Genomic DNA, 57,671 nt, shown 5'->3' with positions numbered 1-57,671 from the left:
AATTTACCACCACCAAACGCCGGTATCCTGGCAAAAAGTCTTTGTTCCACCACACAAAGCGAGCAAATAATTTATGCGTAAATGTTACTTCCCGGAAGTAGCCCAGACCACTATTTTTTAAACATTTTCAACCATGGATCAGCTATTGAACAACAGTAGAAAGAGAGCACCGCATACTGGCAGTTTACTGTCTGTTGGCTGTTGTTGTTGCTGCTAAACACCTTCCAGGTATTTCCGAAATACTGCATTCAGTTATTTAGATGACGGTTTATACTGTTATTAGGATCTGTTTTGCCATATCTCTCCATTATCAATCAATTTTTTATGCTAACATATTTACGACAAGTGATGTTGTGCGCGTTCCTGTCACTGCCAGCAACCATAATTGCACAGGCGCCCATTATTCTTAAAGGAAAAGTGATTGATCATAAAACGGAAGAAGCACTACCAGGTGCATCCATTCGCGTGAAGAACGGAAAAGTAGGGACACTCACTGATGCCACCGGCAATTATCAACTGAGCATTACCCAGTTGCCACAAACTTTGTTAGTCACCTTTATTGGTTATCAACCACAGGAAATCGTAGTGACTAAAGATAACCTCCATCAGCTCATTAAACTGGAGCAGCAGCAGTCACTATCAGAGGTGGTAGTGACTGCGGTGGGTATTAAAAGCGCTACCCGCTCGCTGGGATATAGCGTGGGTGAATTAAAGGGCGCTGTCTTGAAAGACAGTCGGGAGCCCAATGTAGTAGCGGCGATTGGTGGAAAAATTGCCGGCGTGCAGATCAACAATTCCGGTGGTTCTCCTGGTGGTTCATCTACCATAAAAATACGAGGCAACAGCTCCCTGCTGGGAAGTAATGCGCCCCTGTTCATTCTTGATGGTATGCCAATAGATAACTCCATCCAGGATATTCTTCCAATTTCCAACAGTGTATCGCTGGCTACTCCCTCCAACCGGGCTATCGATATCAACAGTGCTGATATTGCCAGTTTAACCGTATTAAAAGGACCGGCTGCCGCAGCCTTATATGGTATAAGGGCGGCAAATGGCGCTGTGGTGATCAACACCAAAAGAGGTAGTTCACTAAGTGATAAAACCTTCGGCGTAAGCTACAGTGGATCCTTTACGGTAGATAAAATCAATCGCCGTTTACAACCACGCCAGACCAGTTTCTCCAACGGCATTGGAGGACAATATGTAAAACCAGGTACCACCGGCTCCGATGAAAACTGGGGGGCTTTGCTGGATACGCTTACTTACAGCAATATTCCCAGCAACTTTGACAGGAATGGCACCATTGTCGGTAAAAGTGATCCTGCATCCAACGGCATCCCCGTGAATAGGTACGGTAATATCGATCGCTTTTTCGTGAATGGCTATACGAATGATCATAATATCAGCTTTTACGGCAATACGGGAAATGCAGGATATTATTTTTCTTATGGCAACCTCAAACAAACTGGTATCATTCCTACCACCGACTTTTATCGGCAAACATTCCGGTTTAACGGGGACTATAATGTGAGCAGCCGGTTGAAACTTTCCGGTGGTGTTAACTATATCAAAGATGGTGCAGATAACCGGGCACTCATGGGTGGCTTTAATACCAATGTAATACGGGCATTGATAAATACGCCTTCCAACTTCGATATTACCAATGGCTACTCCGATGCCTGGAAACATCCGGAAGCGTATAAACTGCCGCCAACCACGGCTAAGCCATGGGGTGACAGCCGCTCTTATGCCAATGGTATTGGCTGGGATAACCCCTATTGGTCGCTGAATATGAACCCGCAATCGGATGAGGTGAACCGCTTTATTACTTTCGCTGAAGCCAATCTTGATATCACCAGCTGGTTGAAAGGTACAGTGCGATATGGCATCGATAATTATACCGACGTACGTAAAGGCGCCTTCAGCCGGGGAACTTCCGGTGTGTCTACCGGTACTATCAATGATGTGAATTACAGTCGGAGAGATAATAACCTGGATGTATTGCTGATAGCGGAAAAGAAATTGAACAAAAACCTCCAGCTGACGGCAGTAGCGGGTTACAACTATTATAACTCCTGGAAGAATCAGGTCAATACACGTGGCGATGGATTAACTATTCCGGGGAACTTTAATATTTCTAATGCAGCTGCAACCCAAACCTTTAACCAGACGATCCGTAAAAAATTGGTGGCCGGCTATGCCGATCTGAAGCTGGATTTTAAACGCTGGCTATACCTGGAGCTAACGGGTAGAAATGAGTGGACTTCTACACTCGCCAAAGGAAAGAATGCTTTCTTTTATCCCAGCACCAGCGCCAGCTTTATTTTTACAGACGCGTTGCATTGGAGCCGCAGCTTCCTGAACTTTGGAAAGATACGCGCCACCTATGCACAGGTAGGTAACGATGCAGATCCCTACTCCCTGGAAACCTATTACGTACCTACCACTACCAGCGGATGGATACAAAGTGCTATCAGCTTTCCATTCAACGGTAAGCAGGGCTTGAGCTATAGCGCCACTATCGGTAATCCCAACCTGAAGCCGGAACGCATCAGCACCTGGGAAACAGGGCTTGATCTGCATTTTTTTCGCGACAAAACACAGCTGGAAGTAGTATACTATCACAATACCAGTAAAGATCAGATTATCCCGGTTACCCTGCCGTATTCTACTGGTGCCGCCTATACGCTTACCAATGCCGGTAATATTGTAAATAGGGGACTGGAAGCTACCTTACAGCAACGGGTTATTAATAGCCAGCAATTTAGCTGGACCGCCACCGCTTTGTTCAATAAGAATATCAGTCGTGTAAATTATATCACCGACAATATTTCCAGCGTGAGTCTGGGCGGTATATGGATGGAAGCCCGTGGCCAGGCTGGTCAGCCCTATGGTGTATTCTATGGCATTGATGTAAAACGCAATGCAGCAGGTAAACCAGTGATTGATGATAATCACGGCAGTGCTAACTATGGATATCCGGTAGTCAATACAACATTTACCAAAATCGGCGACCCCAATCCCGACTTTAACGTAGGGTTGCGTAATGAGTTCAGGTACCGTGCTTTTAGCTTCTCTTTCCTGTTGGATGGCCGTTTCGGGTTCGATATTTTCAATGCGCCCCATCTGCAGATGGTATTTAATGGCGTAGATGCTTCTACGGTAAACAGGGGGACTCAAACAGTGTTTGATGGTGTCACCGCTTCCAAAGGCGAACCTGATACCATTACTGCTGTATTGTCGCAAGTCTGGTATCGCAACACTTTCAACATACAGGGACTGTATGTTGAACATAACCTGTATTGGGTAAAACTGAAAGATGTCAACTTTACCTATGCCTTACCACAGCAGCTTTTAAAGTCAGTGCATATACAGGCTGCCAGCGTAACGCTTACGGCCAGGAATTTCCTGTTGAGTACTAACTACACCGGCAGCGATCCCGACCTGGGCAGTCGTAATGGTTTGTCGAATGCCGCTGGCATCGACTTCTGGACTACCCCCAATACCAAGAGCTATGGTATTGCGCTGAACGTTTCTTTTTAATCGCCTCAATCTACTAGTATGAAAGTCTATCAATATTTTAATCGTATAATCGTTGGCGCTGGCATCATCACATTACCGGTAGCCTGCTCCCTGCAGGAAACCAATGTAAACCCCAATGCATCTACAGATGTATCTATCAGTGCTGTATTGACCGGGGCGGAGGTTGCTCTGGGATTCAATGTGGGTGTGAATGCGGGGCTTATTGCCAACATATACATACAGCAGGTATCCGGCGCTAACGGAGACGCCGCCTCATTCGATAACTATACTACTTCCAGCCAGTATTTTAATAGTACATGGAAAGGGTTTTATGGGGATGTACTGAATGAACTGAAGATTGTGAAGACCAATGCAGCACAACAGCAATTGCCTTACTACAGCGGTATTGCACGAGTACTGAGTGTCTACAGTTATGGTACGCTGACCGATCTTTTTGGAGATATCCCTTATAAGGAATCTTTATATGGGAATAATATTACCAATCCCGCATATGATAAACAGGAAGATATTTATAAGGATTTGCAGGTGCAGCTGGATTCAGCGTTGTTGGAATTAAGTGTGCCCGCCACTAATAACAAGGGCGCTTTGCCGGCTTCCGACGACGTTATCTTTGGTGGGAACATAGACCGCTGGAAATCGTTTGCCTATACATTAAAGGCTCGGTATGCCATTCATCTCTCAAAAATAAACAGCAGCGATGCCGCACAACAGGTGCTGGCGGCTTTGTATGATGGCAGCAGGTATCGTGGTATAGCCGATAATTCTGCTGATGCCCAGGTGGTGTTTGGTGCGTCTACTACTAACGCCAATCCATTTTATCAACAGAATAGTAATCGCCCGGGCTGGATTGGATTGGGTGCTTCTTTTGTGAATCTGTTGAATGGCAACGCCGTAACAGACGATCCTACCAAGCCGGAAGGACCACTGGTAGATCCCCGCCGGGCCTATTTTGCCACGCCTTATCCCGTGGGCAGCGCTACTTACAGGGGGAGTGCAGCAGGCGTACCTGGAGCCTTCTCCGTTATTGGCAGTTACTATGGAACCGCTACCAGTCCGGTGATCCTTAGCAGCTTTTCCGAAGCAAAGTTTCTGGAAGCGGAAGCCCGTTGGCGGATTAGTCCGGCCGACCCATTGGTGAAAACATCGTTGGAAGCGGCTATCAGAGCGTCTTTAACCAAGGTGATCAGCAATAGTGCCGATCCCTATGCCACACCAGAAAAGCAACAGGCATATATAACGGCAAAGACTACCTTAAAGGGTGAGTTGACCGCTGACCTCAATACCCTTATTACGCAGAAGTATATAGCCCTGTTCCTGCAACCCGAGGCCTGGAGTGATTACCGCCGTACCGGTTTCCCTGCGTTGCCATTGGCCAAAAACGCTACAAGCGTGGCCAACCCGGAAGGTAAGATTCCCCGCCGGATTCCTTATCCGCAAAATGAAGTATCACTGAATACGCATACACCCGCGGGGTCCGGTTATCAGACACCGGTACTTTGGTGGGACAAATAGTCTAGTGACCAACACAATTAATATCACATGCACATCCTTAATCCATTTAAAAAATAATTTATGACACTGGCAGATATTGTATTGATAACAAAGAAGATTGCTATCGGCATTATTATTTTTCTGATACCGCTGATAGTAATATCCGGCGCTATTTGGATTGTATTTAACCTGTTAAACAAATAACATATCATCTAAAACATTTTATTATGACAGCACCTGCAAAAACAAGTACATCCGTCATCCTGCGAGATTCGTTGGTGAGCCTGCTGCTATATGTATTACCTATTGCTCTGATGTTGCTTTCCTTTTATTTTAGTGGAACCCGGCCATGGTTAACAAGCGTAACAACGCAGCCGTCTTTTCGTATGCCGGCAATCCTGGAGAGCGTATTTCAGAACCTGAAAACATGGGGCCTGCCGGCTATAATGGCAGGGGTAGGCGTGGTAGAATTTTCCGTAGGATTATATGAAAATAAATGGACGAAGAATGAGCGAATACTTGATGTGGTATGTTTTATTCTTCCCAGAGTGATATTAAGACCTATGATTGCTTATTTCGGGTTGCAGCTGTTGCCCTGGGTGTTACCGCAGGCCAAGGATGCATTTGCCTGGGTACCTTTCTGGTGGGGATTTGCCATCATGGCAGTAGCCGACGATCTGACCCAATACTGGTATCATCGTTTGCATCACCAGTTGCCGCTCCTGTGGCGTTTTCACCGTACGCACCATTCTGCGCCCTATATGGGAATGGCCATGGCCAGCAGGCAGAATATTATTTATACTGCTTTCTTTTCCCAGATATACCTGACGGTGGCGCTTACCTACCTTGGTTTGGGGTATCCTGCACTCTTTGTTGGAGGGATCAAATCCCTGATCACAACTGGTGCACATAGCAGTATCAAATGGGATAAACCATTTTATACCGTCAAGTGGTTGAAGCCCATTGGCTGGGTAATGGAACGGCTCATATCTACTCCTGCTACCCACCATGCCCACCATGCTGATTCCACAGATGACGGCGTAGGGTACTATAAAGGGAATTTTGGGAACATGTTTTTTATCTGGGACCTTATTTTTGGAACCGGTATTATCACCCGGCAGTATCCGAAAGCCTACGGCTTAAAGCATTACAAAGAGGAAGAATGGTATGCACAGCTGTTGTGGCCAATTTTTAAATCAAAGAAGGAGGGTAGTGAGCTGGCAGCAGATGGACCTATGGTAGGAGATGAAGTAGCGGCACCGTTGCCGGTTACTCCGCCTAAAGCTGCCCCGGTGGTAGTTTAATTTTTCCTGTTTTTGTTAATTCTTGACAATAACGGTTATACATAATCAGGTTAGCAATAAACGCTCACCACTATCAAACACCCATTCTGCAAAACGTTACGAAGATAGGTGCTACTCCCAAGGGGGATCACTGGAAGATTACAAAGCTCGCGCTAGTCGCGGGCTTTGTTGCTTTGGTCTATTTGGTAGTCTATCAAAGTGCGAAATCGCGATTCCTGTTTACTTAGTTTTATTCGGGTTGACTTGTCAATACTAATTTACGACATTGATTTTAAGTACATATAGTTTCTCGGTGTATTGGTTTGAAGCCCTATTTACGCCGTTTTAGCAGGCATTGAGTAGTTTTCCTGGTTTAGGTATTACTTTTAAAAATTCATCTGCGACACTCTCTCCAAAGCTTTACCAGCGAGGTAGGATTAATATCAAACTGCCGGTAAGTATCGGGAATAAACGTGCTATTGGTATGGTTCAATAAAACATCCACGAAAGTTGGTGACAATCCTTTTATAAAAGGACTAAGCAACCTGGCCAGCCAGCCAGGCGTGTAACGGATCTTTGTATGGTTATTTTTATTGACCAGGTATATAAATTCGGTAGTGGTCATCTCCTCGCAACCGGATAATTCATAGGTTCCCGGCTCTCCCTTAACAAGTGAAGACAGCACTGCATCGGCTACGTCACCACGATAAACCGGGTGCATTTTTTCCTGGCCCGAGCCAATAACCTGAACAGGTTTATTATGCTGCGGCATAAACAACACATCGATCCTTGATGGCTCATGGGGCGAATCAACAATAAATGGGCATCGGAATATTACCGCCTTCCCGGTTTTTTCAAGTACTTCTTCTGCCATCCCTTTATAACGGAGGTACCAGTTCTTATGCCTTGCGTTTGCTCCTGGATAGCTTAAAAATATAACACGCTTCACTTTGGGCGATGCTGCTGCCTGCGCGACGATTTGAGTACTGGTGAGATTGGCCTGAATATAAGACGTTTCTTTTTTAGTGTTTATTTCTCCTGTTAAGTGGATAATGATATCTGCATTGGCCAGTGCCTGCTTTGCAATATCCGATTCCATCCAGTTTGTAACGATTTCGGATGTTCCAATAGAAGCTTCGGTCCTGACTAATCCAATTGTATGATAACCTCTGGCATTTAATTCAGGGATCAGGATCTTTGCAGTTACACTATTGGCACTCGTTATAGCTATGTTTCCTTTCGTATTCATAATTCTTTAATTTTGTATGACAAAGCTAAAATGCATTTTCTTCGGGAGCGATGATCCTAATCAACAAATTCACCTATGACCTGGCATTAAAAATTTATTTTTAAGAACTATATGATTGCACAACAAAACTCAGATTATAAAGCCCTGTATAATCAATTAAACCAGTTAGCGGTTTTGAGCGAAAGTGAATGGTTGTCGTTTAGCCAAATGCTTACAGTGAAGGAATTTGATAAGAAAGACGTTTACCAGCAAGCAGGCAGGCGTTGTAAAACGGTTGGTTTTGTTCTTCAGGGCTGCTTCAGGTGGATAAAAATAAATAATGGTGAAGAAAGAACATTTGATTTTGCCATTGAAAATGATTTTGTAACTAATTACCTCAGCATCATGACCGGGCTACCTTCCGAAACGGAGATCGTTGCAGTTGAAAGATCCAGGGTTGCATGCATTGATGCCGACAAGTTGTTGGGTTTATTCGACAGTAGCTATAACTGGCAAAAAATAGGGCGGCACCTGGCTGAGAATGTTGCCTGCTATAGTATGGAGCGCTTAATAGCTTCTTTTTATGAAACCCCTGAAACACGGTATAATAAATTGATGAAAACTTCATCCGAATTATTTTTGCGTGTTCCTTATCATATTCTTGCCAATTATCTCGGAATGACCAAAGAAACACTGAGCAGATTGCGCAACAAGAACCGGTAGTATACGTACTCCGGAAGAATCGCTGCATTGCTCACTGGGGCAGAATATATTTCATCAGGTACAATACTGCCGGCGCGTTTTGTGAACGCGCAGCCCTGGCCTGGATTGCGCGTTCACTGTTAGAATAAAATGGGCTTCGCGCCAGGCGGGTAAAACGTACAGCCGTTGCTCCGTTTCTCCCCCTAAATTGCGTTTGATCAATGTGGCACTGCCAACCTGATAAAAAACAAATACTATTTCTTTTTTGCTGGTGATGATGCCATCATTTTGGGCGGAAGCTGCGTGTATTGATACAGTAAGTTGATTTTCCCATTTTCATCAAGCCTCCATGTTTCCTGTAGTTCCTTCGCGGTCGTTTTTCCTTTGGCGTCTGTTGATGTCTCCCTGGTCCATATTATTACCCAATTTTCTTGTTTATCCTTGCTTCTGAGCGGTAACCACGCATGGATAGAATTAACAACGGTGCCCATCTGTCCTCTCATCTTATTCGCAACAGCAAAGAGGCTATCTCTGTTGCCGGCAAACATACTGCCATCGGAAAAATACATGGTGTCAGTTTCTGCGAAAGAGCTCTTTGAATTGTCAACAGTGTTGGCGTCCCAGTTTTTGTATAATTCGAGTACTGTTTGCGCATTTTTAGGATCGCCGATTTCAAAATCCGAAGAGTATGCTGCTTTGTAAGGGTACGTCAGCATTTCCCGTTTAGCAGGTGTGGAATCAGCCATTTTTACGGTTTCAGTTGCTGATTTGTTGGGGGCGGAAGTGCAGGCTTCTAAAAAAGCAATAGCTACGAAAAGGTAAGTCGTTCTCATAAAAATTGTTTTTCTGATTTTAAATAATAAACAAGTCAATGACAACGGAGGAAAAGTCGGGGAGAATAGGGGGCTCGTAACAAGCTGTAAGGTAAGAATTTTTAGGGAGAAGTGATGAAATTTGGTGCATGTTGTTGGGGTGCAACGTTTTAAGTATATATACTCATAGGACAGGTTAATGACTTGCTAATAAAGAGTGATATGAGTCAAAATAAAACTAATAAAGACAATCGGGTATTTTGACAAGCCGTCTCAATAAATAATATCCGGGAAGTTGGATCGGATTTATCTGACAGGTTCCTGAATCATCGCCCAATCTTTTACTATAGGCTATGTTCCCTGGAAGGTTTTCATCTTCGTCATCGACGTCACTTTTTATTGATGGGTATTATCGGCCACATAAAGGAGGTCTTCGAAATCGGGAATGATTGATTTGCCAATTATTCCCGCAAGGTCATCAGGAGATTGTATGGCTATATTAAATACTTTTTTGCCCCAACAAATTTTTTTGTTTTTCGAAAATAAATGTTAAAATGACAATTAATTTTGATGGCAATTTGTAATATAGGCCATATTGATTTACTTAAATAATAATGAATTTCACTTTTTTTACTTTGTTGAAGAAATGATTTATACCAGGAAAAAGACCAACCTATTCTTCGCGAAAAGGTACTGACTGCATCCGAACAAAAAGCGTTCAGGCCAGATCAGGTAATTATTGCATTAAAAGAAGGCAATAAGCATTTTACAAGCAATAATTTAACACTCAGGGATCATTCTGCTATGGTGAGAGCTGCTACAGAAGGCCAATTTCCTAAAGCTGTAGTATTATCATGTCTTGACAGCCGTATTCCAGTGGAAGACGTATTTGATCGCGGCATTGGCGATATCTTTGTGGCTCGTGTGGCAGGAAATTTTTCCAATACGGATATTTTGGGAAGTCTCGAATTCGGCTGTAAGGTTTCAGGAGTAAAAAGGAAATGGAGGATAAAAGGTGAGATTAAAATAATAGGCAGATATTATGATCTGCATACAGGAGCAGTAGAATTTTTACAATAGATCAGTTAGACGTATAAATTTTTGATGTTGTCTCTTCAAAGGGCGAATAGGTGTTTGCTACCACTGGCATTCATAGAGCTGAAAGCGAATGCTAATTCGGCAGTTGTATTTGCCGTTGAATAATAGCAGAAGTAGTTCTGCATTCCAGGAAGCTAATAGCTGCGCCAAAAATGACTCGCAAAACCGTGCAACAGGTTGCATGGAAGACCAGTTTCATATGTGACCGTTTTGAAGCTTACCATCGTGTTTGTAGCCCGTCTTTTATAGCTTTCAGGGCCTGTTTATTATTTGATCTTTTAATATCAACTTCCCGGCATTGATTGAACCTTGCGAATGTTTTAATAGCGTTTGTAACCTTGCTGATGGCAGGCTGCGTTAGTTTCAGCGGTTCAAAATGAAGGTTGTGGATGGTTAGTACACGATGTTTGCGATCTGCTTTTGAATCCATCCTGGCAACAAAGGTATCGCCTACCAGTACCGGCAATGAAAAGTATCCGTAAACCCTTTTTGCCTGGGGAACAAAGCATTCTATCTGGTAGTCGAAATTGAAGAAGTTCTTTAAACGATGCCTGAAGACATTGAATATATCGAAAGGAGAAAGAATAAAGGCGTCTTCGCTCAGTTTTATTTTTTTGTTTTTGTAGATTGGTAACATATAGAGCGGGGCGGTGTTCAGTCCTTCAATGCTAACGCGCAAAATTTCACCTTCATCCGCCATTTTTTCCAGTTCTGTTTTTACCAGGTTGTTTTTTGCGTAATGGGCGCGCCAGGATATTTCTTTCGCATAGGCGATCCCCAGGCATTGCAGTGAGCGTAGTATAACGTGCCGTGCAAATTCCTTCGGGGTTGGCATGGAGGTATCAACGTCATCAGGAACCAGGTTGATAGGGAGGTCATATACTTTCTGGAAGCTTTTCTGACGGGTGCACATGAGGCTTCCGTCGAGGAAGAGCCTTTCCAGGGCGAGCTTTGCCGGCCGCCAGTCCCACCAGCCTGTGCTGGCCACCGGACGGTCATTTTCAAAGTCCTTTACCATGAGCGGGCCTTCCCGTACAATTCTATCCCGCACTTTGTTCATCAGGTTAACCTCTGCTGGAGTCAGATTTTTTCGCCTGGATAAAAAACTTTCTTTCAGGGGGAGTGAAAAGCGGAAGTCGTGCATAGGGATATATCCCGTACCGTAGGTGAAAAATTCAAAGATCCTGCCATCGGCTTGTAATTCATCAATCCATTCGGGGGTATAGCCTGGTACGCGTGAAGCTATGGCGTGGTGGTGTGCCCGCTCTACCACATAGTTGGTATCTATCTGGACAAAACCGAGGTGGTCGATAAGTTTGTAGACGGCCTCTATCCCTTCCCCGAACTGTGCCGGCTGGGCCAGTCCTGCTGCATGAAGGATTATTTTTTTTGCCTGTGAGCTGGTGACGATATGTTGCTTCATAGTGAAGGCAAAATAAGGAATATTTTAGTATAGGGTAGGAACGGAGTCATTGATTCTTTCTTAAAGATTACCTTCTTTTCGGGATGTTTTTCCTGGTTTTAAATTCACAACGAAACCGTTTGCTAAGGGGAAGATAGTTTAACCGCCTCCGGAAAATATTCAGGGCTGTAACTACCTGTTTGCAGCATAAAGGTGATTACAAGTAAATGATGAACTTCAAAGTAGCAGGGATCAGAAAATTCAATGGCCAGGCAATCATAAAACTTTTGTTTCCATAATTCATCTTTGGTAATCGTTGTTTCCATTTTAAAATTCAATTTTTACGGTTGCGTCATTATCTGCGTCAAATATGATCAGCCCTGTTGCTTTGTCATTAAAACTTTCCAGCAATACACCGTCTTTACTCCAAACAGCTGTATGCCCGGCACCGATAAAGTCATCAGCGGGGCCAACACAATTAGACATTAAAACAGGCATGCGAAATTTTTGCGCAATCTTCGGATAATGTACTTTGGCGGCATCAACGCCTCTTTGAGATTTTGCAACGCTAGCCAGGTAAATGTTGGCGCCAAGCTTGTTTGAGCGGTCAGCATGTTCGTCCTGTAAGCTTTCATAACAAATAGCCGGAGCGATTTTATATTCTTCTCTTTCTATGATGGCCTGATAGTGACCATTAACAAAGAAGGGGAGTTCATCTGTATGCAGCAATTGTTTGGAATAGCATATTCTTTGTTGGTAAGGCTGAAAAATAATCATGCCTATTTGATTGCCTTTTTCCGCGACTATTGGTGCGCCAATGCCAATAATCATATTGTTTTGGTCGCTTAGCTGCTGAAATACCTCAAATCTTGTATCATTAGGATTTGTGGAGAGCTCATCAGCCAGCCCCGGTTCATACCCTGTAATTGAAAGCTCAGGAAAGCAAACCAGGCCCACCTCATTTTCTGTGGCGGCCTGAATGTACTTTATATGTTGCGCGATGTTTGAGTGAATATCCCCCTTTTCAGGATTTATTTGTACTACCGCTATTTTCATATAACAATGTTTCTGTTTGTACTATTACTTTCAGCATCTTGCTGATAAGATACTGGTAAAAGTACGCGATTTTACACTGCTTTTTTAGTTGACGGTAACCCTAAAATGATACACCCCCGACCCAACGCTATATACCACCTCTGTCCCTTCTTTCCTCACAAAGTGTACATCTTTCACCTGCTTCACCGGCTTGCCATCAACAAACACACTGCCAGCAGAAGCCGCAGGTAAATAAACTGTTGCTGTGGTATTCCCGGGGATCTCCGTAGTAAGCTCAAATACGCCGTCCTGTTGTTTCCATTCACTCCTGATCACTCCGTAGAGCGACTGGTAGCTTGCTTTTGCAAAGGTAATGCCGCCAACAGGCCGGGGGTGTATGATAAGCTGCTTAAAGGCATTGCTGCTTTCTGCCTGGTCTATTCCTGCTATAGTATTGTAAAACCATTCCATCAGGTGCCCCAGCATCAGGTGGTTGTTGGATACATTACGATAAGCCTGCCAGGACTCTGTTAGTGCGGTGGCGCCATGTTCCAGCTGGTAGCCGTACCCGGGTACATCGGTGCGTGCATTCACCTGGTAAATGAGATCGGATTTGCCGGCTGCCTGTAGTACACGTAACAGGAAGGAGTGGCTGATTTCTCCAACGGTGATACTATTATTATGCTGTTGTATATCTGTAACAATATGGTTGACCACAGCGGCTTTATCCGGTGATGGTACCAATCCTATGTAAACCGGTAAGGCATTGGCTGCCTGGCTGCCACTGATATATTGTTTGGTGGTTTTATCGTAGAAGAATTTATTGAAAGCCACTTTCACCCTGGCCATTTGCGCCTCGTAGCGACGAACATCGTCATTATACCCCAGCACGGCGGCGGTTTTGGCAAGGATGCTCAGGTCGTAGTAGTAGAATGCTGTAGCGGTGTTTCCCTTGGGCGTATTCTGCGATTCTCCCACACCGTTGGGGCCAATGTCGAACCAGTCGCCGAGTCCGAAGCAGATGGTATCATTGACTGATTTGCTTGCCAGGTACCCGACATATCGCTGCATCATGTGGTAGTTGTCGCGGAGCATTTGTTTATCGTTGTACCACCGCCAGGCATTCCAGGGTACAATGACTGCGGCGCTCCCAAATTCAGGTGCATCGCGGAAACCGCCAACGAATTCCACATATTCCGGCGCAATATCAGGAACCATTCCATTGGGAAGCTGGGCCTCCCGCATGTCGGTTGTTATTTTGCGGAGCAGCCTGGCAATGTCGAAGTTATAGGAGATGGCATTTCCCATCAGGTGTGCTTCTTCGAGCCAACCTAGTTTTTCGCGGTGCGGACAGTCGGTGAATACACTGGCCATATTGCTTTTCACGGCCCAGTTGATTAACCGGAAGATCCTGTTGAATAAGTCATAAGAACAGCTGAAATTGCCTGCAGTGGCTGCTGCATTACGGGTATGCCATCCTGCAATGGCCTGTACTTCCGGTAAGTGTGAAGGGTTACTTTCGCCGGCAGGTACAGCTCCTTCCACCTGGAGATAACGGAAACCATAGTACGAAAATAGCGGATGCCATTGTTCAGCACCTTCTCCTTTCAGCGTGTATTGGTACAGGCAGGGGCCACCGGAGGCTTGTTGTGTGACGGAGCCATCTTCCGCCACCAGTTCTCCGGGCGTTATTTTCACGGTGCTACCTTTGCTGCCGGTGACAGCAATAGCCGGAATTCCGGACGCATTCTGGCCAAGGTCGTATACCCACACGCCAGGACGCGGTTGATACACTTTTACCGGTTTTAGTGTATCCATTACCTTTAGGGGATCTGCCTGCTGGCTTTGCAGATTGGCGGGACCCTTTACCACGATGGCTGCTTTCCAGGAGCTATCGTTGAACAGCTGTTGATCCCAACCGGCCTGCTCCAGCCCCGCGTTGTAGTCTTCACCGCCATAAATGCTGGAGTAAACTACCGGCCCCGGTGCCGTTTTCCAGCTGGAATCACTGACAATGTTTTCATGGCTGCCATCTTCATATTCCAATAGTAGCCGGCATATCAGCTTAGGATATCCGAAAGCGCCTTCCAGTTTGCGGTAACGTTCTTTGGGGATATGATAAAATCCGTTTCCCAGCATTACACCCAGCACGTTGCTACCAGGATTGATTTGTTTAGTGAGGTCGAACGTGACATAGAGCGCCTCTTTATTGTATTGTGTCCAGCCGGGATCCAGGAAATGATCACCTACTTTGTGGCCATTCAAGCTCAGCTCAAACTGGCCCAGCCCCGAGATATACATGGTGGCCTGCTTCAGCGGTTTTTGCACAGAAAATGCTTTTCGTAACAGCGGCAATATGTTCCGGCTTTTGGCATTGGCAGTACGTTGTTGTTGATTATCTCCCGCCAGCTCTTCAAATGCAATCCAGGCGGCATGGTGCCAATCAGGGGAATCACGCAGCCCCATTTTCCACGTTGCCGGTTCACTCCAGGCAGAGGTTTGTCCTTTGTTATCCCATACCCTGACTTTCCAGTAATAGGTTTTGGCGGGCAACAGCGGTTGCCCGGAGAAAGGAACCTGTATCGACTGTTCCCCCGGTTGACGCCGGGAATCCCAGATATTACCTGTGTTTTTCTGCAGCAGATCCGGATCGTCTGACACCAGCACCTGCCAGGCCGTTTGCAGGACGCCGCGTGCGGCGGACACCAGTTCCCATGATAAATAGGGGTTGGCATTGGTTATTCCCAACGGGTCTTTTTGATATTCGCATTTCAACTGAACTACACGGGTACTGTCTTTCCCGGTAGCATTCACATGGTTTACAAAGAGAAGGCATACTACTGCCAGTATATATCTTAACATGGATGCTCGTTACTTTTTATTTTCTAAAACAACCCGGCTGATGGCATTTCGTTTTCCCGGCGGCGCCACAACAATGGTCTGAAAGGTTCTCTCCGTAGATCCGTTAAGGTGAGAAATAACGTTAAGGCGTATACGATATGTTGTTTTAAACGGGTGTAAAGTTTCATAGTAAACCTGGTTTTATGTGCTTATTTCCCGGGATGGAACCGGGTATTGTTTTCATACCAGTTAATGCCCTTTTCGCGATGTACGGGTATCACTGTATACATCAGCTTGGGTGGTTGTTGCCAGTCTTTCATCGGGTCAAAACTGCTGAGGGGAAGTTTCACCAGTACACTGTTCCAGCCTTTCTTTACCTTTACGGCGGCAGGTGGGCGGTAGTAGAAGCCTTCATCTACCAGCGGGTCTTCCAGTCGCCCCGCTTCCCGCCCTGGTAGCGCCCATACGGGTGGTGGAATCAATGTATTATTCAGCCATATACGGCTCTTCATATAATCCCATTCTCCTGCCGGTGGAGTGGCATCTGCACCAGACCTGGAAAGATCTTTCAATTCAGTAAACAGGGTTAGCGTCGTATCACTATTGCTCCAGAAACGGGTGTATGCATACCAGGTAGTATTTTCTTTAGGGGCTGACAACCACGCAGTGGTGCCCATAAAGGAATGGGTATGCCAAAGCCAGATGGTGCCGCCGGTCACCCGCAACGTGGCTGCTGAATCGGCTAGCGAGGACTGTTTTTCTTCCGGCCAGAAAGCAGTGGTTAGCACTCCTTTATTTTCAAATGGGCCAAATAGTTTCCAATGTATCCCGGTTTGTTTTACGTACTGGAACGGTAGCTGTGAAAAGTACTGATGCTTATGAGCCAGCAGTCGCGCTTCAAATGCAGCAAAGTCTTTCGCCCTTTGCGCACTGTCTTCCCCAATATAAAACAGTACCCCGGGATATCCGCCACCGCGCCAGCTGCGTTCTGCAAAGGCTAACATCGACGGATATACGGGCGTCATCGAGAGCAGGTCTGTTTCCCGGGCAGCGCGACGGTCGCTCCACAGGCAGATCTCCGCGCCCAGTATGCTTTCATCTCCCCGTGTACGTTCACCTATCTGCCGGTTGAAAATTGTCACCACACTATTTTCCGGATCCAGGTCGCTGAGGTAAAGAGAACGGGAATCGATATATTTTATAGATGGATTACCGATCTTCTCGTCCCGCCAAATTTGCCGGATGGTGCTGCCGGGATCTCCACCCGGCGCCCAGGTAATTACTTCTTTACCATGGCGGTGAATAATTTCCGCTATGTGCGGCAATAAATTTTTGTTGGTGATATCTACTTCATCGGCTCCCATATGAATAAACGGAATATCGTAGGTGCCGGCCACTTCATCCATCACTTCGGCGATAATCCGGCTTCCTTTAGTATGCTGCATATCTTCTCCGGTAGCCCTTCGGAAAGCGGCACTATGGCCTGGAATATCGATTTCCGGTACCAGGATGATAAAACGGTCTTTACAATATTGAACCAGTTCTTTCACGTCGGCAATGGAATAAAACTGTCCTTTATTCCTGGTCATGGTTTCCGGGGCAGTAAGCTCCGGATGCCCGGTCACCTGCAATCTCCAGGCTACGTCTTCAGTCAGGTGAAAGTGGAAAATATTCATTTTGTAGCGTGCCATGATATCGATCTGCTGCTTCAATTGTGCAACAGACTGGAAGTTCCGGCCCACATCTACCATATAACCTCTCCACCGGTAGGCAGGATAATCTGTGATGTTGCAACCCTGCAGGGTATGACGTGTAGTGATGAGCTGATATAAGGTTTGCAGCCCATTGAAAATACCATGAGGGGTATTAGCGGAAACGACTACACGTTTTTCAGTTACGGTTAAATGATAAGCTTCTTCTGGTAAATAAGCAGCGGGTACCTGGTTCAACTGTAGCTGAATGGTGTAATCGCCGCTGGCGGCAGACTTTACAGGTGCCTTCACACCATGTACCGCCAGTACCTTTGCCAGCGTGCGGGCCTGTGCGACCAGGGAATCTTCAGCGGCCACTATCTCCCGGCATTTGCCCAGCGAAAACTGTTCCGCCGTCCATGTTACCGATTGCGGCAGTGGTAGGAGTGCAGGTTGTTGTTGGGCCTGTGTCTGGCCAAAAACTGACAGCAACAAAATAAGAGTTGGAATAAGGTAAGATGATTTCCTGGTATACTGTTTCACTTAAAATATTTTAATGTTGAATGGATTGGTGCATGAAGACCACATGCGTTATCTATCTCCCTAAAAATTCCTATGGTGTACCGGTAACATAATCAGTATAAAAGGTATCTATGCTCATGGAATCAGGTAGAAAAACGGTACGGTACCTGAAGCTGGTACCGGGCTTCAGGTACCTGATGGTCGAGGTATTCCTGCTTACCGGGAAGCTGTTTATCTGTTCAGCATTCTGAACATCGGTATATTTTAGCTCGGTGGCAATGGCGCCATTGGAGATATCCGCGCTGCTCCACGTGATCACCACTGAATCAGGATAAAGCACAGTTCCCAGCACCACACGGGGAAGGAGACCAGACTGGTAGATCTCTCCGTAGCTTGTTCCAAATACTTCTGTGGGCACGGACGAGTGCCCCTGGCCATCATAAGTTTTGATGATAAAGGAATAAGTTTTTTCCGGAAGATCAGGGATGATACAACTGATAGTATCTCCGGCTGGCGGAACGGTGACACTGATAGAATCTGTATAGTTGTTCCAGAAAATTTTTGCGGTCACCACGCTGGGGTCTGCATTTCTCAGCCACGTGATCTTCGCCCGGTTACGACCGGAATGTACCTGTGGCTGATTGGCTTTCCCGGTATAGAAGATCCCATCCGGCACCACAAATTTCTTATAAGTGCTATCCATTTTTTTGCAGGCAGTTAATGCCAGCAACGCCAGGCATAACATGGGAATATAGTGAGATGTTTTTTCCATTTTGATGGTTTTAAATTTTCGGAATCAGGGTACGATTTGTCCCCATAGATCAATTTCCGCGATAACAATAGCCGTTGGCGAATCATATGCTTCGAGTGTTTTGAAACGGATATACCGTACTGCCGGAAGCAAATGATCGAAGGTGAAATCTTCTCCATGAAACCAGGCGTAATTCATGTCTTCCGCTGAGTTGTTGCCCATCGGTAAGCCGGAGGGCTTAAACGAATTAAAGGTGCCCAGCAGTTCCCAGTTTGTCCAGCTACCGTCGGGGCTGGGATTATTGGTGCCCCATAGTTCAAACCGCTTCACCGCGCCGGCGGCATAAAGATGATCATACCTGAACTGGTGTTCAATGATCCGGCTGAGTATCACTTTTTTCCCGATATCAATGGTAAACCACTGTGGTATGGTAGAAGCATTGGTAGAGGCAAATACGTTGTCGTACCAGTCTATCCTGTTATCCCACAGGTGATCGATGGTCAGGTTGAAGTAGGGTTGCCAGGTATCGGTAGGCAGCTTCAGTAAATTCCAGGTATTTTTCGGAATAGACACTTCGTATATGGGTTTCAGTGGTTTGATCAGCGTATCTGATTTATTATTCCACCGGTCTCTTACAAATACGGCGAATCTTCTGGCGGTGGTATCGAATCCCCTGACGGAGAAATTACCGGAAGGAGCGGCAGTATAGAAGGTGTTGATGGTGGTCCAGGTATTTTGCCCGGTGGAGTCGAGCATCACGGTAATGGCGAGGTTATCTTTCGCTTCATTCTGGAAAGAGATCTGTATGCCGCCGAAAGTAGCCGCCATTTGCAGCGAGGCAAAGGTGGTGAGTACCGGAGCCCGCAAGGGTTTTACAGATATCTCTACCGGTGCGGATGCTTTTTCATTCCTGCCAACGCTGATGAGCTGCACTTTATGTGTGAGGGTATCGCCAAAGCCTGCCAGATGGAGGGTATCTGTAAAATAGGAGGCTTTGGTTTCCCGTATGTTGCCCGGCCTTGTTTCATATACTGCTTTTACATAAGACAGGTGTGGATCTGTTGGCAGCTTGTAAGTAATTACCGCGCCACCTGGCACGGCAGTTACCCGTACATCGTTTATCTGCGCCGGCGCCGGTGCATTGGGATCTGAGTATTCGATCCGGCCGTCTTTTTTACAGGAGAGGCACCAGAGCAGGAAAATGAAGACGAGGACGATATGTTGCAATGATTTCATACAAATGATTTTGAAGCAATGGATTTACCAACCGATGTTTTGCACTAAACTTCTGTCGATGGAAAGAGAATTTTCGCTGATAGGCCAGAAATAATTCTTTAGTCCGAACTGCTGACTGAAAATATTTTTGGGCCTGTAATAAGTGGCTGCCAGCTCCTGGCTAACATCCCAGCCTTTAATGGGCCGGTTCAGTACTGTTTGCGCTTCTTTCCAGCGACGCAGATCCCAGAAACGCTGGCCTTCGAACGCCAGTTCTATGAGTGTTTCCTGGTGGATGATGTCTCTCAAACCCCGCTGGGTGGTATGTTTTGCGGGGTTATTAGAGTAAGTGCTCCAGGAGGAGGCTACTGATTTTAGTCCTGCTGCGTCTCTCACCATATCCAGGTATTGCAGTGCTTCGGCTGCTGGTCCGTTGGCTTCGTTCAACGCTTCAGCATACATCAGGTATAAAGCAGACAGCCGCATAATAGGCCAGGGATAATAGGTAACGGAATAATCGTTCCCGGTGCCGATGACGTTCTGGAAGTGAATGGGTTTTTTCAGGTAGTAGCCGGTCACCGTACCAAAGTTGGGCTTACCGCCGCCATTTTGTTCATGGTGTTTAGCCCGCAGGTAAAAGAGATCGCCAGGTCTGCTGTCGTCATATCTTCCCTGGCCATACATGATGCCGCCATCAAATCCCAGGTCGGCATAGAACCGCGGTTCCCTGTTGAAGTTCAGGTAAGCCGAGGTATAGTCTTTTCGTATATAGAGGGCGTCGCTGTCGCCAGCCGTCTTCAATGTATAGCGATGGTTGTAGTCGTAAGTTTTATCTTCCGAAATAGGGACGCCATGGTTGCTATAAAACATTTCGGCGATATGCAGTGGAGGTGATAGCCATCCGCGGATCCAGGTGATGTCGGCATTGCCGGGATCCCAGGGAGTGGAGATCAGCCACTGGAGATTGGAAGAATTGGTGAGTGTATTGGCCCAGATAATGCCGCTATTCCATCTTTCACAGAAAGCATTCCTGATACTTAGTTGTGTGGTGATGGTATCAGTAAGCTGGTACTGTTGGAAATCAGGGTGGTATTTATAAAGGTGCATGCCAGCCTGGTGACAGGCATCTATGGCGCGTTTACAGGCAGCCGCGGCGGAGTCCCATTTTGTTTTTGAGAAAACGGTGTTGAAAAGTTGTACCCCTTCCTGGCCTTTGATGCCGCCTTCATCAGCATTACCGTTGAACAGGGGGCTGGCAGCATACACTAATACTTTTGCTTTTATGGCCAGGGCAATAGGCTGCGTTACACGTCCCAGTTCATTGGCAGGGTCAATGATGGTAGGTGGCAGATCACCGATCGCTGCATCGAGTAATGACACCATGTAAGCGAAGCAGGAATCCACGGGTGCACGTCCCTTGTTTATTTCGTGACCTTCTGCATTTACCGGCACATTGGTTTTTAAAAGTGGGATGGGGCCATACATTGTTACGAGACAGAAGTTATAGTATGCTTTCAGGAATTGTGCTTCGGCAATCCACCTGCGTTTTTCCGGTTCCCTCAGGTCAGGCACCCGGCCAACATTTTCCAGGAAGATATTACAATCACGCAGCGCCCTGAAATAATAGGCCCAACGGTCCCCAATGGGCGATACTACATTCTGATATCCCTGTGCGATACTAAAATATCCGCCCTCTGTAGCAAACCTCCACAATTCATCGCCACCCACCATGGCAGGGTCGTTGTCGAAGTCACCATTCCTGGGGAGATACGAATAGCAGGTAAACAGGTACTTCTTGGCCTGAATGCGGGAAGTAAAAGCATTGTCCAGGGTGGCCACATTATCGGGTACCACGTCCAGGAATTTAGAGCAGGAGCAGCACAGGCATAAGATCAGCCATAAGCAAGCCCTTTTAATTCCACTATCTTTCATGGTAAAATTTATTTTATCAGTTTATCCGGTGGCAGGCCGGCGATTAATTAAAGTTGATATTCAGTCCTATGTTCACTACGCGTTGTACCGGGTATCCAAGGCCGTTTCCGCCCATTTCCACATCCCACAGCGTGAACCGGCTGAAGTTGAGCAGGTTGGTGGCGTTGAGATAAATGCGGCATAGCGAGGTATGCATCTTTTTCTGCCAGCGCTTCGGTAAGGTATATCCCAGTTCAATTTGTTTCAGGCGCAGGAAGGTGCCATCACGCATGAACCAGGTGCTGGGCTGTGCATTGTTCCAATTGACATCAGGACTCAATCTTGGCCAGAGTGCATGCACATCCTGGTGTTCCTCCGACCAGTGACTATCTGCATATGCTTTCAGCAACTGGTTTTGCTGGGCAAAAGGGGAGGTGGCAGCAGGATCTATCCAGAAAGATTCATTGGCTAATCCCTGGAAAAATGTAGAGAAATCCAGGTTTTTATAGCCCAGGGAGAACCCGAACCCGTATACGATCTGAGGTACTGTAGGATGACCAATGGGTACCATATCAGCTTCTGTGATCTGTCCATCGCGGTTTACATCCAGGTATTTGATATCACCACCGCCGTATTGACCAAAGTTTTGTTTGGGGGAGTTGAGGGCTTCCGCATCGTCTACAAATAATTTCTCCGCGATGTAGCCGAAAACCTGGTTGATGGCCTGTCCGGCGCGATACCGATACGCTTCAGCATATTTGGGCTCTTCATAATTTTTGTATTTGCTGGTGGCGTAGGTAAAATTACCCATCACAGAAGCCCAGAAATCATTCCGGAAAAATTCTTTGTAGTCGAGCGACAAATCCACGCCACCCGCAGTAGCTACGCCTACATTCGCCATCACCGGAGCCGCAAACCCTGCTGATTCAGGAATAGATTTCCGGGTCATCAGGATATGATCGCGGTATTGAGAATAGTATTCTGCTGTAAAATTCAATTTGTTGAACAGCCCCAGATCCAGGGCGATGTTTTGTTGTTTAGCGGTTTCCCAGGTGATATCCGGGTTAGCATACCGGGAGATAGAAATGCCGTTAAGGCTGTAAAGGGTGCCGGGATCACGCCCGAAGACAGCGCCTTTGTAGCCATCGTTCATATTTACATTTGAAAGGTAGAAGAACCTGTCCTGTGGTGAACCGATGGCGTCATTTCCAATGATGCCGTAGGTTGCCCGTAACCGCATATTCGTGATCACGTTATTGACAGGCTTCATGAATGATTCGTTGGAAACGGTCCATGCCAGCCCGAAAGAGGGGAAGAAGCCGAAGCGATGGTGCCTGTCGAACCGCTCAGACCCGTTATATCCAAAGTTAAACTCTGCATAGTAACGCTTATCGTAATCGTAGGTAAGCCTGCCGGATAAGCCCAGGTTGCGGAAGGGGAGCGACTGCTGCAGGTCGCCGGCATTGGCGTTCAGGCGACTTTGCGCCATGAATACCAACATGGCGCTTACGCCACTTTTATCGAAGCTGCGGTCGTAATTCAGGCGTGACTCCAGGTAGAAAGCGGTGCTGATAGTTTTACCACCTTCGTTATAGCCAAGGTACTCCGTGCCATCATTGGGATTGATATTAGTAGTAAAAATGCTGTTTGATAATTTGTCGTAGGCATCCAGTTTATACCAGAATGGGTTGTAGTAGCGGCTTACTTCAAAGTAAGAGGTCCGGTTGGTATTCATCATAGCGCTGGCCGTCAACCCTGGTGTGATAGCTTTCAGGTTTTGTTTCAGCTCCAGTTGTGCCAGCATCAGGGAGCGGGAGTAATTCTTATAGCCTTTCACCATGTCGGCATAAGGATTAATATACTGGCCCTGGTCGTAGTTACCGAACATAATATGCTTTACATATCGGTGCGCATCATCCACGGGGTAAAATGCCGGGAACAACACGGGGTTGGAGCGCATTACTTTTTGGAACATGGAGGTGCCGCCATCGAGCGGGCCAGTATAATCGTCGAAGTTGCCGCTGAGACGTACTGTCATTTCCGTTGTACGGGTGAGGTTTACATCCACATTGGACCGGAGGCTGTAGCTATTGAGTCGGATATTGTTATTGAAGTTGTTACGATGGTCTACTTTCATAAGGCCATTATCGCGGTTATAGGCGCCGGATACATAGTACCTGGCCACACCACCGCCGCCGCTTACACTCAGGTTGGCGCGTTGGTTGGAGGTATAGTCTTTAAACATGATTTTTCTCCAGTCGTTCGCCGGATAGGCGATCGCGTTAGTACCTGCGGCGGTATTCTCAATTTTCTCTTCAGAGTAGGGGAGAATGCCCAGGGGATCCCGGGTAAGCACTGCTTCATTGCCCAGTTTCATATAGGTGACGGGATCAGCGAGTTCAATATTCCGGGTGGGGGCAGAAAGGGAGTTTTCTATGCGGAAAGCCAGGTGGGCTTTCCCGATCATGCCTCCCTTGGTGGTGACCAGGATCACGCCGTTGGCGGCGCGGGAGCCATATAATGCGGTGGCGCTGGCATCTTTCAATATAGAAAAGCTGGCGATATCATCAACCTGCAGACGGGCAAGGTCGGTAGTGGTGAGCTCGATGCCATCAATCAATATCAACGGATCTTTCTTATACCCGAAAGTAGTGACCCCGCGGATAAAGAATTGTGCATTGTCCTGGCCGGGTTCCCCGCTTCGTTGGAAAGCGATTACACCGGCGGCTTTGCCGGCCAGTGCGGTGGTCAGGTTACTGGACGGTACTTTCAGATCGGCTGGCCGGATAGTAGTGACAGAGCCAACTACATCACTGCGTTTTTTGGTGCCGAATGCCACTACCACCACATCTTTCAGTTGACTGGATACAGACTGTAAGCTGATGTTTAAAGTAGTTTGGAGTCCTACTTTTACATGCTTCTCTATGTAGCCAATGTAGCGGAAGATAAGGGAGTCGCCGGCTTGCGCCTCAATAAAGTATTTTCCCTGTTCATTGGTGGTGGTACCGCGCGAAGTACCCATTACCTGGACAGTGACTCCCGGGATAAAGGAATTGTCGTCTGATGAAGCCACTGTTCCGGTGATGATACTGCGCTGCTGTGCGGATAGCCGCAAGCATTGCAGTAATACCAGCAGCAAAAAGAATAACTGCTTGTAACGTGGACTTTTTTTAAAGAGGACAAAGAAGTGGCGGCGCGTTAGTGATAACGTCGAGTTTTTCATTATGCTTTACTGTTTGCATTTAATGTAAGTAGTGATAGGCGTCTTCAGTTGCCAGTGGCCAGTATCCGGCAATTAAAGGAACGTTGAAATTTATTTTGGTTGATATTGAATGCCTTTTCTATAAAACTTCACGCTGGTATTTATGGATTGTATAAAACAAAATTCTTTCAAATAAGGCGAACAAACCAACACTTTAGAAGATATTACCTGCACTTTTTTGACCATTTTTCAGAGAAGAAAAGACAAAAGAGTACCTGTTTGAATAGGAGTGTTGAGAGAGAAAGCAACAGGCGCATTCATATAGCCTAGGAGGGGAGAGACGCCAAAAATCCCGCGACCAGCGCAGGATTTATAGCTTTAGTTTATTGTAGTGATGTTAGTCCGCCAATATCCTGTCAGCGGTTCATTGTTTCCGTGTTTCTTTACCAGGGTATTTCTCCTGTTCCAGGATTATTTTCTTCGCTAAAAAATTTCCCTGTTGGACCATCATTATCAATCAGTGCATATTTTACGATCCGCTTTCCGGCATCTTCCACCGTTCCGGGACCACGATGTCCATTGAAGTCTGTTTTTGTATATCCCGGGCAAACAGCATTTACTTTGAAGTGGGTGTTTTTTAGTTCATACGCCAAAACAACCGTGTACATATTCAGGGCTGACTTTGAAGAAAGGTATACGGCGCCTTTGTAGTCGTAGTATTTATAGGTTGGATCGCTGTGCAGGGTAATTGAACCCTGGCTTGAACTTACATTGACAATACGGGGGGCCGGTGAATTTTTCAATAAATCAATAAATGCCTGTGTAACCCGCACCACGCCGTACACATTGGCATCAAATGTTGCTTTAAACTGGTCAATAGTTGCATCGAGTGCTGTTTGTGGGTAACCGCCATAAATACCCGCGTTATTAATAAGTATGTCCAGCACTTTTGTTTTTTTACCTATTTCTTTACGGGCTTTAGCGACTGATTCGTCATTGGTAATGTCAAGCTGAATTGCTTCTACGTTGGTAAATCCTTTGGCTTTTAATTTATCAACGGCTTCTGCACCGTTTTCTACATTACGACTGCCGAGGTAAACATATATTCCTTTTTGGGCGAGTTGCTGTGCCACTTCAAAGCCAATGCTTTTGTTGGCTCCTGTTACTAATGCAAATTTCATTTTTGTGAATTTTATGAAGCAAAAGTAGTGGGCCAAAAACTAGCGGGAATGGACAAATCCCTTTATTTCCCCGACAAATCCTGCCTGGGCGAAAAATCACTGGCGCTTTTCCCGGTGCTCTTTTTGAAGAGGCGTGAAAAGTAATCCGGGTCGTTAAAGCCCAGTTCATAGGCCAGTTCTTTGACAGAAATATGGGAATAACGCAATTTCCTCTGGGCTTCTGCCATCAGGCGGTTAATAAAATAATCCTTAGGTGATGTGCCGGCGTATTCTTTTACAATCCGGTATAAGCTATTGGTTGATAACGCTAATTTTTCCGCAATGGCGTTGATGGAAGGCTGTTCCGTAAGATGCGTTTCCACCACCAGTTTGAACTCGACAAACTTCGAAAGGTTGTTGTTTACAATATTAACGGCTTCTTTGTTTTTGAAATAGGCGCTGTTTAATTCTGAGAGTAAGGAGTTAATGTAAGCTAATATTATTTCAGTATCGGTCTCATGTTGATCTGAATAAAGTATTTGGTTTAATATACCAAAAACGGTTGTCACCCTTTCTTTGGCGGCGCCGTCAAGCACTATGGTCTGTGCGTTTAGCGGGTTGACCAGGAAGGGGAATTGTTGCGGCAGCAGGGCCAGTGTATTTTCATCAAACAGCAGCTTGAAATATTTCAGGTCGTCTGTTTTGGCAGGTGGCGTAAACAGCTGGTTAGGCATTGCAAAAAGCAGGTGCCCATCAGTCAGGGTAAAGTCTTGCAGGTCTATGTTGTAGGTAATTGAACCGCTTTCAATTAATACAATAAAATAAGAAGATAACCTGCGGGGCTCCGGCAGTTTTTTTTGACCATCAGGAGAAAGATAAGGATTGTCGTTTGAACGAACCTTTATTCCCAGCTCATCATGGGGTAAACCTTCATTTTTCCCTTTTTGTTCCTGCATATTATTTGCTCAAAAGTTTGTAGGATGACCGCTAATGCGGTGATTGGATCATTACGAAATTCGCATTTTTTTTACATTTTATTGCCACTTTTTTTGTCTTTTGAAGCGTATGGTTTGTAAGCAGATCCTGCCTTGCAGCCAGGTTGAAGTGGAGCGTTCACTGATTCCCGGAAAACTTCCTGGTAAAATCCCAATACCCCAACAGGGTAAACACAAAAAAGAACCCAAGACTGTACCATTCATGTTCCGGCAACAGTCCCCACTTTGATTCATGAAAGAAATAAGGCCTCGTAACGGACAAATAATGATAAGCATACGGGAAATATTTCACTTCCATGGCACTGCCCTGGAAAAGGGCGACCATTACGATAGAACAAAAGACAGCCAGCCCAATGGGAATAATCATATTTTTAAACCGTATGCTTAGCCAGATATGAATGGCTATAATGCTCAGAGAAGATATAATGGAATGAAAGCAGTGCTGCAACAGCAATTCCAGATCGGGCATATGCGTAGTAAGTTGCAGTTGAGGCCTGATGGCGCCAAGTAGATACCCAAGTAGGATCCAGCAGGGAACAAACAAAATATAATAACAAACTACGAACAAGACTACCGCCAGGAGCTTGTTTATATATACCTGACCTTTCCTGATGGGCAAAGTAAATACCTGCTTCCAGGTGTTATTTTTATATTCAATATTAAAATACAAACAAATCAGCAGCACAATAAAAAAAACGGAGTAAAAGAAAGCCATCCCTTTCCATGTCATTTCTGAAAAAAGCGCCCAGGGGTGATCATGGACCTCATTTACGAGGTGCTTCCATTTAGTCAACGCAACGAAAGCCACAAATGCAGGCATTAAAAATGCGCCCACTAAAATCAGCCATTTGGCAAAAGAGTTTTTGATCTTTATGATCTCTGTTAAAAATGAAGGCCAGAATCTAGTCATTAGTTAGTTGTTAATTTCATAAATATATCTTCCAGGTCATGCTGCACCACCTTTACCTCATATATACTCAAACCTGCCAGTACGATCTTTTTGCATAAATCACCGATCTCCATTTTATCCCGGTACGGTACCATCAACTGGTCGCCTTTAAAGGAGATCAGGGAGGAATCATTTTTCAGCAATGAAAAACAGGCCTGGTTATTACTGGTATCAACAATTACAAATGATTGCTGTTGTTGTATAGTTTCCAGTTCCGCAGTGCTACCCTGGAATACCAATGCTCCTTTTTGCAGCACACCGATATGGGTAACCAGCTTTTCAAGCTCAGATAGCAGGTGACTCGAAAGAAATATGGTTGTTCCATATTCTTTGTTTAGGTGGATCAATAATTCCCTGACCTCAATAATGCCGGTAGGGTCAAGGCCATTCACCGGTTCATCGAGCACCAACAGCGCAGGTTCAGGAAGCAATGCCATTGCCAGGCCCAGTCGCTGCTTCATTCCAAGAGAATAAGCGTCAACGCGCTTATCAGCGGCATCAGTAAGACCTGTCATTTTTAGTACCGTATGGATGCTGTGTTTAGGAAGCCCTCTGATCATGCAGGTAATACGGAGATTATCCCTTCCAGTCAGGTTCTCATATAAAGAGGGCTGTTCTACTAAACAACCCAGCCTTGACAGGATATCAATCCTGTTATTGGCCAAATGCTTCCCGAATAAGGTGATCTGCCCCGTCTGATGTGGCAGCAATCCCAGCAAGAGCCTGATCAGCGTAGTTTTACCGGCACCATTAGGTCCCACAAAGCCATAAATAGCTGAAGTCTCTACCTGCAGGTTGATCTTATCAAATACGGGGACCATTTTATCGTAGCCAAAACTTAAATTATTAGTTTCGATAATGAACTTTCCCATCATTATTCTAATTTTAGCCAAAGAAATGCAAACCTCCATTTCCAGGAAATAATTCTGTTCAACTCAGCCAAATTTGTGTTGAACTTATTTTTTTTAAGGTCAAAAATTACAACGTGGGGTTTGCTGTTTTTTCATCTGCTTTGTATTTTTTCAGCATTCATGAACCAGATCCAAAGAATTATAACAAGGCTATTCGAAAGCAGGTCAGCTACTCATATCACCTTCTGCACCTCCTTTTTTCTCTTTTTTTTCATCATGCTGCTATCTACAGGCCAGCCTTCGAAGCTGGTCTTTAATGCAGTATCTATAGGCTTCTTTGACCTCTTATGTATTTATTTGGGCAGATGGTGCGCAAGGAAATTGCTGTCAGATAATCAATTTATTCCATTCTTTTTGCAGGTGTTCTTGATCGCAATTGCCATGACAGCTTTGGCCATAGCCGGCAACCAGTATCTGAAAATTGGACCGCCCAGGTCATTGCGCCTTTACCTGACTTTCAATTTTCCTATCGCCCTGGGCCTGATTATTCTTGGCATATTTCTCACTTTTACCAGGGCAACAATCGTTCAAAGAATTAATGCAGCAGAAACAGCGCAACGACAAAAAGAAAGCGAATTAAGCTTATTATTATCCCAGTTGCGACCGCATTTTCTTTTCAATACATTGAATAATTTGTATGGGCTGTCCCTTTCTGAACATGAAAAACTGCCCGACCTGTTGCTGAAGCTGTCTAACCTGCTCCGGTATTCACTTTATGAAACCAGCCAGCCATATGTTCTTTTAAGAGATGAACTGAATTATATCATGTGTTATATTGAATTTGAGCAGATAAGGCTGGGAAAGAAAATGCGGATTACTGAGAACATCTCCCGGGTAGATGCGGAACAGCTACGTATTCCACCGATGATCCTGATCACTTTTGTGGAGAATGCAGTCAAACATTCAAAAAAAACGATCCATAACGACATCGTCATTAACATCTCGGCAAACATAACCGATGCGTACCTACACTTCTCCATATCTAATTCCATCGGCAATGACCTGTTTCCCAACGAACGGTCTGCATCGTCAGGGATCGGCCTTTCTGCTACCATCAAACGCCTCGACGGCTTGTTTGGCAAGGATTACCAGTTAGAGCAATATACAGCCGATAATTATTATCATGTAAAACTTAAACTTAAAACAAGATGAGCGTTATTGAATGTCTGATTGTAGAAGATGAGCCAATTGCCAGGGATATACTTGTCAATTACTGTGGCCAGATACCTAATTTACAGGTAAAGGGTATCATGGAAAATGCCATCGATGCCTGGACCTTTTTACAAAATAACTCCGTAGATCTTATTTTCCTCGATATAGAAATGCCGCAGCTGGATGGACTTCGCTTTCTGGAGACCTTGAAGAATCCACCATTCATCGTTTTCACAACGGCCTATACAGAATATGCTGTCAAAGCTTTCGAGCTGGCCGTTAGCGACTATCTATTAAAGCCGTTTTCATTTGAACGTTTTCTGATCGCTGTAGACCGCGTTTTAAGTCAAATGAATGCGCGTAATGGCATGAACCTCTCAAGTACTGCTACTGACACAGATTATATCTTTATCAAAGCGGAGGGGAAAATATTCAGGATCCGGTATGAAGAAATCTTATATGCTGAGGCCAGCGGCAACTACAGTACCCTTGTTACAAGATCTGGCCGTTTTTTGCCCAACATGCCATTTTCAAACCTGGAAGAATTACTGCCTGCAGCCTCCTTCATAAGGGTTCACCGGTCGTTTATTATTAATAAATCGCAAATCAGTTATATTGAAGGCAACAGGGTCTTTATTGAAAAGAATGAAATACCTATTGGCAACAATTACAGGGAAACCATGTTGAAAAAACTGGGACTTTAATACTCCGCTTTACCAAACCCGCATTCCGGGCTGGCACCAGCCGGTTATCATGTCAAGAATATCGTCAATGCAGTCATGAACAGCTTCATTATGGGGGTAGTCGTTTTTGAGTTGCATTAATATTTGTTGCGCTGTTTCTTTTAGTCCACCTGAATTTTTATAGTCTGTTAAAATGTCCCGCACCACTGTTGTAAAGCAGTTACCTTGTGCGATAAACTTTTTTAAAGCTTCTGATAATTTTTCGTCTGTCAGTTCCATAGTATATTTATAAAATTATTCCAGCCCGAAAGTAGGGGAAAGCCGGAAGTTGTACAAATGGGGTTTCGTATAAATACACTGCCAATGGCTGTAACACCGATTGTGAAACACCACTTCATTTACAGCGGATATTGACGTAGCACTGGATTTGCAAGTGAGCAAAGCACTTGGTATCTTCAGTATTATTATGTCGCTGTTCGCGCCAGTTTATCATGTTTTAATTTCATCCCCGTTTCCTTCGTCGTTTGTAACATAACTGCGAATAATTATTTACATTAGTAATGTCAACTGAATCTGAATTTTACGCTACTAACCCTATTGTTGACGTTCCCTGAATACATGTCGTAGTAACCCGGATCCAATTACCTTTTAAAAAAAAAGTATGAAAACGTTTGTATCGTTAATGTTAACCGTTTTAATTGTTAGTTTAATTTATGTATCCTGTAAAAAGAGCAGTTCCTCATCATCCCAACAGGATAAAGCTGTTCCGCAGCAAGTTTTGAATGATATTAAAGCAAAAGGATTTAGCACTAAGAATGTAATTGCATTTAAAGATGGTTATTTAGTAGAAGGTGATATTTATCTGAAAGCGGAAGACCTGAAAAAGAAACCTGTTTCTTCCACTACACTTCATATTGCCAATACGGAACAATTCAGAACCTATAACCTGGTAACGGGTTTGCCGAGAGTGATTACGGTTTCTGTCAGCAACCTGGGGCAGGCCTATATTGATGCTACTGATCAGGCGATTGCCAGATACAATGCACTCAATTTGCGAATGACCTTTCAACGTATTACAGGCACTGCAGATATTAATATCGAGGGATTTTACCAGGGGCCTGCAAATGGTTTTATTGTATTGGGAAGCTCTGGTTTTCCGGCAAATGGTAATCCCTTCAACAGTATTTTACTGAATACCCACCCACAGGCATTGGGCCCCAATCCTGATGTAGCAACAACTACTGCCACGCTGCAACATGAAATAGGACATTGCATAGGCTTCCGTCATTCGGATTATATGAATCGCGACTTCAGTTGCGTATACAATGAGCCCGGACCTCATCCTGAGAGTGATCCCGACAATATTGGCGCCGTAAATATTCCAGGTACGCCCAATACGGCAGATGCGGATAGCTGGATGCTGGCCTGTGCAGGTGCTACGCCACGTACGTTTAATTTCTATGATAATGTTGCTTTGCAATATTTATATGGAACGCCACTTTGCGTTGGAGAAGGTAGAAAGGTAGTGAACGGTGTTTGTGAAACAGGTGTGAAAAGATGGACCGGCAGCGTCAAAGTGGGTACCCGGTATACGTGCTATTATAATTATGAATTTAGTGATGGATCCACCAGTGGTACCTACTCCATCACTTCTAATTTTCCTTGTCCCAACCCGCTATGAGTGAAAGCTATTCGGGGAGTCACTAATGCAAACGCCTTCAAATCATACGATTTGAAGGCGTTTGCATTAGCTGGTGAAGAGTAAAAACTGTGGCAGGCGCTTTAATGCCTGCTTACTCAATTAACTCCTACTGTAATTCTTGTCTATAAGACACCTTGTCCATGATCAGCCATTTCCCGTCTAACTTTACCAGGTTAAAGCGATCAATAAACCGGAAGGTGTCGAAAGTTAGCTGTACCTGGGCAGATCCGGTGTCTCCATCCCAGGTATAGGAAAGGACTTCGGGCTGGCATTCCTGTATGGTTGCTTTTGCAACCAGGTCGAGGTATGCGGTTAGTGTCCATTGAACCAGTTTGCCATCTATGATGGTCCTGATGTATGCATCCGGGTGAAAGGCTTTCCGCATTCTTTCCACGTCTATTACCGGGCGTCCTTCGAGATAATGGTTAAGCGTAAGCTGAATCAATTGTTTTTCTTCTTCTGTACCAATTTTACTTGCTGATGTTTCCATGGTTTTTCTTTTTTTAAATGTACTTGTTTTTGTTGACCCGATAAATGAATATTTGGTATTTACAGCGTGCTGTTTGGGTGGACTTCTCCCTGGAATGCAATAATGGCATCAGTAGCACGTAAATAGCCACCTGCGCTATGGATAGTGTCCTTCATGTGATATACGGCCTGCCTGATAGATTCGCTTTGGAGTACCGTTGTAGCTGCCTCGCGAAGTGTTGCAGCAGTTAAATTTGCCCGGTCAGGAATTAAGCCCAGGTGCAAATCCCTTACGCGTTCTGCTGTTGTTACCTGTTCTTTTATAGAAGGAAGCACTACCAGGGGGACGCCATAATACAAGCTTTCCATGGTACTGTTCAATCCGCCGTGCGTCACAAAAATATCTGTATGGGGAAGTATTGCGGTTTGAGGAACGGAACGCCTTACCACAAAATTACCAGGAATGGGTTCCAGTGCCTGCAGGTCGATCTGATTTCCAACGGACATGACTACACTCCAGTCGGGTGCCGGGAATGCAGCAAAACACATACGGTAAAAATCTGGGTCATTATTCCGTAAGGTACCCAACGAAATGTAAACCCTGGCTGCCGGTGATTCGCTGTTTTCGGCTACGGGCCATGGGATTGGCGGTGGCGCTGTGAAAGACGGCCCAACAAAGAGGAAACGTTCGTCGAATTGTGCGGCATCCACCTGGAATGATTTGGGCAGAAATACCAATGTTAGCCCGGGTACTGCTGCAAACACCTCCCGAAGGGTAAGATCAGGAAGGCTGTAGGAGGTGGTGATGGCTTTAATCGCCTGGTTGGCTGCATCTGCCAGTTGTTTAACCCAGGGGTCAGCATTAAGTTCCACATCCTTTGACGGTCGCCTGGGACTATGAAACGGCCGGAAGCCGATCGCAGGTATTTGCAATATCCGTGCGGCGAGCCTGGGGGCAAGCAGCATGGTGTTAAATATAATGCGGTCAGGGCGTATGCTTTTCAACTTATCTACTATTTCCGGCACTACGCGTGGTGATTCACGTGCCATTAAAAGCGGCAGCAACGCAATCTCTTTATCCCCCGGGGGCGTTGCGTGTTGAGATCGTGGCATTTCAGAGAATATAACCGGTATGGCACCTGCTTGCTGCACGGTGTCCGCAAAAGATTCGCCGATGAAATAATACACCGTATGCCCACGTTTGCAGAGCGCTGTAACGATAGGAAGCGTTGGGTTCACATGGCCATATGCTGAAACATTGAAGAAAACGTAAGTGGGCATATTTTATATTCCTGGATGAACGAGATATCTTTTTCAAATTTATGTCAATTGTTTCAAAAAAGATCTTCGTCCCAGGTTGCGTTTTTCAGCATTAGTGTTGTTGTTTTTTATCTCCCGGAAAATTAAAATTGTGTAACAAACTTCCAAAGCACAAAAAAGTATACCACATACAGCGCTGCTGTGAGGTGCGGGGAAGGCGACATAAACCAGATAAGCGTGCCTATCGCGATCAGGATCAGCAGCAGTAAAATAAAAGGAAAAGGAGCGAGGGCTCCAAGCCACTTCATTAGTAGCGGTCTTTCGGGAACGGCCATCGTATTGATGGAGTCATCAAATTTCCCGTGTATAATGAAATCTGCGATGTTGTCCCAGTAAATTTCCTCTGTAGCAGCGCCATGAGAGCCCGGTACAAATTTCAATTGATAGGGCTCGTCCAGCTGATCACTAAATCCATCGAATCCGCCGCCGCCAATATCCTGCAGGCGCAGGCTTTGGAATGATTTAGGGAAAGTAGCTACCACCCAATCGTTGGTGGCTACCATGTTGTAAAACTTCCCGATCCTGTTTTGCCGGATCAGTTCCTTCACGTTAAAACTGGAAGGCACCACGCTACCGGCAAATACCACATGTTTAAACCGGCACGCAGGATATTCTTTCATGGCTCTGAAAAGCAGATAGGTACCATTGCTATGTCCCATAAAAGAGAAGCGGGCATTGGGATACAGGCTCATGTTCTCCGTGTATTGGTCCATAAACCATTCTACTTTTTCCCTTCGGGCAAATGATAACAGGAAAGAGAGCATAGGAAAATAGCCATAGGTAGATGTTTCCGTAGCAAACTTGCGCTGCTCCAGTTTGTCGCCTTCGGCCTTCACCCTGCGCGCTACTTTCTGTGTCCAGTAGCCGGTATCCCGGATACCGTGCACTACAAACACCACATCCGTTACATCTGGGTCCACTTTCAGATAATTGGGATCAGTAGGTTGTACCTGGTAATCCTTCAGTACTTCCGGTGATGCTGTTAGTGCACGGTGTAATATCGTTCCGCGTACGGCACCCGCAGCATTCCCTGTCATTTTGAGCACCGTCATATGATCAGAATCCGGTACTTCGAGGTAAATAAAATTACCGCCGGTGATCATATCAACGCTGTCTTCCGGGGGAATGATGTCATCTTTTGTACCCAGCAGTTGTATCACCGTTACATTGCCCAGATGTTTATTTGCTGCCTGCTTCAGCATGGTGAGCCATTGTATACGTAGTTGTGTAACAAACGGGGCGCCTCTTCTCGTTTTGAACACTAATGGTCGGTATCCCAAAAACTGCAGGAAGCCACCTGCAAACATCCCAATCCTCATCAATAGTGCAGTTTTGGTATAGAGGTGTTCATTCAGCGTCCAGCCCCGGTTTAAGCCCGCCAGTAAAATGATACGATCTACACGGGATGCCCAGGGCTTCGGCGGCATATTACGGGGATATTTTTTTTCAAAGGGTGCCGTGTCATTTTCGCCACAGGCTACTACGAATAGCTTTCTTGCGAGCAATGCACCGGTACTATGACCAATGATCACTATTTTAGGCAGTTCAGCTCCTTCTGCATGCTGCGATAGCGCTTCCTCCCAGGCTGCATCCAGCCGCCTGAGTGCATCCAGCACCAGCTCATCGGGATCCGCCATAGAGAAGGTGTGCATTTTCAATGCGGGAATAAGCACAGTGGCGCCGGGCCAGGCCCCGGCGACCACCTTCTTTACAGATTCATACATGGCTGGCTTGCAGGTATATCCATGTAGCACAATGACAATGTATTTCATAGATCTGCCGGCTGTTTATTTATGTTTAGGCTTGTTATAGAGATTGAAAAAAGGGAGGTCTACCGCCAGGAAGATATTCCATCGCCAGGAAGGATTTGTCAGCACAGTATTATTACCGGCATCTATCTTAGACAGACCAGGGCCATACTGCGCGCCAAAGCCCAGTGATAGCGGCAGATTAGCGCCTACACCATATACGGCAAATACGCCGGGCGAAAATATTTGTCCCAGTTCAATCTTATAATTTTTATTAATGACGGTGGCGTTGGGATCTGTACTGGTGGCATCATGTGATCTTTCCAGTTTATAGTCAACGACAGCGCCCAGGTCAAATAAGGCTCCAAACAGGCTTACTGCGCCGCCTCTTCCCCAACTCAGCCATCCGGGTGTCCAGGAGATCCCGATGGGCGCTGTGACGCCAAATTTATCGGACCAGGTGCCGCCGGTAGCACTGTTGGTACCGGAGGTATTAAAGAAGGCTCCGAGGTAGGTTTGTACAGACACATTACACTGTGTATATTTTTTGATAGAAGAACTGCCTACCGGGAGGATCACGTTTTCCAATGCTGCTTTTACCTGGTCTTCATCTTTGGCTTCTACCATATTCGCCATGAAGAGTGCGTAAGGTTTTACTTTCTGTGCAAAGGTGAGGAGGTTGTCGAGCTTCGTCTTTTTCGTATCGTCTGTTATCCCTTGTGCCGGATGGCTGTTTTGATTGGTGAGATCATGTACCTCCGTAAGAATATCTACAGCATCATTTACGGCCTGCGTATATTGACTGCTGTAAATATCTTTGTACAGCGCATTTGATTTTCTTACTACGGTGAGATAATTATCAGCTACCAGGTCTTCATTGAATATTTTTACGATACTGAATGCATAATCTGCTATATCAATAGAAATGTTGATGTAGTGATAGATATCTTCATTACTTACATTTTCATGGTTGGCCTGTTTGGTGGCTATCTCGTCATAGCCTGCCTGTACTTTCTCTGCCAGGTTAACGAATTCGCTCAGTTTATTTTGAAACAGCAGGATGTTATCGGCCTGTGTAGCCAGGATGCTGGTCAGCGATGTGGCGGTCGCATCTTTTCCGAAATAGTAATTCAGGTCCTGTAATAGTACTCTCTGGTAAACGAGTCCCATAAAGATGCGGGCAAATGCTTCGTCGGTCAGCAGTGTTTTAATATCTTTCCCGGATACCCAGATCCTGGTGTTGTATTCATACCGGAGTCCTTCTGAAAAGATGGCTGCAAAACGGATGGTGGTGCCCATGTTTTTAAATCCGTTGCTGCCGTTTTGTTTCCATTCCTGCAGAGCAGCCAGGTCGCGGATGAAATCTGCGGCGGTAGACGTACCATTTTCCAGTTCATGTACCATCCTGATGGAACGGATGGCGATTCTCACTTCCGGGAAGTTCGCTAACAGGGCCTGGTATCGTGGCAATTCCAATACATCGTCTAAGCGAAAGGTGAGTTGTTTAAGGTCGTCGAAGAAGCCGGTGTGCAGTGCCGGCAGCATTTGTGGATAGGCTTGTGCCAGCAGGTTGCCCAGGTTGCTGGTTGTTTTGGGAAACAGTATTTTGAATTCCGGGTTTTCTTCCGCGAATTTTTTAAACCGGTTAAAGAAGGCAATGGTTAATTCCTGTTTGGCCCGGTCTATCATCAGGTCTGCGATGGCGTTGGCAAAGGTGGTTACGTCGAGGCCCCCGATGGCGGAAAGGGTTTTGGCTACAAACGGCACTGTTCCTCCACCGCCACTGGCGGCAATAGCGTCCGTTACATAGGGTTTGAAGAAGGGGTTGTTGCCAATCTCTCTGTCGATATTAGCGCCGGCAGGGTAGTAGTCTTTCAGTACTTTAAACAACTGCGGGGCTGATTCGAAGTGTCCGTCCTTGCTAAGACAATATTGTTTTATGTACAAGGCATCGTAAAATATCGACTGGGCTTTTAAGCCGGTTGCTAACAGGCACAGCATAATGCTACCGAATAAATATTTCATTTCATTAGGTTTTAAGGGTCGCAAATATTTTAGAGGGACTGATTAGTTTAAGACCTGCTGATTCCTGTACGGGGTCAAACAAGGTGGTTATTAATTGCTTGATATCACTTGCAGTAAAAGATTTGTTCAGCGCCTTGTGCCTGGAAATAATCAATGCGCAGATACCTGCAACAATGGCGGCAGATTGTGATGTACCCTCACAGTTCTCTGGTGCCGTATCGTGGCAATCGTCAGGGGTAAGGTTGAGTGTATACGCCAGGATCTTTTCCCCGGGGGCATAGATCTCCGTTTTTTGATGAAGAAAAGAGATTTTTGCCAGCTTATTATCCGGGTCAGTAGCACCTACCGCTATGGACTCCGGGCATAGCGCGGGAAATTTCCCATCCACGAGATTGCTGAATGTAAAGTCGTCGCCAATGGATGCCACTACCACAATGCCTTTATTTACCGCCTCTGCAACGATGGTATTTAAGTCATTGTCCTGCTTAAAGCCACCGTAACTAACTGAAATAATATCTACTTCCTTCTCTATCGCCCAGCGGATACCTTTTATGATATCCGGATAACTGGCGGTACCTCTGGCAGATATTTTGGCGATATATAATTCGCATTCAGGCGCATATCCTACAGTAGCCAGCTTGTTGCGGCTACCAATCAAAGATGCACAAAGGGAACCATGTCCAAATTCATCGTTCATGTCGTTTAGCGTAGATTGCTCGGGATGGTCAATTAAAAACGACTGGTAAGCTTTTACGCCACTGCTGATATCTGTGTTGGCGATATTGAAGCCGGTATCCAATACGGCTACTTTGGCCCGTTGTCCAAATTCGTTTAATCCATTCCAGATATCGGCAACCTTCAAAGCAGCGATACCCCAGGGCAATGTACCAGCAGTTTCAGTCAGGCGACCAGCCCAGTAGGACTGCTTCTCCTGCTTGTCGTTAAATCGGTAATACCATTTGTTGATGCCTTTCAGATCTTCTCCTTCTTCTATGCCATCCATAGTAATAACCTGCCCGCTGGGATACACATTGGCAACCACGTCATAACTTTTTCCAGGGCCTTTACGCACGCGGAGTGGTAAGGTGACTTTTACGTTTATCATAGTCGTTTATCCGTCAAGGTCAGTATTAAGATTAGTTGGTTGTGGAACGTTCGTGGTGTTCAGCGCCTTTCCTGCATTTCTCAGTCCTACAAGTTTTCCCAACAGATCAAACCAGAATGGCGCCCCCATGGTGATAGCGATGGCAGTTATAAAGAAGCCAAAGAATTTTTTGGTGGTGGTTTTATACCAGATATACTTCCGCGCAATATAGCTGGAATGATCGGCCAGTACTTTGGGAGGTATACTATCGGTTGCCTGCTGCATTTCATTATATACTTCTTCTTTCGGAAACAGGTAAGCACCTTTCCAGCACCAATTTACCGCGGCATTTAATGCGCGTTTCAGGCCACCGGGTTTGTCGGCCTGCAGCCGGTGGATGAAGGCGGTATCTTTCCTGCCATGGTCGCCCCAGCCTAATCCAAGGAGGGTGTTTACACTATCTTTGTTCTTATTTATTTCCTGGAGTAGTGCTTTGGTGATGCCGCTATCTCCTTTATTGGCGGGATTTCCGGCGGCAGCCACGCCCATGTCGGCCACTTTTGCGGCAACTGCTTTGTTGGCAGAGAGATAAGTAGAGATCTCGATGGTATCGATGTTTAATACAAATGCCAGCACCAGGCCAATGCCAAACAATATAAAAGACGTGTTTCTTTTATACCAGCCACTCACGCGGTCCATGCTGTCATTATACCATTTTTCCAGCCTGAACTTGAACGCATCGAGGTCGCCTGCGGCTTCGTTGAAATGGTGATTCAGGATATCATATACTTCCTGGTCGATGTTCGTTTTTTGCGTCTCCAGGCTGTTACGTACCATGGAGAAGGTCGCCGTCTTTCCTTTATTGGCAGCATCGAGGTTTTTGATCACCTCTATGAGTACCGTGGAAAAATTTTTGTCGAGCAGATAAGAAGGTCTGTTAAAATAGTCGTTCTGCCCATAGTTTTTAATAATAGGATGTTCATAGAAAAGATCGAACAGCCGAATCCTGGAGGTGTTTTTTTTGATGTCTTCTACCTGGCTTCTTTGTTCGAGTTTCTCTGTCAAAGGTGCGGTAGGGGTAACGGCCAGTAGTGCGGTACCTGCTGGCGGCGCCGGCATATCTACAACCTTGGGTGGTGGTATTTCCGCTTTTTTTATGGATACTGCTTCCCGCGTTGTATCGGTCTTTTCAACGTTTTTTTTCTTGTTGGTTGCCATCACCAAACGGGCCGTCTTTTTAAGAAATTTATAGAGACGGAAAAGGCCCAGTTGCTCCAGGATCACTGCCCAGAAAGGAAGGCTCCGGATAGGGGTGTTGGATAACATTGAACTGATACCCTGGTACAAGGTATTGGCCCTTCGCTGTATCAGTGTAGCCAGGGATTCCTGTACAGCAGATGCAAAAAGGCTATACAGTAAAAAAATGAAAACCAGTCCAATGAAAACGTTTAATACGCTATAGTCAAACATACGTCATCATTTACCGCCCGGAGCGGAAGTATTGAGGGATTAATATTATTTATCCGTAAATGTCAACAGTTTATTCTATCGGGGTACTCTGCATAGAGATTGATCTCAACAATTGTAACATGCGCCCGTCGACATTAACTAAAAGTGAAATGCTATTTTGGGGAATACATAAGTAATACAGTTTGGGATGTTACTTTGAATGCTGGTTGTATTTCCGCCTCCACCAGGTGTTCAGGTAGAACCTCACGATAAATATAATATATGGCCGACGAAAATAAAAATTTATTTCATCTTGTTTTTATCGCTGATAACGCCATCTCTTTGCAGGTGTGGTATTAAGGGGGGACACTCCCAAATTACTTTCTGAAGCGTCCCCGGATATTCATTACCTACAGCCACAGGCTGTGTGCAACTGTTGCACAATCGTTTTGGGACGATTGGAAAATACATCCTGTTCCCAATTTTTTAACCCCATTTTGTCGAGGACAAGAAACATGGCCAGTCCTTCTTCCTGCGACCATTGATTTCGTTTACGCCGCATTCCTTCCACCGCTGTAGCATAGGTGAATCCTGCGCCGGACGGATGTTGCAGCCAGTAGAAACCGGAAAATTGTCCTAATCCTTCCATGGTCAGAAAAATATCATCCAGCTGCCGTAAGATCTCTTTGTCGCCTGTGAAATAGCGGTTTTGCCGCTCACGAAGCAGCCGGAGTGCATCGCAGGTCAATTTTTTAGCGGTACGCATATCCGGTTGAAATGCTGCCTGGTAGAACAGGTCCGTTTCGTCTTTCCATATCTTCACATACATACTGTCTTTTGAAAAAAGATGTTGCACGATATCATCTGAAAGTGGGGGATCATGGAAAGGATGTTTTTGCTCGATAGCAGTTACCGTAGCGCCCATTCCCTGTTGTTGGCGGGTATGCGCGAACTCGTGCAGGAATACGGCAGTAATGAGTTTTTCCAGCCCTAGTTCCTTACTCTGTACACCGGCGTTTTTCCAGAAGCCGGGGGTAGCCATTACGAAGAACGGATGGCCTGCTGAATCCGACGCTGCGAATGACATAAGACCCAGCGGAACCGATTGACCATCAGGGATGCGCAAAGTGCCATTGTGCGCGCCGGTATACCATGTCATCGATCTCCCTCCGGGACCGGGTGCCGTGAAATGCTGGTCGGTAGGACCAAGGGGAGCGGTAGTATAATAGGAGGAGTCATCGTACAGGAAAATCGTTGGGATAGTGGGAGATGAGCCGAATTTGTTTTGGCAAACAAAATCCCAGGCCGAGAACCAGGCCGGTACACCATTCATACCCGGTGGAACAGTTTGCGATTCTGCCGCGTTGCAAATCAGCAACAGCAGCAGCATGAAAATCGGGTTGCGCATAAGCATATATTGTGAGGTAAGTGATTGTTGAGGTGAAAGGGACTTAGTAAGAGCTGGTTTCCAAATTTTATTTTGTGGTAAAGGTGTGAAAGATAAGTAAGATTTCAAAATGAAAAACGGATAGAACTGATATGGGATGTAACCTGTTTACGCAAAATTATTTACCTCACTCCAGCTCACAACGTAGGGGCTTCTCTTACGGATGGCTACAGAAAGCAGCAATGAGCGCTACTGCTGTTATGTTAACGCCTGCTAAATAAAAAGTGACTTTTTGCAATTTTTTAATTGAAAAGTATCAACGAAATGAAAGCGGGCTTCTGGTAAATTTGCTTCCTGCAATAATGATTCAATTACAAGTGGGTAAGTTTCTTAAGCGCAAAACAGCCGATAACAGCATGGAGAATATTACGTCTAATACAATGTGGTATGTGAATGATGCGGCATTTGATTGGCTGTATCCGGAAAGAATACAGCAATTGTCCAAACGGCACTGGACGCCCATGGAGGTTGCAAAGAAGTCGGCCAGGTTCCTGGCATCAGGGTCGGGCAGGAGAATTCTTGATATTGGCAGTGGTGTTGGCAAATTTTGTCTTATTGGAGGACATCAGTTTCCGGATGCTACCTTTTATGGTGTAGAGCAACGTAAGGAGTTATATCATTATGCGCAGGCCGCCAAAGCCTTGACAACCGCCCCGAATGTGGAATTTATTTGTGGTAATTTTACGCAGATAGACTTTGCAGACTTTGATCACTTCTATTTTTACAATTCTTTTTTTGAGAACCTGGTCGACGAAGGGCAGATTGACAAGGAAATGGAATACTCTACCAGTTTGTATAATTACTATTCACGTTATATGTTCAAAGGGCTGGAAAGTAAACCGAGTGGCACCAGGTTGGTAACGTTTCACAGCCTGGAAGATGAAATACCACCCAGTTACCAGGTAGTTGATGCAACAGTAGACCTGCTTTTAAAGATGTGGGTAAAGCGGTAATTAAACGGGCAGGGTATCGCAAAGTCCCAGGTTCGTTTAGCCGGTAGCGTTATTTGTAGTTGGCTATTTTAATCAATTTGCTGACGTCGTTTATCATAATTTTCCTGCCTTTTGTTTCCAGGATATTATCTTCTTTAAATTCTGTCAGTACTCTTACAATATTTTCCCTGGCTGTTCCCACCAGGCTGGCTAAATCTTCGCGACTGATATTGATAGCGATAGGCATGCCATCAACATGATTTTCCTTATATTTTTCCCGTATAAGGATCAACTGCAGCGCCAGTCTTTCTCTTACGGTCTTTTGTGCAAACATGGTCACACTATTGGCCAGCACCGCAAATTCATGGCTTAAAGTTTTCAGTAGCCGGTTGTTCAGCAGTGGAGAGTAATCCAGTGCTTTCAGAAAATCTTCTTTGGGAATAAATGCGATAGTGCTTTCTTCCAGCACAGCCGCTGAATCAGGATACCTGTCTTCTGATAACACCGCGTGATATCCAAGGAGTTGCCCGGTATTCGCTAAATAAATGATCTGCTCTTTGCCTTCATTATCGACTTTATATTTCTTTACCTTTCCCTTCGTAATATAAAATATCCCGGATGGATAGGCGCCTTCTCTAAAGAGCATCTCGTTCTTTTTATATATCTGCTCACTCTTATGAGCTACCAGCAGCTCATAAACATCATTCGGTAAGTCAGCAAGGATGGATTCACTTTTGGAATCCCATTTATCTATTGGAAATATACCCTTGATACTCATAGCGCACAAAATTAACATTTTTAAAATTGATAAAATTCACTTTTTCAGGTGATAAAGTTTACCGCGCTGAGATAGAATGATAAATACCTTGCAGCCAGGTCTGGTAGCTATTTACCAGGTTAATTATATATCACAAATTCTGCGATCATTTATGTCACTAACATCGCCATCCAATCCCTTGCGCGGACATTTGGATAAGTGGTTTGAGTCAGATGATAACTTTCATCGTCTTTACCCCCTTTATATACAGGCACTGGCAGGAAAGCACTGGACTCCGCTGAAAGTGGTGCAGAAAGCTGCCGGATTCCTCGCCGCAACGCCCGGCGCTAAAATATTAGACATTGGCAGTGGCGCGGGTAAGTTTTGCATAGGCGGGGCTTATTTCAACCCCGACGCATTTTTTTATGGCATTGAGCAACGCTATGACCTGGTGCGCTATGCCACTATTGCGCAGGAGATGGTAGGGCTTAACAATGTTACTTATATGCTGGGTAACTTACTGGAAGTGGATTTCAGGAAATATGACCATTTTTATTTCTTCAATTCCTTTTATGAAAATCTTCCCGGCACTTATAAAATAGATGATAAGCTTACTTACTCAAGGGCCCTGTACCATCAATATAACAGGTACCTGCATTTCCAGTTGGAAAGAATGCCAGCCGGAACACGGCTCGTTACTTATCATTGCGCCGAAGAAGAGGCACCGCGCGGGTACCAGTTGGTAGATAGCGCTATAGATCACCTGCTGAAGTGCTGGATTAAGTTATAAGCATCATAAAATTAAGGAGTACAGACGTACTCCTTCTTTTTTTCGATGAGATCAGGTATAGCGATATCGTCTGGTACGCTATACCTCGTTGGTCTAACTTTTAAATATGCGACAGGTGTAGGACAATTAAATAAATGGTTGGTTCCCGATGTATGCGCTTGCACATGTTCGATGGCTGGCGTTATATTTTTTCTTTTTTCCTGTTCTCCGCTTCGGGATCATGACCTATATAAAACGTGAGGTATAGTGTCCGGGATAACCGCATCAGCAACGGCATAGAGAGGGTCAGTATGATCCCATTCACAATTAGCCAGTAAAATATGCTGTTATCTCTCCAGGTGATACCAAAAAACAACCAGTACCATCCCAGGTTAAATACGGAGAACATAACCGCCAGTACATAACTCACGTATCCTGTTCCATACCAGAATCCTATTTCAAGTTCTGTCCGTTGATCGCATACGGGGCAGTTATCATGCATGTCCAGTACTTTTTGTAGCCGGTATGGATTGTCATTTTTGAATAGTTTGCCCTTTCTGCAACGGGGGCATTTATTTTCTAAAATGGCACTGATAAAGTTGGATGACTTCATTACAATATTTTCTGCTGTTTACCAGTGATGAAATTAATTCCCGTGCGAGAAATAGTTGATACTTTCATGCCCCAAAGGTACCTTTGGCGGCGTTAGGTTTCATTGATACTTTTCAATTAAAAAACTGCAAAATGTCACTTTTTAAGTCACGAATCGATTGCTATGAGTTTAGCCGGCCTGTTTCCAATTTCTAAATGGAATTTTAAATCACAGTCTATACTCCACAATTTGCCAGCGGATGAGTGTGCGGAGCTTTACCATCATATGCAGGAGCAGCGCTATGGTAAAGGGGAAGTTATATTCCGGGAGGGAGCTGTTGCCGCCGGTATTTTTTTTATAAAGAAGGGAAGAGTTAAAAAGTACCAGGTGGATAAAGAGGGTAGAGAGCAAATTATATATGTTGCCAATACCGGCGAGTTAATCGGGTATCACGCGGTGTTGGCGGATGAGCGTTATCCGGATTCCGCTGCTGCTTTGGAAGAAAGCGTGATCGCCTTTATTCCCAGGGCGGATTTTGAGAAGGTAATGACGCAATCCAGCGTACTGCCGCGTAGATTGCTGAAAGCATTGAGCCATGAATATACCGTACTGGCCAACAGCATTTCTATATTTGCCCAGCGTTCTGTTAAAGAGCGGCTGGCTATTACATTAATTGTTTTACGGGAGAAGTTTAAGGAAGAAGCGGTCGTTGGAGAAGATATTATGATCACTGTTTCCCGGAGTGATTTGGCCAATATGGTTGGTACGGGGAAGGAAAATATTGTTAGATTTTTAACGGCGTTTAAAGCCGCCGGTATTTTAACATCAGACAATGGAATGATTTGTATTAAAGATGTGAAGGAGCTTGTCAGGATATCGGGTTGTGGGATAGGGACGCATGTTTGATGACGAAATTTGGTCATTCCATGACCACTCGTGTTTTTGACCGCTTCCATAAAAAGAGCACAAGTATTTTCAGTATAGCAGCGTGATACCATTCGCAGGAAGGTATCACGCTGCTGTTTTTATTATTGCTGCGGTAGCATATTATTAGTATCCACCGGAAAAGTATCGTACTTGTTGTACAGCTTCAGGAATTTAGCCGGGTTAACAGGTTGCTCGCTGAGGATATCTACCAGCCCACGGAAGAAGCCTTCTCTTTTCTCTGCCGGGTTAAAAAGCAATGTGAGTACTACGGGTTCATCTGTATCATTGGCAAAACCATGCGGGGTAAAACGTGGTACATATGCCACAGATCCGGGTTCCAGGTGATGGGTATCTTCGCCGGCGTATACAGTGAGTACGCCTTTGTTCACCATAAATGTTTCATCCATAAACCGGTGGTAATGCAGTTTGGCGCCGACAGTGCGGGGCGGTAATGTGATTTCATATACGCCCAGCTGGCTGTTGGACATTTCGCTGGTCACTTTAAATACGAAGGAGGCGCCCGCCACTTCCAGGCGTTCTCCTTTGCCAGGATGATGTATGGTGGCTTTATTGTCGAGTTGGTCTTCCAGGTAATCTATCTTTTTCATAAATGCGTTGTTTTTATGAAGACAAATTTCCGGCGCGCCAACCCGAAAAACATTTACATATGTTGAGACTTTCAAAAAAAGTTATCGTTCCGCACGGATACGACTAAGCTGCGTAGGTGTAATGCCAAGATAGGAGGCTATTTCGTGCTGTTTCAGGCGGGGTTCCAGCGTAGGGAATTGTTCCAGGAAAGCAGTGTACCGGCTTTTCGCCGTATCATAGCGCAGTGATATTTCCTGTGGTTCTTTTTCCAGCACCCAATGTATTTCCAGGTAACGGATATATAATGCCGCGAGGTCAGGATAAATGGTGATCAGCTTTTTAAACTCATCGAACTGGTATTCCAGCACCGTGGTATTTTCCAACGCCCGGATGGTAAACTGGCTGGGGCTTTTAGTGAGCATCGCACTCACCGATGCGGCCAGAAATGTTTCCGGGAAAAAGCGTTTGATGACCACATCTCCGTTAGGTGCGGTATAATACTGTGAGAATAGTCCTTTTACAACAAAGGCCACCTGTCGTGGTACCTGGCCTTCCGCTACTAATGTTTCATGTCGTTTGTAAGTGCGGCTTTTAATGATATTTTCCCATGCCTGCCGGGTTTCGGCCGATAACGGATGATATTTGGATACTTTTTCCCAGAAGTTGTTCATAGGTGTAAATGTAAGAACAACTTCCGGGAAAGGATCAGGCGGAGCTTTATTATCATACAGGCAGGTCATAGCTGCGCAACTGACCTTCGCCGGTAGTTAGCAACAGTTTATTATGTACCAGCATAACGTTGATAATATTACTGCTGTAATCAAAGATATAATCCGGGTTGGTGGTAGGGTTACCATCCAGGTCATATGCTTTGAATTCAATGCCTTCAGGCATTATCTCTGCTTTACAACGCAGGTCTTTCCTGTCGAGCAGCAGCAATCTTCCAAACTGGGAAACGACCAGGATATGCTGATCATCTACAAAAAATACGGTGTAGTTGATATTGTCCGGTTCAGCGGCAGGAAAGTCTTTACTGCCATCAAAAATAGTTACCTGGTCCTGCTCCGCAATTTTAGCGATTTCAGGGAAAGCATAAATTTCCAGTGGCCCGTCATCGTGTGGGGCTGTCACAAATTCTTTCCCGGAGGGGGCAAAGTTGCCCATGATTACATTCTCGCACTGGGGCAGCTCAGAGAGGGTGATAACGCCATTGTTCAGCTGTAGTTGCAACTGAATAGTATCTTCCTGTCCGGCTGCGGCTTCCAGCAGCAGGATGTCATTATCCGGCGTAGCATGAAACGCGTAGGTGTATTGCTGGCTTTCCAGCAGTGGGGAAGAAGCGATTACCTGAAAAGTAGCAACGTCCATTACCTGTACCTCATCGGTACCATCTTCGTCACCTGGTAATACATACCACATGTGTTTATTGTCCTTGCTGAAATAGCAGGCAGCGCCCAGGAACCAGCCCCAGGAGCCGTGTTCTATTGTATGTACGAGGGTGGTTCCTTCTGCGTCCAGAATACGTATATCCGTCATGCCTGCAATGGCCATCAGGAGGCCATCTGAGGAGGCCGACAGCTTGCTGCTTACATAATTGGTATGTTTTCCCTGGATAATTTTCTCCCAAACAATTTCCAGATTAGCATTGAGCTTTGTGATCAGCGGTTGACTGGCAAAGTTCATCAGGATCTCTCCATTTGGCAATGGTACTACATTTACCGGGTTAGCGGTGAATGTTAACTGGTGCTTTAAAGGCAGGTTTATATGCGGAAATCGACTCATGTATTTTGTTTGTACTGGGCGCAAAGGTAATGCACAAGAACATTTCTGACAATTTGTATCTTTTTCAGTAGATTGAAGTATGATTATATTTGCTAACATGTATAGGCGTCAAATAATAGTAGCCCCGACATATTAATTCATACTATGAATATTATACTCTTATATTTTATAATACAGTCAGGCGCGGCAACGCAGGATAAATTATATTTTTATACAGCAACTGAATGTTCTATGTGGTATGCGGTAAAAACAGAATGGGGGCTGAATTTGAAGGAGCATGGTACATTTATCCTGAAGTTTACGAAGAAGGACACTCGTTTTCAGAAAGAAACTAAATCAGATTTTTTAGGCACCTGGCAAAATAAAAATGATACAATCATATTAACTGTATCTGCTCCCTTACCGAATGACTGTGGAATAAAAACCGCTAATTATGTTTTGTCTGGAGACAAACTTAAATCGCTGATGATGTATAATCTTTGTTTACCTTCCGTATTAGCACCTATTAAAAATGAACAATACTAATTATATCTCAGAAAAAAGCAGCAAGTTTTTATTGGAGATAATATTTGCAACACAGCATTATTATACGGTCTCAGGTGCGGATCTTACGGACAACTATGTAGATAAGTTATTGGTAGATACCGATGGAAGTTTGCTTCTATGTGCTACGCCATCTGATGTACTATCCTTAATTTCAAAAGAATCTTCTTTTTTCGATAACGAGACATTACAGGAGTGGAGCAGGCAAGTAACCGGTATTAAAACAGCCTACGCTGTAATTGATCTGGATATTTTGTTAAAGGATGCATTTGATCCGGAATCATATGAATCTGTTTATTACACATTAGGCGTCGTGAAAGACTATGCATTGCAACTGAATGATGAAAAGTTATTGGCGATTTTTGAGCGGGATATTTTAAAACAGTTCATAGACGACCTGGCTGATTACTTTACCTGGTCTGAAAATGACTTGTTGAAAATATCAGTGGAGATAAATATCTTGCTTCTCTCCTTAAAGGAAATTTATGAAAGATTAAAGCAGTGTATCCATATTTATCAATAGCGTAATATCGCTTGCCCAAAATAACAAATTGCATCCGGGCTACCCGGATGCAATTATTGGATAATAACCAAAGGTAACCGCTGCTGGGTATATCGGGAGTTGTCCAACCATAGTATAATTTTTTTTATCATTGTGTATGGAAAACACAACCATCACTGTCAGGGACCTTCTCTACAAAATACTTGATTACGGACATCTATGGAACAAGCCGGATCGGATTGACAGTAAGCCTGCACAGGCCAGGCATGAGCAGATACTGGTGCTGGCCGACGCCTTTGGGCTTTCAAAGAAATCCGTCAATCCATTAAAAATGGTGCAACTGATAGTCGCCAGAAAAAAGAATGAAATTAGCAGGATCAATTATTTGAAAAAGTATACTGATTTTGAGTATTTATCTTTAGGAGAATTTATACACGATAAGTCGAAGGAATCATATAAGGAGCTACGGGATAAAGCATTTGCATTTACACTCGGGCGCCACCCGGATATACCTGAAGAGCACCTGAAATATTTTGACGTTAGTGGGTTGTTCCAGGACATGTTCCGGTATAGACAAGAGATATACAACGCAACAGAATATCCCTCAGCTATGCTGGAGGGGTATTCTGTTGCGTTGAGCTACGGCTGGTCTTTACAACATAAATTAAATTCAGTCATTAAAGATAATATATCCGAAATAGATGATATCCTCTGTACTATCCTGGATCCGGAGAACAGGTTTTTTGACAAGGAGTTGATTAAGTACCCGGATATGGATATAGATAGTATTGACCGGGAGTGGGAAATAGATAACTTTTGATGTATATTGAATTTTATGCAAATCATTTTGGATGATAGCATTGAGTTAACATCCAATAGTTAATTGGTTCAATCCTTCTCCACATGCAGCACAATTTTACCATCCACTCGTTGCTGCATTAATTTGTCCACGGCTTTGGATATATCCTTCCAGGGTAACTCACTGTCAATGGGAGTTCGTAGTTGCCCTGTTGCCACCATGTTAGCCAAACGCTCCAGCAATGCGGTGCTGGGGTACAATGGTTCCCTTCCCAGCCATATGCAGCGTATACGATGCAGCGGCCATTCGGCGGAGCGTACATGGATGCCCGTAGTTTCGCGGGCAGAATTACCAAAGTTGACACAGAGGCCGTCACGAACAAGGGCGGTAAGCGCCGTAGCCAATGTTTCACCGCCTACAGAATCCCAGATCACATCGTAGGATCCTGCTGCCCGGGCCGTGGCCATGTCCTTAAAAACAGTGGCGGTAGTAATGCCATCCTTTTCCAGTTGATGTGAAAGTTCCACGCGGCGGCTCACGGCAGATACGCTGGCACCCGCAATAGCAGCCAACTGACAGGCAAAACGCCCTACGCCACCAGCAGCCCCGGTAATCAGCACACGTTTGCCGCGGATATCACCGCTTGCTTGCAGGCAATCCAATGCAGTAAGTCCTGCTATCGGCAAACTTGCTGCCTGTACAATGGTAAGCGTCTCCGGAATTTCTGCCATCAGGCCGCCGGGTGCCACCAGGTACTCTGCCCAGGATCCCTCTGGTATATAACCAAATACGCGGGCGCCTTCTTTAGGTGTGCTGCCATCTCCGGCTGCTTTTACCACAACGCCGGCAAAATCCCATCCTGGTGTGTACCTGGTGGTTGCTGCAAGCGCAGTGCGGGTTTCGCCCTGGTTGAGGGTAAAGGCCTTTACTTTTATCAATGCCTGATGCGGTGCAGGTACAGGAATGGCTGTGTGGCGAAAAGATAAGCCCGGAGCGATATCGGGTGTTGTGAAAATGGCTTCCATTAATGGTGGATTATTTTCCATAGCGCTTTTTTTGCCCAAAGCTACAGACCGCGCATCCCGGAATTGTTGATCTGTATCAATAAAATATTCCTACTTATTAGTACTCCTTAACCGGCTTAATGTTTCTTTGGTGATGCCAGGATAGTTGGCAATGATATGATGTGTTAAAGGGTTAAAAGGAGCCGAATCCCTGGTAATGAGATCGGGAGCGCGCAGGCACAAAGACATCAGTGGTTATATAGATCCGGGGGATTGGCAGGAGCAGGTTGCACGCAATTATTGTATTAGCCTTTCCTGGTTAAAAATCATAAACATAAACCTCAGACCGGTTACTCATTTCAGCTGTAATGATAGGGGCTATTTTATCCCAGGTTCCGCCGGCAAGCCCGCATCCAATCCTTGGCATATGAATAGTAGCATTTATTTCAATGGCAAATGCCGCCACTTTCTGAAGGCCCGCTCTTACTGCATCATAGCGTATTGGTGGATTACCTTGCTCATCTTTAATGATTTTATGTTGGCCAATGATATTAGCGATCCAAATATCCGGTTCCACCTGCACAAATTGAGTTTGCCCTAATGCAAAATTTTGCTGCGACTTAAACCATGCTTTGTATTCTTTTTCCGGAGTAGTCCATCTTTTGGAAACTGCTAACACAAATCCTTTACCCCATCTGCCAATGTCATTGCAGATATGGGCAATGATTTTATTTCCATTGATAGCCGGTCTGGTGGCATCTCCCTTCAGATATATAATGCTATTATCGTTCATCATATTTTTTTTCGTTTGAACAAAGAAACATGTTTTTCCGTATATAAGTAGAAGGGAAATTGTTTATTTTGCAATCGTACCTACACCTGTAAATATTAGTTCGTAGCTCCTAAATCAACCAAATGTCGAAAGATCAATCCGAGTACTATCTCACTGCAAGAAAATTCTGGAAAACTGTTACTGATAGTGATGGCAGCGCCTCCAGTTCCCCGCTGCAACTCCAGTTGGAAGCACATAAAAAGTTATTTAACGTATTCCAGGCAGGCAATTATTATTACATCATCTTCAATATGTACAAAAGTGAACTGGATTTTGTAGATCCAAATGTCGCCCAGGTACTAGGTTATCAGCCGGAGGAATTAACGATTGCTTTTTTCATGGATAAAATCCACCCGGAAGACAAACCTTACTTTCTCAACTTCGAATACCATGTTGTTGAGTTCTTCAAAGCGCTCCCGTACGAAAAAGTCAGCAAATACAAAGTGCAATACGATATGCGGCTGAAAACAAAAGACAACCGCTATGTACGTGTGCTGCACCAGGCCGTTCAGATCGATTATGATGAAAAAAACTATTACCGTACGCTTAGCCTCCATACCGACATCACACATATTAAGCAGGAAGGCGCTCCCTGCTTTTCATTGATTGGATTGGAAAATGAACCGTCTTATTACAACATCCAGGATGCCAATGTGATCACACAGGCCGTGGATCCGTTTACCAAAAGGGAGCGTGAAATCCTGAAAGGTATCGTTGAAGGAAAAAGCAGCAAGGAAATTGCCGATGATCTTTTTATCAGTCTTCATACGGTAAATACTCACCGTAAAAATATGCTGGCCAAAGCAGACGTTAAAACACCTGTGGAATTAGTAAGAATGGCGATCCAGGAAGCCTGGGTATAATTTTTTGCATAAGTCCGTTATCGAAAATACCTAGTACTAGCGATATGCCTGTGCTGCCTTTCTGCATACATTTGTGGCGGAGCACGTTCAGTGAAATAGTCAGGAAATACCGAATATTTACCCCGGTTTTCACCTGTTAAATGCAGCACAGAGATTGTCTATTCCGTACCAAAATTAAAGCAATGAAATTATCGTAACCAATCCTTTAACCGCAGAAATGTGCCCTGCTAAGTAATCAACTTCCACTCCGGCGGGCGTATAAAAAAATTACGGCTTTACTTGCCGGGAAGACTTTGCAGCTTCCCCCAGGCGCTTATTTTCCCTAAATTCTGACAAATGATACGTTTTTTAATTACCACAGCACTGCTTGTCATCGCTACCATGGATGGCTGGGCCCAGTTGAGTGTTTATATCTGTGATGAAACTGAACAAGTCGGTTGGTCAACCGGGTTGGATAATCTGAACGGATCCAGGGATAGCAAAGCATACCTGGATTGTAAGAACAAAGGCGGTAAATTTCCGGTGCTACGAGCTTCCCACAATGGTCCGGGATGTTATGCCATTGTTACAGGAAGGACCGAGAAAGGTGTATTTGCCTACGGCATCGCTGCCGGTTATCCCAATACGGAGCAAGCCATTGATGCTGCCAGGACTGAGGCAACACTCAGAGGAGCTTTGACAAAAAGCTTATCCAATATCGCTTCAGGGTGTGACTGGTCACCACCACCTAAGCAGGTTGTAAAAAAGGTGCCGGTATGGAGCGAATGGACGTCGGAGATTTGTTCTTATCTCGAATACAGGACTAAGGTACAGGAACTATACGACTGGAATTACCAGGTACATGTATACGTGGAGGTGCGTTCAAAATTCCGGATACCGGTAGCATATGTTTTTCAACTGGTGGATGAAGACGGGAAAGTTCAGTTCGGCGATCTGCGTCAGAATAACCCCGGGGAAAAGATTGAGTTTGTGCACAAAATGAGTAAGAATAATATTAAGCGGGTACGGATCACTGAACTCCGGAATGCGAATACCAACAAACCTGTTAACTGCGATGACGCCGACGGAGGTAAAAAGCCGCTAAGAGCGGGCGAATACGGGAACCTGCAGGAGGCACTCCAGGAATATAATAAGCTGTTGGGGCAGATGCCGGAAGGCATTACTAAAACCCGTAATTACGAATACACGACGAAGATATTGAACAGTAAAGAAACGGAGGAATTTAAGCTGCAAACTGTCAACGCCGCTGTCGCTGAATTCAGGGGCATCCTGGATCATTTGCCGGCAAAAGCAGCTACTTCTCAAAATCAACAAGATCTTTCCGGGGATATCAACGAGTTGTCCCGGAAAGAAATCAGCCTGATCAACGATATCAGGGCAGTGGAGCCGAATGCAAGTCTGAAGGCCTGGGATGGAAATCCTGGAGACGCTCCCGCCTTCACGTTGCAGAAGAAAAAAGAAAATGTGGCCTATCTCGAAAATTACCTGGGCAAAGTCAACGCCAAAGCAACAGAAGAGAAAGCAGTAAAAGAACGGGAGAAAAGCGCCTTCAACTCACTGATGCAAAAAGGAGATGAGGCCATGAAGAATAAATATTATGCCCAGGCCATGAACACCTACCAGGCGGCCATGAATGGTACCAGTGATGTAAATGATAAAGCGGCCGCACAGCAAAAGTATAATATGGCCATGGAAGCTAAGAAATCAGCCGACAGGGAAGTACGTGTAGCCGACGCCGTAGACCGGGATAAAAAAGAAGACGCGTTGTATACCACTGCAGCGGTATCTGCGGCAGGGTTCATGGCGTTGTTGAAAGATGGTTATAGTAGCAGGGGCTTTGCGGCCAAGTTTTTACTGGGACTCGGCTACGATCATTCCCCCATATTAAGCAATGGGAATGGTAAGTCGTACATAGAAGAACGCAATCTGGTAACGATCAACACCGGGTTTACTATCGGCATTCTCAACAATCGCCCGATATCATTCTACCTGAAACCACAGTTAAACATGGCGATGAGTGCTTTCGCTTCCGGCATCAGCGGCGGTTATGCCAGCTACGGTGGAACGGGTGTACTGCAATTGGCCTGGAAGAAACACTCGAAGTTCAACGTGTTTGCAGAAGGAGGGTGGTTCAAAAATAGCGGCACCTTTAAATATGATGCAGATGCCCGCAATAATACCGCCACCGATGATGTGCGGGAAGGTAATATGTCGTTTACCCGGCTGGTATACGGCGGAGGACTCATGCTGCGGTGGATTGGCAAGTCGAATGGCAAAGAAACTTATCTCAGGCCCGGTGTATTTTATGATAAGCCTTCTTTCTTCACTGATGCGGTGAAGCCGGTATTGACCATGAACTTCCAGGTGTACATTTACAGTGCTATACTGCTGGATATGTCGTATACCCCTAAAACATATATTGCCGGCGACCTGCTGCATCCATCAACGCTGGAAAGAAAAAATGTAGATGCTTACAGTATTAAGATCATTCGCCAGGGCCGGTTATATTAAATGCATTCATCCAATAAATCTGTCGTTATGAAGAAGTATATCACCATCCTTTATGTGGTATTACTGGCATCCTGCGCTAAGGAATCACCCATTGAGGGATTGATGGCCACCAATCCTGCTGTGGCTACCGTTCATGCCGAGATCCCGTCAGGCAGCAATAAAACGATTGCTGTTACGGTGAATGGTGAAACGTTAAACCTCGATGTTACCAATACCAATACCACTGCAAATGGTATCGAAACGCGGCATTGTACAGTTACGATGCAAACCAATACCGGTATTTTTCCCATAGGCGCCAATTCAGCCTATCTTCGCACAATGAGCGCCGGAACGGAAATATCTGCATCAGTGTTTGAGCATCCTTCCTACAGCGGCACCTTGTTTTGGGCTACCCGTGGCGTGAATACCAATACCTACAGCTATCTGAATACAAATGGTATTCACTTTGGCGATAGCTATTATGTGCCATTGAAAATAAAACCCACTGGTAATCCGGATGCACCTATTTATGCCTACGTACAATTTACTGTTGTCGCGGAAAAAGTAGTGCTGGATAAAGTCGTGTATCGTGTCATGGGGAGTTTGTCGGTAGGCGAATAGTTAACAATGCTTCGCCGTTTTTACACAGGGGCAGGTCGGTAACGACTTGCCCTTTTTTATGAAAAATGTTCCCCTTATTTTCCTGCATCCGGATGTTTATATGCGAACAATTACTGTATCAAAAACGCACATTTGCAAATTATGTATATTTATATATAATTGATTTTTAGTAGAATAATTAAGTGGCATTTTTATTGGCACCTTGCCCGTCATTCTTGCTCAACTTTAATATTTCATCTTTTATGTTGAAAAACTATTTGAAAACCGCGTGGCAAAATTTGCGTAACAATAAAGCCTATGTTGTTATTAACAGTATTGGATTAGCCGTAGGCATTGCCGCCTGCCTCCTTATCTTTTTACTCCTTCAGTATGAAACAAGCTTTGATAATTTTCATCATAACCCGGAGCGCATTTATAGAGTGGTGTCGGCTGTGAAAACACCACAGGGAATGAACTATTCGAAAGCCAGTGCTTTTCCGGTGGCTGATGCGTTGCGGCTCGACTATCCACAACTGGAACACGTGGCCCGCATATTCGCGAGAGATAATAAGTTGATCACTTTACCGGATGATAAAGGAAATGCGCCGCAAAAGAAGTTTAAGGAGAATGTATTCTTTGCAGAGCCTGAATTTTTCGACATCTTCAATTTCCCTTTTGTAGAAGGAAATCCCAAAACGGCACTGTCGGAACCCAACACCGCGGTACTTACGCAGGCAACCGCGAATAGATATTTTGGAGACTGGCATACAGCGGTAGGTAAATTTATTCAGCAGGAGGGACAACTTTGCAGGGTAACCGGTATACTGAAAGATATTCCTGCTAATACTGACTTCCCGCTACAGGTAGTATTTTCTTTTAAAACCGCCAGCCAGGAAGATATGTTAACAGATTGGGCCGGCCTCGACGGATCATTAAATACCTTCCTGGTTCTGCCTGAAAATATTGCTGCCGCTCAATTCAACAACGACCTTCGCACTTTTGTAAAGAAACATACCCCTGTTGAATATGCCAACCAGGGTTACCTGTTACAGCCATTGAGTGGCATACACTATGAAGGAGAATTTGGGACTTACAACCGTGGTACGTTCAGCAAAGAACTGATCACCGCGTTAAGTTTAATCGGCCTGTTTCTGTTGCTGGTGGCGTGTATAAACTTTATTAACCTGGCAACGGCACAATCAGTGAGCCGTTCAAAAGAAGTAGGCATCAGGAAAGTGCTGGGCAGCAGTAAGCAACAATTAGTGCTGCAGTTTCTCAGCGAAACGTTGCTCATTACCATTGGTTCCGTTGTGCTGGCAGTTTTGCTGGCATTCGTTGCATTACCTTTTTTGAATAATCTATTACAAACACCACTGAAAATACAACCTGGTTTTTCCCTTGTCATATTTTTATGCAGCGTGTTGATAGTGGTTACTTTACTATCCGGCCTATACCCGGCCATGGTATTATCTGGCTTTAATCCTATCACTGCATTGAAAAGTAAGTTTACCAGCAATAAAGTAGGTGGTGTGGCGGTAAGGAAAGTGTTGGTTATTTTTCAGTTTGCTACCGCGCAGGCGCTAATCATGGGAACATTAGTGGTCGTAAGCCAGATGGACTTTTTCCATCATGCACCGATGGGTTTCGACAAAGAGGCTATCATTACTGTACCCATGGCTAATGATGGATCTTCCAAAACTAAAATGGATGCGTTGAAACAGGAACTGCTACAACAGGCCGGCATAGAAAGTGTAAGTTTAAGCGCATTTAGTCCAATAGATAAGGCGGGATGGGACAGTGATTTTAAATTCGAAAATGCTACAAAAAAATCAGGCTTCAGAACCGAGTTTAAATGGGCAGATGCAGATTAC

General features: G+C 45.1%; 49 protein-coding genes (1 of these 49 cut by a window edge). 18 read left to right on the top strand and 31 right to left on the bottom strand.

Annotation, left to right across the window (positions count from 1 at the left end):
- Nucleotides 1-324 precede the first annotated feature (324 nt).
- From J7623_RS22910 to J7623_RS22900, 3 genes are all read left to right on the top strand, one after another.
- On the top strand, nt 325-3,543 hold the full coding sequence (locus tag J7623_RS22910; RefSeq protein WP_291924769.1) for a SusC/RagA family TonB-linked outer membrane protein: 3,219 nt from the start codon (nt 325-327) through the stop codon (nt 3,541-3,543).
- Between the two features lie 18 nt (nt 3,544-3,561).
- Complete coding sequence (locus J7623_RS22905) at nt 3,562-5,055, top strand: SusD/RagB family nutrient-binding outer membrane lipoprotein (RefSeq protein ID WP_291924767.1); 1,494 nt, start codon at nt 3,562-3,564, stop codon at nt 5,053-5,055.
- A gap of 206 nt (nt 5,056-5,261) precedes the next feature.
- Nucleotides 5,262-6,338: a sterol desaturase family protein gene (locus J7623_RS22900; RefSeq protein ID WP_291924765.1), complete on the top strand. Its 1,077-nt coding sequence runs from the start codon at nt 5,262-5,264 to the stop codon at nt 6,336-6,338.
- Between the two features lie 373 nt (nt 6,339-6,711).
- Here the strand turns inward: J7623_RS22900 and J7623_RS22895 are convergent, their stop codons facing one another.
- Nucleotides 6,712-7,566 (bottom strand): NAD(P)H-binding protein, encoded by an 855-nt coding sequence (locus J7623_RS22895; RefSeq protein WP_291924763.1) that lies wholly within the window; start codon nt 7,564-7,566, stop codon nt 6,712-6,714.
- A gap of 111 nt (nt 7,567-7,677) precedes the next feature.
- On the opposite strand from J7623_RS22895, the gene J7623_RS22890 reads away from it, so the two are divergent.
- Nucleotides 7,678-8,268, top strand: coding sequence for a Crp/Fnr family transcriptional regulator (locus J7623_RS22890; protein WP_291924762.1), 591 nt, complete (start codon nt 7,678-7,680; stop codon nt 8,266-8,268).
- Nucleotides 8,269-8,501: 233 nt separating this feature from the next.
- Here J7623_RS22890 and J7623_RS22885 read toward each other — a convergent pair whose 3' ends face one another.
- Nucleotides 8,502-9,080, bottom strand: coding sequence for a hypothetical protein (locus J7623_RS22885; RefSeq protein WP_291924760.1), 579 nt, complete (start codon nt 9,078-9,080; stop codon nt 8,502-8,504).
- Nucleotides 9,081-9,863: 783 nt separating this feature from the next.
- On the opposite strand from J7623_RS22885, the gene J7623_RS22880 reads away from it, so the two are divergent.
- On the top strand, nt 9,864-10,139 hold the full coding sequence (locus J7623_RS22880) for a carbonic anhydrase (RefSeq protein WP_291924758.1): 276 nt from the start codon (nt 9,864-9,866) through the stop codon (nt 10,137-10,139).
- 235 nt (nt 10,140-10,374) lie between these two features.
- Here J7623_RS22880 and J7623_RS22875 read toward each other — a convergent pair whose 3' ends face one another.
- From J7623_RS22875 to J7623_RS22810, 14 genes are all read right to left on the bottom strand, one after another.
- On the bottom strand, nt 10,375-11,580 hold the full coding sequence (locus J7623_RS22875; protein ID WP_291924756.1) for a crosslink repair DNA glycosylase YcaQ family protein: 1,206 nt from the start codon (nt 11,578-11,580) through the stop codon (nt 10,375-10,377).
- 122 nt (nt 11,581-11,702) lie between these two features.
- Nucleotides 11,703-11,885, bottom strand: a complete 183-nt coding sequence (locus J7623_RS22870; protein ID WP_291924755.1) for a hypothetical protein — start codon at nt 11,883-11,885, stop codon at nt 11,703-11,705.
- A 1-nt stretch (nt 11,886) separates the two neighbouring features.
- Nucleotides 11,887-12,615, bottom strand: coding sequence for a carbon-nitrogen hydrolase family protein (locus J7623_RS22865; protein WP_291924753.1), 729 nt, complete (start codon nt 12,613-12,615; stop codon nt 11,887-11,889).
- 84 nt (nt 12,616-12,699) lie between these two features.
- Nucleotides 12,700-15,456 (bottom strand): alpha-L-rhamnosidase, encoded by a 2,757-nt coding sequence (locus tag J7623_RS22860; RefSeq protein WP_291924751.1) that lies wholly within the window; start codon nt 15,454-15,456, stop codon nt 12,700-12,702.
- 23 nt (nt 15,457-15,479) lie between these two features.
- Complete coding sequence (locus J7623_RS22855; protein ID WP_291924750.1) at nt 15,480-15,623, bottom strand: hypothetical protein; 144 nt, start codon at nt 15,621-15,623, stop codon at nt 15,480-15,482.
- A gap of 21 nt (nt 15,624-15,644) precedes the next feature.
- A complete protein-coding gene (locus J7623_RS22850) occupies nt 15,645-17,669 on the bottom strand; it encodes a beta-N-acetylhexosaminidase (RefSeq protein ID WP_291924748.1) in 2,025 nt (674 codons plus the stop codon).
- Between the two features lie 70 nt (nt 17,670-17,739).
- Nucleotides 17,740-18,420 (bottom strand): DUF4998 domain-containing protein, encoded by a 681-nt coding sequence (locus J7623_RS22845; RefSeq protein ID WP_291924746.1) that lies wholly within the window; start codon nt 18,418-18,420, stop codon nt 17,740-17,742.
- A 24-nt stretch (nt 18,421-18,444) separates the two neighbouring features.
- On the bottom strand, nt 18,445-19,635 hold the full coding sequence (locus J7623_RS22840; protein ID WP_291924745.1) for a DUF5000 domain-containing lipoprotein: 1,191 nt from the start codon (nt 19,633-19,635) through the stop codon (nt 18,445-18,447).
- A 24-nt stretch (nt 19,636-19,659) separates the two neighbouring features.
- Nucleotides 19,660-21,546 (bottom strand): RagB/SusD family nutrient uptake outer membrane protein, encoded by a 1,887-nt coding sequence (locus tag J7623_RS22835; RefSeq protein WP_291924743.1) that lies wholly within the window; start codon nt 21,544-21,546, stop codon nt 19,660-19,662.
- A gap of 43 nt (nt 21,547-21,589) precedes the next feature.
- A complete protein-coding gene (locus J7623_RS22830) occupies nt 21,590-24,748 on the bottom strand; it encodes a TonB-dependent receptor (protein WP_291924741.1) in 3,159 nt (1,052 codons plus the stop codon).
- A gap of 422 nt (nt 24,749-25,170) precedes the next feature.
- A complete protein-coding gene (locus J7623_RS22825; protein WP_291924739.1) occupies nt 25,171-25,908 on the bottom strand; it encodes an SDR family oxidoreductase in 738 nt (245 codons plus the stop codon).
- Nucleotides 25,909-25,970: 62 nt separating this feature from the next.
- Nucleotides 25,971-26,843, bottom strand: a complete 873-nt coding sequence (locus J7623_RS22820; RefSeq protein ID WP_291924737.1) for an AraC family transcriptional regulator — start codon at nt 26,841-26,843, stop codon at nt 25,971-25,973.
- A 157-nt stretch (nt 26,844-27,000) separates the two neighbouring features.
- Nucleotides 27,001-27,792: an ABC transporter permease gene (locus J7623_RS22815; RefSeq protein WP_291924734.1), complete on the bottom strand. Its 792-nt coding sequence runs from the start codon at nt 27,790-27,792 to the stop codon at nt 27,001-27,003.
- Nucleotides 27,792-28,706, bottom strand: a complete 915-nt coding sequence (locus J7623_RS22810) for an ATP-binding cassette domain-containing protein (RefSeq protein ID WP_291924733.1) — start codon at nt 28,704-28,706, stop codon at nt 27,792-27,794. Before J7623_RS22810 ends, J7623_RS22815 begins: the two co-directional genes overlap by 1 nt.
- A gap of 417 nt (nt 28,707-29,123) precedes the next feature.
- Between J7623_RS22810 and J7623_RS22805 the strand changes: the two genes are divergently transcribed.
- Together J7623_RS22805 and J7623_RS22800 are read left to right on the top strand one after the other, a co-directional pair.
- Nucleotides 29,124-29,894: a histidine kinase gene (locus tag J7623_RS22805; protein WP_291924731.1), complete on the top strand. Its 771-nt coding sequence runs from the start codon at nt 29,124-29,126 to the stop codon at nt 29,892-29,894.
- Nucleotides 29,891-30,598 carry a LytTR family DNA-binding domain-containing protein gene (locus tag J7623_RS22800; protein WP_291924730.1) on the top strand — a complete coding sequence of 236 codons (708 nt, stop codon included), beginning with the start codon at nt 29,891-29,893 and terminating at the stop codon, nt 30,596-30,598. The genes J7623_RS22805 and J7623_RS22800 overlap by 4 nt, the downstream gene beginning before the upstream one ends.
- Before the next feature lie 9 nt (nt 30,599-30,607).
- Here the strand turns inward: J7623_RS22800 and J7623_RS22795 are convergent, their stop codons facing one another.
- Nucleotides 30,608-30,856 (bottom strand): hypothetical protein, encoded by a 249-nt coding sequence (locus tag J7623_RS22795; RefSeq protein ID WP_291924729.1) that lies wholly within the window; start codon nt 30,854-30,856, stop codon nt 30,608-30,610.
- A gap of 382 nt (nt 30,857-31,238) precedes the next feature.
- On the opposite strand from J7623_RS22795, the gene J7623_RS22790 reads away from it, so the two are divergent.
- Nucleotides 31,239-32,258, top strand: coding sequence for a M57 family metalloprotease (locus J7623_RS22790; RefSeq protein WP_291924727.1), 1,020 nt, complete (start codon nt 31,239-31,241; stop codon nt 32,256-32,258).
- 127 nt (nt 32,259-32,385) lie between these two features.
- On the opposite strand, the gene J7623_RS22785 is transcribed toward J7623_RS22790, so the two are convergent.
- From J7623_RS22785 to J7623_RS22755, 7 genes are all read right to left on the bottom strand, one after another.
- A complete protein-coding gene (locus tag J7623_RS22785; RefSeq protein ID WP_291924725.1) occupies nt 32,386-32,769 on the bottom strand; it encodes a nuclear transport factor 2 family protein in 384 nt (127 codons plus the stop codon).
- 59 nt (nt 32,770-32,828) lie between these two features.
- Nucleotides 32,829-34,028 (bottom strand): macrolide family glycosyltransferase, encoded by a 1,200-nt coding sequence (locus J7623_RS22780; RefSeq protein WP_291924724.1) that lies wholly within the window; start codon nt 34,026-34,028, stop codon nt 32,829-32,831.
- A gap of 122 nt (nt 34,029-34,150) precedes the next feature.
- Nucleotides 34,151-35,839 carry an alpha/beta hydrolase gene (locus J7623_RS22775; protein WP_291924722.1) on the bottom strand — a complete coding sequence of 563 codons (1,689 nt, stop codon included), beginning with the start codon at nt 35,837-35,839 and terminating at the stop codon, nt 34,151-34,153.
- Nucleotides 35,840-35,854: 15 nt separating this feature from the next.
- Nucleotides 35,855-37,840 carry a hypothetical protein gene (locus tag J7623_RS22770; RefSeq protein WP_291924720.1) on the bottom strand — a complete coding sequence of 662 codons (1,986 nt, stop codon included), beginning with the start codon at nt 37,838-37,840 and terminating at the stop codon, nt 35,855-35,857.
- Between the two features lie 4 nt (nt 37,841-37,844).
- Nucleotides 37,845-38,945 carry a S8 family serine peptidase gene (locus tag J7623_RS22765; RefSeq protein ID WP_291924719.1) on the bottom strand — a complete coding sequence of 367 codons (1,101 nt, stop codon included), beginning with the start codon at nt 38,943-38,945 and terminating at the stop codon, nt 37,845-37,847.
- A gap of 6 nt (nt 38,946-38,951) precedes the next feature.
- The gene (locus J7623_RS22760) at nt 38,952-40,394 is read right to left on the bottom strand and encodes a hypothetical protein (RefSeq protein WP_291924718.1); all 1,443 of its coding nucleotides are present in this window, start codon (nt 40,392-40,394) and stop codon (nt 38,952-38,954) included.
- Nucleotides 40,395-40,779: 385 nt separating this feature from the next.
- Nucleotides 40,780-41,781 (bottom strand): hypothetical protein, encoded by a 1,002-nt coding sequence (locus J7623_RS22755; RefSeq protein WP_291924717.1) that lies wholly within the window; start codon nt 41,779-41,781, stop codon nt 40,780-40,782.
- A gap of 341 nt (nt 41,782-42,122) precedes the next feature.
- On the opposite strand from J7623_RS22755, the gene J7623_RS22750 reads away from it, so the two are divergent.
- Nucleotides 42,123-42,773 carry a class I SAM-dependent methyltransferase gene (locus tag J7623_RS22750; RefSeq protein WP_291924715.1) on the top strand — a complete coding sequence of 217 codons (651 nt, stop codon included), beginning with the start codon at nt 42,123-42,125 and terminating at the stop codon, nt 42,771-42,773.
- 49 nt (nt 42,774-42,822) lie between these two features.
- Here J7623_RS22750 and J7623_RS22745 read toward each other — a convergent pair whose 3' ends face one another.
- Nucleotides 42,823-43,530, bottom strand: a complete 708-nt coding sequence (locus J7623_RS22745; protein ID WP_291924713.1) for a Crp/Fnr family transcriptional regulator — start codon at nt 43,528-43,530, stop codon at nt 42,823-42,825.
- Nucleotides 43,531-43,681: 151 nt separating this feature from the next.
- On the opposite strand from J7623_RS22745, the gene J7623_RS22740 reads away from it, so the two are divergent.
- A complete protein-coding gene (locus J7623_RS22740) occupies nt 43,682-44,299 on the top strand; it encodes a methyltransferase domain-containing protein (protein WP_291924711.1) in 618 nt (205 codons plus the stop codon).
- A 181-nt stretch (nt 44,300-44,480) separates the two neighbouring features.
- Here the strand turns inward: J7623_RS22740 and J7623_RS22735 are convergent, their stop codons facing one another.
- A complete protein-coding gene (locus J7623_RS22735; RefSeq protein ID WP_291924709.1) occupies nt 44,481-44,891 on the bottom strand; it encodes a DUF983 domain-containing protein in 411 nt (136 codons plus the stop codon).
- Nucleotides 44,892-45,053: 162 nt separating this feature from the next.
- Between J7623_RS22735 and J7623_RS22730 the strand changes: the two genes are divergently transcribed.
- Nucleotides 45,054-45,776: a Crp/Fnr family transcriptional regulator gene (locus J7623_RS22730; RefSeq protein WP_291924707.1), complete on the top strand. Its 723-nt coding sequence runs from the start codon at nt 45,054-45,056 to the stop codon at nt 45,774-45,776.
- A gap of 122 nt (nt 45,777-45,898) precedes the next feature.
- Here J7623_RS22730 and J7623_RS22725 read toward each other — a convergent pair whose 3' ends face one another.
- From J7623_RS22725 to J7623_RS22715, 3 genes are all read right to left on the bottom strand, one after another.
- Nucleotides 45,899-46,405 carry a cupin domain-containing protein gene (locus tag J7623_RS22725; protein ID WP_291924705.1) on the bottom strand — a complete coding sequence of 169 codons (507 nt, stop codon included), beginning with the start codon at nt 46,403-46,405 and terminating at the stop codon, nt 45,899-45,901.
- A gap of 81 nt (nt 46,406-46,486) precedes the next feature.
- The gene (locus tag J7623_RS22720; RefSeq protein ID WP_291924703.1) at nt 46,487-47,056 is read right to left on the bottom strand and encodes a Crp/Fnr family transcriptional regulator; all 570 of its coding nucleotides are present in this window, start codon (nt 47,054-47,056) and stop codon (nt 46,487-46,489) included.
- A 52-nt stretch (nt 47,057-47,108) separates the two neighbouring features.
- Nucleotides 47,109-48,167, bottom strand: coding sequence for a hypothetical protein (locus tag J7623_RS22715; protein WP_291924700.1), 1,059 nt, complete (start codon nt 48,165-48,167; stop codon nt 47,109-47,111).
- 144 nt (nt 48,168-48,311) lie between these two features.
- On the opposite strand from J7623_RS22715, the gene J7623_RS22710 reads away from it, so the two are divergent.
- The 3 genes from J7623_RS22710 (at nt 48,312) to J7623_RS22700 (ending at nt 50,032) form a co-directional block, all read left to right on the top strand.
- Nucleotides 48,312-48,692, top strand: coding sequence for a hypothetical protein (locus J7623_RS22710; RefSeq protein WP_291924698.1), 381 nt, complete (start codon nt 48,312-48,314; stop codon nt 48,690-48,692).
- Nucleotides 48,679-49,233 (top strand): hypothetical protein, encoded by a 555-nt coding sequence (locus J7623_RS22705; RefSeq protein ID WP_291924697.1) that lies wholly within the window; start codon nt 48,679-48,681, stop codon nt 49,231-49,233. The genes J7623_RS22710 and J7623_RS22705 overlap by 14 nt, the downstream gene beginning before the upstream one ends.
- 136 nt (nt 49,234-49,369) lie before the next feature.
- The gene (locus J7623_RS22700; RefSeq protein WP_291924695.1) at nt 49,370-50,032 is read left to right on the top strand and encodes a hypothetical protein; all 663 of its coding nucleotides are present in this window, start codon (nt 49,370-49,372) and stop codon (nt 50,030-50,032) included.
- A 68-nt stretch (nt 50,033-50,100) separates the two neighbouring features.
- On the opposite strand, the gene J7623_RS22695 is transcribed toward J7623_RS22700, so the two are convergent.
- Both J7623_RS22695 and J7623_RS22690 read right to left on the bottom strand, forming a co-directional pair.
- On the bottom strand, nt 50,101-51,057 hold the full coding sequence (locus J7623_RS22695; protein ID WP_291924692.1) for a zinc-binding dehydrogenase: 957 nt from the start codon (nt 51,055-51,057) through the stop codon (nt 50,101-50,103).
- A gap of 277 nt (nt 51,058-51,334) precedes the next feature.
- On the bottom strand, nt 51,335-51,811 hold the full coding sequence (locus tag J7623_RS22690) for a macro domain-containing protein (protein WP_291924690.1): 477 nt from the start codon (nt 51,809-51,811) through the stop codon (nt 51,335-51,337).
- Between the two features lie 119 nt (nt 51,812-51,930).
- Here J7623_RS22690 and J7623_RS22685 point away from each other — a divergent pair, with 119 nt between their 5' ends.
- From J7623_RS22685 to J7623_RS22670, 4 genes are all read left to right on the top strand, one after another.
- Nucleotides 51,931-52,710 (top strand): LuxR C-terminal-related transcriptional regulator, encoded by a 780-nt coding sequence (locus tag J7623_RS22685; RefSeq protein ID WP_291924688.1) that lies wholly within the window; start codon nt 51,931-51,933, stop codon nt 52,708-52,710.
- 336 nt (nt 52,711-53,046) lie between these two features.
- The gene (locus J7623_RS22680) at nt 53,047-55,221 is read left to right on the top strand and encodes a hypothetical protein (RefSeq protein WP_291924686.1); all 2,175 of its coding nucleotides are present in this window, start codon (nt 53,047-53,049) and stop codon (nt 55,219-55,221) included.
- A gap of 27 nt (nt 55,222-55,248) precedes the next feature.
- Nucleotides 55,249-55,821, top strand: coding sequence for a hypothetical protein (locus J7623_RS22675; RefSeq protein WP_291924685.1), 573 nt, complete (start codon nt 55,249-55,251; stop codon nt 55,819-55,821).
- 242 nt (nt 55,822-56,063) lie between these two features.
- Nucleotides 56,064-57,671, top strand: the 5' portion of a protein-coding gene (locus tag J7623_RS22670) for an ABC transporter permease (RefSeq protein WP_291924683.1). Its footprint extends 789 nt past the window's final position; 1,608 of the gene's 2,397 nt are visible here — the first part of the coding sequence; the start codon lies at nt 56,064-56,066; its stop codon lies off the right edge, out of view.

The organism is Chitinophaga sp. (assembly GCF_017745275.1).
Lineage (GTDB): Bacteria > Bacteroidota > Bacteroidia > Chitinophagales > Chitinophagaceae > Chitinophaga.
The sequence above is the reverse complement of the archived record's forward strand: the minus strand, read 5'-3'. Positions and strand labels throughout refer to the sequence as shown.

Coding starts and splice junctions, on each gene's coding strand:
- J7623_RS22910 (WP_291924769.1), top strand. CDS start 325: ATGCTAACATATTTACGACAAGTGATGTTGTGCGCGTTCCTGTCACTG.
- J7623_RS22905 (WP_291924767.1), top strand. CDS start 3,562: ATGAAAGTCTATCAATATTTTAATCGTATAATCGTTGGCGCTGGCATC.
- J7623_RS22900 (WP_291924765.1), top strand. CDS start 5,262: ATGACAGCACCTGCAAAAACAAGTACATCCGTCATCCTGCGAGATTCG.
- J7623_RS22895 (WP_291924763.1), bottom strand. CDS start 7,566: ATGAATACGAAAGGAAACATAGCTATAACGAGTGCCAATAGTGTAACT.
- J7623_RS22890 (WP_291924762.1), top strand. CDS start 7,678: ATGATTGCACAACAAAACTCAGATTATAAAGCCCTGTATAATCAATTA.
- J7623_RS22885 (WP_291924760.1), bottom strand. CDS start 9,080: ATGAGAACGACTTACCTTTTCGTAGCTATTGCTTTTTTAGAAGCCTGC.
- J7623_RS22880 (WP_291924758.1), top strand. CDS start 9,864: ATGGTGAGAGCTGCTACAGAAGGCCAATTTCCTAAAGCTGTAGTATTA.
- J7623_RS22875 (WP_291924756.1), bottom strand. CDS start 11,580: ATGAAGCAACATATCGTCACCAGCTCACAGGCAAAAAAAATAATCCTT.
- J7623_RS22870 (WP_291924755.1), bottom strand. CDS start 11,885: ATGGAAACAACGATTACCAAAGATGAATTATGGAAACAAAAGTTTTAT.
- J7623_RS22865 (WP_291924753.1), bottom strand. CDS start 12,615: ATGAAAATAGCGGTAGTACAAATAAATCCTGAAAAGGGGGATATTCAC.
- J7623_RS22860 (WP_291924751.1), bottom strand. CDS start 15,456: ATGTTAAGATATATACTGGCAGTAGTATGCCTTCTCTTTGTAAACCAT.
- J7623_RS22855 (WP_291924750.1), bottom strand. CDS start 15,623: ATGAAACTTTACACCCGTTTAAAACAACATATCGTATACGCCTTAACG.
- J7623_RS22845 (WP_291924746.1), bottom strand. CDS start 18,420: ATGGAAAAAACATCTCACTATATTCCCATGTTATGCCTGGCGTTGCTG.
- J7623_RS22840 (WP_291924745.1), bottom strand. CDS start 19,635: ATGAAATCATTGCAACATATCGTCCTCGTCTTCATTTTCCTGCTCTGG.
- J7623_RS22835 (WP_291924743.1), bottom strand. CDS start 21,546: ATGAAAGATAGTGGAATTAAAAGGGCTTGCTTATGGCTGATCTTATGC.
- J7623_RS22830 (WP_291924741.1), bottom strand. CDS start 24,748: ATGAAAAACTCGACGTTATCACTAACGCGCCGCCACTTCTTTGTCCTC.
- J7623_RS22825 (WP_291924739.1), bottom strand. CDS start 25,908: ATGAAATTTGCATTAGTAACAGGAGCCAACAAAAGCATTGGCTTTGAA.
- J7623_RS22820 (WP_291924737.1), bottom strand. CDS start 26,843: ATGCAGGAACAAAAAGGGAAAAATGAAGGTTTACCCCATGATGAGCTG.
- J7623_RS22815 (WP_291924734.1), bottom strand. CDS start 27,792: ATGACTAGATTCTGGCCTTCATTTTTAACAGAGATCATAAAGATCAAA.
- J7623_RS22810 (WP_291924733.1), bottom strand. CDS start 28,706: ATGATGGGAAAGTTCATTATCGAAACTAATAATTTAAGTTTTGGCTAC.
- J7623_RS22805 (WP_291924731.1), top strand. CDS start 29,124: ATGACAGCTTTGGCCATAGCCGGCAACCAGTATCTGAAAATTGGACCG.
- J7623_RS22800 (WP_291924730.1), top strand. CDS start 29,891: ATGAGCGTTATTGAATGTCTGATTGTAGAAGATGAGCCAATTGCCAGG.
- J7623_RS22795 (WP_291924729.1), bottom strand. CDS start 30,856: ATGGAACTGACAGACGAAAAATTATCAGAAGCTTTAAAAAAGTTTATC.
- J7623_RS22790 (WP_291924727.1), top strand. CDS start 31,239: ATGAAAACGTTTGTATCGTTAATGTTAACCGTTTTAATTGTTAGTTTA.
- J7623_RS22785 (WP_291924725.1), bottom strand. CDS start 32,769: ATGGAAACATCAGCAAGTAAAATTGGTACAGAAGAAGAAAAACAATTG.
- J7623_RS22780 (WP_291924724.1), bottom strand. CDS start 34,028: ATGCCCACTTACGTTTTCTTCAATGTTTCAGCATATGGCCATGTGAAC.
- J7623_RS22775 (WP_291924722.1), bottom strand. CDS start 35,839: ATGAAATACATTGTCATTGTGCTACATGGATATACCTGCAAGCCAGCC.
- J7623_RS22770 (WP_291924720.1), bottom strand. CDS start 37,840: ATGAAATATTTATTCGGTAGCATTATGCTGTGCCTGTTAGCAACCGGC.
- J7623_RS22765 (WP_291924719.1), bottom strand. CDS start 38,945: ATGATAAACGTAAAAGTCACCTTACCACTCCGCGTGCGTAAAGGCCCT.
- J7623_RS22760 (WP_291924718.1), bottom strand. CDS start 40,394: ATGTTTGACTATAGCGTATTAAACGTTTTCATTGGACTGGTTTTCATT.
- J7623_RS22755 (WP_291924717.1), bottom strand. CDS start 41,781: ATGCGCAACCCGATTTTCATGCTGCTGCTGTTGCTGATTTGCAACGCG.
- J7623_RS22750 (WP_291924715.1), top strand. CDS start 42,123: ATGATTCAATTACAAGTGGGTAAGTTTCTTAAGCGCAAAACAGCCGAT.
- J7623_RS22745 (WP_291924713.1), bottom strand. CDS start 43,530: ATGAGTATCAAGGGTATATTTCCAATAGATAAATGGGATTCCAAAAGT.
- J7623_RS22740 (WP_291924711.1), top strand. CDS start 43,682: ATGTCACTAACATCGCCATCCAATCCCTTGCGCGGACATTTGGATAAG.
- J7623_RS22735 (WP_291924709.1), bottom strand. CDS start 44,891: ATGAAGTCATCCAACTTTATCAGTGCCATTTTAGAAAATAAATGCCCC.
- J7623_RS22730 (WP_291924707.1), top strand. CDS start 45,054: ATGAGTTTAGCCGGCCTGTTTCCAATTTCTAAATGGAATTTTAAATCA.
- J7623_RS22725 (WP_291924705.1), bottom strand. CDS start 46,405: ATGAAAAAGATAGATTACCTGGAAGACCAACTCGACAATAAAGCCACC.
- J7623_RS22720 (WP_291924703.1), bottom strand. CDS start 47,056: ATGAACAACTTCTGGGAAAAAGTATCCAAATATCATCCGTTATCGGCC.
- J7623_RS22715 (WP_291924700.1), bottom strand. CDS start 48,167: ATGAGTCGATTTCCGCATATAAACCTGCCTTTAAAGCACCAGTTAACA.
- J7623_RS22710 (WP_291924698.1), top strand. CDS start 48,312: ATGAATATTATACTCTTATATTTTATAATACAGTCAGGCGCGGCAACG.
- J7623_RS22705 (WP_291924697.1), top strand. CDS start 48,679: ATGAACAATACTAATTATATCTCAGAAAAAAGCAGCAAGTTTTTATTG.
- J7623_RS22700 (WP_291924695.1), top strand. CDS start 49,370: ATGGAAAACACAACCATCACTGTCAGGGACCTTCTCTACAAAATACTT.
- J7623_RS22695 (WP_291924692.1), bottom strand. CDS start 51,057: ATGGAAAATAATCCACCATTAATGGAAGCCATTTTCACAACACCCGAT.
- J7623_RS22690 (WP_291924690.1), bottom strand. CDS start 51,811: ATGATGAACGATAATAGCATTATATATCTGAAGGGAGATGCCACCAGA.
- J7623_RS22685 (WP_291924688.1), top strand. CDS start 51,931: ATGTCGAAAGATCAATCCGAGTACTATCTCACTGCAAGAAAATTCTGG.
- J7623_RS22680 (WP_291924686.1), top strand. CDS start 53,047: ATGATACGTTTTTTAATTACCACAGCACTGCTTGTCATCGCTACCATG.
- J7623_RS22675 (WP_291924685.1), top strand. CDS start 55,249: ATGAAGAAGTATATCACCATCCTTTATGTGGTATTACTGGCATCCTGC.